Source organism: Lentzea flava (assembly GCF_014648475.1).
In the GTDB taxonomy this organism is placed as follows: domain Bacteria; phylum Actinomycetota; class Actinomycetes; order Mycobacteriales; family Pseudonocardiaceae; genus Lentzea; species Lentzea flava.
The window spans coordinates 1-57,377 of the sequence record NZ_BMRE01000049.1; the positions used below are offsets into that span (position 1 = coordinate 1).

The following is a 57,377-nucleotide window of genomic DNA, read 5'->3' on the forward strand; positions in this document are numbered from 1 at the left end:
GCCAAGGACTGCTCGGCTGCGCCATCGCTTGGGGCTCGGCTCCGCCTTCGCTGGCCTCGTCTTCGGCCTCGCCGCTCGGCTTCGCCTTCGCGAGAGATCCATCCATCCAATGGATGGCTGCGTGGCTGGCTGGATGTTGGGGCGCTCAAGGGCGGCGGCGTTCCAAGAGGACTGTGTCTCGCCATTTGCCGTGGTGCTGGGCGATTCGTTCGCGTACGCCCACCGTCCGGAACCCTGCTCGGTGGTGCAGGGCGATGCTGGCCCGGTTCTCCGGGAAGATCACGGCTTGCAGGGTCCACAGGTCGTCGGCGTCGGCGGCGGAGACCTGGTGGTGCAGCAGGGTTTTGCCCACGCCTCGGCCCTGGTGGGCGTCGCTCACGTAGATCGAGGTCTCGGCCACGCCGGAGTAGCACTCGCGGGCGGAGACGGGAGCGGCGGCGGCCCAGCCTGCGATCTGGCCGTCGACCACGGCGATCCAGCGGTGGTCTGGCAGCCACTTGGATTCCAGGGTGCGGCGGGAGGGCACTTCGGTTTCGAAGGTGGCGTTGCCTGTGGCTATGCCCTCGCCGTAGATGCGGCGGACGTCTGGCCAGTCGGCGGCGGTCATCGCGCGGACGGTTACGCCGGATACGGGGGACACCGAGCCTGTCGTCAGGGCGCCCATCACCGCGTCTGCGGCGTGCGGGAGGCCCGTGCAGCAGGCCGGGTTGACGGTGACGAGGGTGGTTGTGCCCTCGCGTTGGACTTGGACGAAGCCGACCTCGGCCAGTTTGCGGACGTGGTGGGAGCAGGTCGACTGGCTCACGCCCAGCAGGGTGGTCAGTTCGCCGACGGTCACCGGGCCTGGGGCTGAGGCCACGTGGTGCAGCAGGCGGACTCTGGTGGGGTCGGACAGGGTCGAGAACCACGAGGCGTAGGTCGCGGCTTCATCGGTCAGCACGGGAGGAAGTATCGACGTGCGTCGATGGAATTTTCAAATTGAATACTTCTTCACGCAGTACGAGGAGCCTCGGAAGAAGCCGTCGCCGAACGCTTCCACGCGGGCGAAGCCCGAGGGGACGGCTTTGCCGTTCACGTCGGAGGCGATCAGGCTGTTGTCGGCCAGGAGTTCGGCCACTGCCTCGTCGAGGTCGCCCGGGGAGAGCTTCAGGCCTGCGGCGGCGTCGGGGCGGTTGGTGAGGCCTGCCCAGGCGCCGGTCAGGCAGGCGGTGCGCTGGCCTGCGGCGTCGTCGTCCAGTTTGAAGCCCGTGGCGTGCTGGATCGAGAGGGAGAAGCGGGAGGCGATGACGGCGAAGGCCGCGAAGTCGCCGATGCCGCCCTTCGTGCCCTTCTTCGGGGGCGTGCCGATCTTCACCAGGGACGGGAGGTCCAGCTGGATCTGGTTGGTGGAGGGGCAGAACGAGGCCGGGGAGGTGGTTTGGGCGTCGGTGCAGGGTTTGATGCCGGTCTTGTCGACGGTGGGGAAGGCCGCGCCGCTCGACTTGTAGGCGTCGCGGAGGGACTCGTCGAGGGCCTTGAGGTACTTGTCCTGGTCGATCTTGGCGTTGCCACGGCCCTGGCCCTGGTCGGAGTCGGCCAGGTCGAAGGGGCGTTCGGTGATGCGTTTGTTGATCTCGGCCTCGTTCATCTCGGCGCAGCGCGAGGCGCCTCGGGTGAAGCCGAACTGGAAGGCCGACACGCGGTCGAAGGCGCTGCCGTGGGCGCCCTGCTTTTCGAAGGACGTGCCTGCCGCGTCGCGGATGAAGAACATCGTCTGCAGGACCTGGTTGAGGCCCTCGCCGGTGGAGAGTTCGAAGTGCTTGGACTTGTTCTCGGCGATCCAGCGCATGAAGACGCCGGTGTAGCAGTCGGCCTGCTGTTCCTTGACGATGGACGGGGTGTTGGCGCCGATGTTGGAGGCCGCGCCCAGTTTGTACTGGACGGCGTGGCCCATCTCGTGGGCCAGGACGGTGACCACGGCCATGGGGCCGAAGGCGTCCTTGAGCATCGGGAGGAGTTCGCCGCGGTCCCACGTGATGCTGTCGTCGAGGGCGCAGTAGAAGGCGTTGGCGATGCCCGCGGTGTTGAGCTTGCAGACCTCGACGCCCTTGCCGGCCGAGTCGTAGGAGATGAAGCGCTTGACCGGCTCGAAGGTCTTGCCGGGGAACGAGTTCGGGATCTCGGCCTTCCAGAACTCCTGCACGTCGGCCAGGGTGTTGATGGCCAGCTGGTCCATCTCGCCGCCGTCGCCGTTCTCGACGCTCAGATCGGCGTCCGGCACGCCGCGCTTGGGGCCGGACGGGCCGTTGGAGATCTCCAGGCCCGCCACCTTCGTGGGATCGGGGCGTTCGCCCTTCGGTGAGCCCTCGACCACGGAAGCGCAGGCGGTCAGCGCCGCGGTCGCGGCCAGTGCGACGGCGATTCGTCCGATCCCCATGACCAGACCCTACTAAGCGTGGTTCATACCGCTGGCGCAAGGACCAGGGGCCAAACGTGAAACCGTCTCACCCTCAGGGGTGATTTCAAGACTGCACGGACTCGTTTTCGTTGTCCTGCCTATGTTTCGGAGCGCACAGTCCCACCCTGCAAGCCTTCGGTGTGGAAGGAGTTTGGCGGTATGGGTAGAACGCGCTGGGCACGGTTCGTCGGGGTGCTCGGTATCGGGGCCGTGGGTGCCGGTGCCCTCCTCTTCGGCATGTCCCAGGGAGCGCTGGCCGCCTCGTTCGCGGTGTCCGGCCAAGATTTCAAGGTGTCCGCCGACTCACTGGACGGCAAGGGATTCGTCCAGTTCGGTGGGGTCGACGCGGGTGCGGGCAAGGTGCACGTCGTCGCGGTCAGCGGCTTCAAGACCGCCTCGCTGAACAAGTTCTGTCAGTCGGTGTTCGTCGCCAACATGCCGATCGTGGGCGATGTGACGATGCGCATCACCGCGGACGGCGTCGGCGGCATGTCGGCCGACAACCTGGTCGTCAACCTCACCGATCTTTCCGGTGACCTGGAGCTCGGTGCTCCCGACATCGGCATCGACGCGAGCAAGACCACCAAGGGGCCGGACGGCCTCAAGGGCCTGCCGGGCTCGTTCGGTCTGCAGGCCGACTCGGCGAAGATCACCGGGCTCAAGCAGACCGCCTGGTCCACCACGGCCCAGACCATCAGGTTCAAGGGCATGAACCTGACCATTCGCCAAGGGAAGCAAGAGTGCTTCTGAGGGTCTGGCGCCGCTTCACCGCGTGGCGACGTGGCCGGCCCTTCTGGGCCGGCCTGTTCGTGGCCGTGGGTGCGCTCATCATCCTGTTCCCGCCGTACGCCAACCTGAAGTTCGGCGACATGGTCATCTCCATCCAGACGCTCGGTGGCGTGTCCGCGTTGCTGATCGGCGCGTTGCTGGTCATCTGCGCGGTGGCGTTGTGGGTGGCGCCGAAGTTCCGGCTCGCGGCGGGCATCGTCACGGTGCTGCTGTCGCTGGTCGCGCTCGTCGTGACCAACCTCGGCGGCTTCCTCTTCGGCACCCTCTTCAGCCTGCTCGGCGGCGCGCTCGCCGTGGCCTGGACGGATGCCCCCAAGAAGCAGAAGAAACCCAAGGGCGGTGCCGAACCGGCCACGGAGACGACCCAGAGGGTTCAACCCACATGATCCGGACTCAGCCGATGGCCGCGGTCGCGATGGTCGCGGTGCTGGCGCTGCAGCCGCCGTCGAGTTCCGAGCCGCCGCCCCCGAGCAGCAGTTCACCGGCTCCGACGACGAGCTCGGAGCCGCCTCCTGTCTCCAGCAGCAGCGCCACTCCACCGCCGTCGTCGTCGTCCGTGCCGACCCCTCCGCCGAGCACGGAGCCGCCGCCGACGTCGGCGCCCCCGCCACCGGCCCCTGCCCCGGTGGCGGGCGGAGGACGTGAGTGGACGCTGAACGCGTCACGGCTGGAGCTCGGCGGGCTCAACTTCGTCGGTGTCGTCGACGCGGTGCTGAACGGCCAGGTCATCAAGGTCCTGAAGTTCACGACGACGGACATAAAGATCAGGGACCTGGTCCAGTCGGCCGAGGTGTCGCCGGGCGTCAAGCTCGTCACGACGGCGCGCCCCGGCAGCACGTCGACGGTCTCGTCCGGGCGGATCGAGCTGTTCACGATCCAGCTCAAGGGCAACCTGGACATCCTCGGCATCAAGATCCCGGTGGACTACACGGCAGCCCACCCTCCGCCCCTGAACGTGCCGTTCGTGACGTTCACCGACGTGACGGTGCGCAACACGGACCTCAAGGGCGGCAAGCTCACGATCCCCGGCGCGCGGATCTCCGTGGTGGCGGCGCCGCAGGCCCCGGTCGAACGCCGCTGACGCCCGCAAAAAGCCCTGAAGCCCGCACACGCCATGAGGCTGTGCGGGCTTCAGTTCATCCCGGGGCATCATCTACCGGGTGACGGGCGCACCGGCCGAATTCCGGCACAGAGCTGACGCACTCATCGGCGATCTCTATGCGGACGAGGAGCTCGACGTGGTGATCACCGGTGAGCACGAGTACGAGACGGCCTGGGTGTTCAGCTACAACACCAAGGCCTACGTGGAGACGGGGAAGATCAGGCACGCGCTCGTGGGCAACGGTCCGTTGATCGTTCCCAAGGACGGTTCGCCGCCCAGGTTCGCGGCCACGGCCCACCCGCTGGACGACCAGGTGCGGTGAAGGACTAGAGGCCGCACTTCTTCGGGCCCTCGAACACGCCCTCCCGGAACCGCGCCACCCGCGCGAACCCCGGATCCACGGCGTCACGGCCGCGCGAGTCGCGGGCCGCGTAGTCGAAGCGCAGCAGCACCGTCACGGCCTCGTCGAAGTCGCCGGGTGACAGTCCGAACTCGCTGCCCTGACGCTGGAACACCGCACCGGTGTACGCGCCAGCCAGGCACAGCACCGCGGCCGACGCCTCCTCACCCTCCACCGGCTTGCCCATCACGGCCAGCTCGGCCATCGCGTACCGGGTCGCGATCAGCGTGCCGGTCGCGTAGTCGCCGAGCTCCTTGTGCAGCTGCGGCAGCTCGTCCTTGGTGTCGATCTTGATCGTCTTGTCCGACGGGCAGTACGCGACCGGGCCCTGGTCGCCGGAGCAGGTCGGCTCGGTCTTCGAGGACTCGGCGCGCGGCGAGGGCCAGGTCTTGCCCGCGGCCGTGGCCAGGGTCTTGAAGTAGCCGTCGAGGTCGGGCGTCACCGACTCGAGCATCTGCGCGAACGGCAGGTTGCCGCCGTTCGCGCGGTCCGTGACGGTCGTGAACGCGCGCTGCGTGAACGTGCGGTTCTGCACCGACATCGCCGCGCAGAACTTCGTGCCCTGCTCGTAGCCGTCCTGGAACGCCGCCACGCGGTCGAACGCGCTGCCGTGCGCCTGCTCGTCCTCGGGTGAGGTGCCGACCGGGTCGCGGAACGTGATCAGCGCGCCCAGGGCCTTGTCCAGGGCGTCCGTGCCGATGTCCAGGCGCTTCGACTTGCCGTCGGTCACGTTGCGCACGAACGAGCCCGCGAAGCAGTCCGCCTGGGCCTCGGTGAGGATCGTCGGGTACTTGTCCGGCTCGCGGCGCTCGGCCTCCGGCGTGATGCCCATGCGGTTCTGCACCGCGTGACCGATCTCGTGGGCCAGCACGACGACGACCGCGGCCTCGCCGAAGCGGTCCTGCAGCACCGGGAGCAGCGACGCGCGGTCCCAGGCGATGGCGTCGGCGGCCGGGCAGTAGAACGCGTTGCCCTCCACGTCGGCGGCCTTCTGGGTGCACGGCGGCGGCTTCGCGGTGGCGTCGGCCGTGTCGACCGAGTAGTAGCCGCCGGTCAGCTTCTTCCACGGCTTGTTGAACGTCTGCTGGAACGACTGCGTCCAGAACTCGTCGATGTCGGTGAGCGCGGTGGCGGCCAGCTTGTCGATCGGGCCGTTGTCCGAGCCGCGCACCTGCACGGTCTCGGTCGAGGCCTCCTTCTTCACCACCTTGGCGGCACGCGGGCGTCCCGGGATCTCCGCGGTGCACCCCGCGGCGAGCAGGGCGGTGAGGACGATCAGCACGACGCTGCGGAGCGGCATGAGCCCATTGTGCCTGGCGCTCGGCTTGAGGGACGGCCTACTCGGCGAACTCAGGCGCATACAAGAGGCAACGTGCGGATCACCGGAGAGGTTCACCGAGCCGTGATCCGGCCACCGACCTACATTTCCAGGTGTGCGCGAATTGCTTTGCGCCCTGATGTTCCTCGTCGGCCCTCCCACCGGGGCCGATCCGGGCATGCCCGGCTGCATCGGGGGCATCGCGCCGGACCCGCGCCACGGCGTGATCACCGGGCCCGGCACCGTCGGTACGAGCCTGAAAGCGGTCCCGGGAGGCGTCTACGACCTGAGCGTCTGGTCGGGCAGCACGAAGCCGGGACCGGCGACCGCGACCGGCCTGCAGTTCCTCGACGAGGCCGGTGCCCAGACCGGGCGCACCTACGCCCGGCGGCCGACGCAGGCGAAGCCGAAGAGGTACAACAGCTACGGCATGATCGCGCCACCGAAGGCGGCCACCGTCCGGTTCTTCGCCACGACGAACACCGAGATCCACTGGGAGTGCGTCTTCCTCCGGGTGTCCGCCTACGACCTGCGGCTCGAAGCGGGGCAGGACACCCTGAAGATCACCGTCACCAACACCGGCAGCGTGCCGCTGACCAGCCTGAAGCTCACCGCCACCGGCTGCGCGGACACCCCGCCGTTCGACCTGACCGGCCAGGTCGTCCGCACCTGCGCCGGCATGACACCGGCCACGGCGACGGTATCCGGCGCGCTCTACTGGAACGGAGCGCTGCCGGACAGATCAGTCGCTCTCGGCGGCGGGGTCGGGAACCAGCCACAGCACACCGGCGGGTGGCAGCTGCAACACCGCTGAGTACGGCCGCCCGTGCCACGGCTTGGCCTCGGCGTCGACGCCACCGAGGTTGCCCACGCCGGAGCCGCCGTAGTGCGCCGCGTCGGTGTTGAGGAGCTCCTTCCACCGCCCGCCGGACGGCAGGCCGACCCGGTAGTCGTGATGCGGGGTCCCTGCGAAGTTCGCGACGCAGGCCAGCACCGAGCCGTCCTCACCGATCCGCAGGAACGACAGCACGTTGCCGCCGGAGTCGTTCGCGTCGATCCACTGGAACCCCTCGGGCGTGACGTCGTGCGAGAACAACGCCGCGGAACGCCGGTACACCGAGTTCAGATCGCGCATCAGCGACTGAATCCCCTGGTGCAGGCCTTCCTGCTCCACCAGGTGCCAGTCGAGCGACCGCGACTCCGACCACTCCTGCCGCTGCCCGAACTCACCGCCCATGAACAGCAGCTGCTTGCCCGGATGCGCCCACATGAACGCCAGCAACGACCGCACACCGGCGGCCTTGTTCCAGTCGTCACCCGGCATCCGGCCCCACAACGAGCCCTTGCCGTGCACCACCTCGTCGTGCGACAGCGGCAGCACGAAGTTCTCGCTCCACGCGTAGACCAGCGAGAACGTCATCTCGTTGTGGTGGAACGACCGGTGCACCGGCTCACGCGACAGGTAGTGCAGCGTGTCGTGCATCCAGCCCATGTTCCACTTGAAGCCGAACCCGAGCCCGCCCAGGTGCGTCGGCCGCGTCACGCCCGGCCACGCCGTCGACTCCTCGGCGATCATCACGATGCCGGGGTGCCGCCGGTAGACCGTCGCGTTCAGCTCCTGCAGGAACCGCACGGCGTCGAGGTTCTCCCGGCCGCCGTACTCGTTCGGCAGCCACTGGCCCTCCGGCCGCGAGTAGTCGAGGTAGAGCATCGACGCGACGGCGTCCACTCGCAGCCCGTCGAGGTGGAACTCCTCGATCCAGTACAGCGCGTTGGCGACGAGGAAGTTGCGGACCTCGTTGCGCCCGAAGTCGAAGACGTACGTGCCCCAGTCGAGCTGCTCGCCGCGGCGCGGGTCGGCGTGCTCGTACAGCGCCGTGCCGTCGAACTTCGCGAGCGCCCAGCTGTCCTTCGGGAAGTGCGCGGGCACCCAGTCGACGATCACGCCGATGCCGCGTTGGTGCAGCGTGTCGACGAAGAACCGGAAGTCGTCCGGTGACCCGAACCGCGAGGTCGGCGCGTAGTACGAGGTGACCTGGTAGCCCCACGACCCGCCGAACGGGTGCTCGGCGATCGGCAGCAGCTCCAGGTGCGTGAAGCCCATGTCCTCGCAGTAGTCCGCGAGCTCGTTCGCGAGCTCCCGGTACCCGAGACCCGGCTTCCACGACCCGAGATGCACCTCGTAGATCGACATCGGCGCGTTCACCCACTGGGTGGCCTCGCGCCGGGCCTCCCACTCCGCGTCCTGCCACTGGTACTCGGACCGCGTGACGACCGAGGCCGTCTGCGGCGGCGTCTCCGTCGCGAACGCCATCGGGTCGGCCTTCTCGTGCCACACACCGTCCGCGCCGAGGATGCGGAACTTGTACCGCGAGCCCACCGGCACGTTCGGCAGGAACACCTCCCACACACCGCTGGAACCCATGGAGCGCAACGGGTTCGCGCGTCCGTCCCAGCCGTCGAAGTCGCCCGTCACGCGCACACCGCGCGCGTTCGGCGCCCACACCGCGAACGACACACCGGTGACGTCACCGGAAGTCGTTTCGTAGGAACGGACATGCGCACCGAGCACGTCCCACAGCCGTTCGTGCCTGCCCTCGCCGATCAGGTGCAGGTCGAGCTCACCCACCGTCGGCAGCCACCGGTACGGGTCGTCGACCTCGACCGTGTGGTCGCCGTAGGACACCAGCAACCGGTAGTCGCCGGGTGCTTCCGGCAGCTCGCCCTCGAAGAGCGCGTCGGCGATGCGCGGCAGCTCGACCTGCTTGTCACCCCACGACACCGCGACCGACGTGGCACCGGGCCGCAACGCCCGCGCGATCACCTGATCACCGACGGTGTGCACGCCCAGCACCGAGTGCGGGTCGTGGTGGGCACCGGCCAGAATCCGGTCCAGGTCGGCCTTCACGGGCTCACTCTCCTCCGCTAGTCATGCGGGCGATCGACGACAGCGGCACCGTCAACCACTCCGGCCTGTTCGCGTGCTCGTACGCGACCTCGTAGACCGCCTTGTCCAGCTCGAACGCGCGCAGCAGGTGCGTGTTGTCCCGCGGATCGGCCGCCACCTCGGCGTAGCCGTCGCAGAACGCCGCCCGGTTGCGCTTCGTCCACTCCATCGCGCGGTAGGCGAGCTGGTCGTCGTCGGGCTGGCCGATGAGCAGCTGGCGTGCCGCGTAGTCGAACGACCTCAGCATCCCCGCCACGTCCCGCAACGGCGACTTCAGCGCGTTGCGTTCCGCAGCGGGTGCCGCCGGCTCGCCCTCGAAGTCGATCAGCAGCCAGCCGTGCACGGTCCGCAGCACCTGGCCGAGGTGCAGGTCGCCGTGGATGTGCTGGATCGGGATGGCCCCGATGTGCTGCCGTGCCTCCCCGAACGCGGCGCGCAGCGGTTCCTCGTAGCGGCCCAGCTCCGGCACCGCGTCCAGCACGGTGTCCAGCCGCCGCTGCATGCCCGCGATGGCGTGCGTGATCGCGTCCTCGTCCGCCAGCCGCGTGCCGAGCGCCTCGGCGAGGTCGGCGTGCACCTGCGCGACCGCGTGGCCCAGGCGGCAGGCCTCACCCGCGAAGTCGCCGCCGACCTCGTCGGCGTGCAGGTCGGCCTCCGCCATCAGGTCGCGCACCGAGGTCTTGGCCATGTCCCAGCCCTCGACCGCGTCCGGCAGGAACTCCTGCAGCATCGCGAGCGTGACCGGGTCGCCGTCCAGTTCGGTCGAGATCCAGCCCAGCGGCAGGGCGATGTGCTCGCAGCCGACGGACCGCAGCGCCCGGTGCATCACCAGGTCGCGGTTCTCGCCGCGGGCGAGCTTGCGGAAGATCTTCAGGATGTACTGCTGGCCGTAGATCACCGAGGTGTTGGACTGCTCGACGCCGATCGGCCTGCCGCGCAACGACGTGCGCAGCTCGACGCCTTCCTCGTGCGCGAACGTGATGCCGTCCACGCGTTCCCCCGCCGCGATTTTGGCCAGTAACAAGCCGTTGCGGTCGGGATCGGCCGTGGCGTCGAAGCCGTCGGAGTGCTCGCTGATGATCAGCTGGTACTCCTCGGTGCGGCCTGGCTGCTCGACCTCGACGATCGCGTGCACCACGTCGTCGGCCAGCGGGGTCGTCCGCAGTGGACGGACGGCGGTGACCGGGCGGTCCTTGCCGCCGAACCAGCGCAGCGTGGGCAGGACGTCGGGCAGTGTGGTGACCAGCTTGTCGGTGAGCTCGTCGGGATCAATCACGCGCGATTCACCTCATTTCGCCGTCGTCGCCCGCCTCTACCAGCTGGAACCAGTAGAAACCGTGACCGGGAAGGGTCAGCAGGTAAGGGAGTTCCCCGATCGCCGGGAACTTGACACCTCCTGTGAGCTCCAGCGGCGTGTAGTCGCGGTGCTCGGAGAGGTCGAGTTCGACCGGTTGCGGGAAGCGTGACAGGTTGTTCACGCAGAGCACGATGTCCTCGCGTCCGTCCGGTCGCTTCCACAGTCGTTTGTAGGCGAGCACGCTCGGGTTCGAGCCGCCGAGCTCGCTGAAGTCGCCCTCCGCGAACGCGTGGTGCTGCTTGCGCACCTCGATCATCCGGCGGGTCCAGTTGAGCAACGACGACGAGTTGTTGAGCTGCGCCTCGACGTTCAGGCCCTGGTAGCCGTAGACCGGGTCCATGATCACCGGCAGGTAGATGCGGCCTGGGTCGCAAGAGGAGAAACCCGCGTTGCGGTCCGGCGTCCACTGCATCGGCGTGCGCACGGCGTCGCGGTCGGCGAGCCAGATGTTGTCGCCCATGCCGATCTCGTCGCCGTAGTACAGAACGGGCGAGCCGGGCAGCGACAGCAGCAGCGCGGTGAACAGCTCGTGCTGGTTGCGGTCGTTCTCCAGCAACGGGGCGAGCCGCCTGCGGATGCCGATGTTCGCCTTCATCCGCGGGTCCTTGGCGTACTCCGCGTACATGTAGTCACGTTCTTCGTCCGTGACCATTTCCAGCGTCAGCTCGTCGTGGTTGCGCAGGAAGATGCCCCACTGCGCGTTCTCGGGAATCGCCGGCGTCTGCGCCAGGATCTCCGAGATCGGGAACCGCGACTCGCGCCGCACCGCCATGAAGATCCGCGGCATCAACGGGAAGTGGAACGCCATGTGGCACTCGTCGCCGCCGACCTCCGGATCACCGAAGTACTCCACGACGTCCGACGGCCACTGGTTCGCCTCGGCGAGCAGCACCCGGCCGGGGTACTCGTCGTCGACGACCTTGCGGCAGCGCTTGAGGAACTCGTGCGTGCGCGGCAGGTTCTCGCAGTTCGTGCCCTCCTCCTCGAAGAGGTACGGCACGGCGTCGAGGCGGAACCCGTCGATGCCGAGGTCCAGCCAGAACCGCAGGACGTCGAGCATGGCCTCCTGCACGTCCGGGTTTTCGTAGTTAAGGTCCGGCTGGTGGCTGAAGAAGCGGTGCCAGAAGAACTGGCCGCGCACCGGGTCGTACGTCCAGTTCGACGACTCCGTGTCGACGAAGATGATCCTCGCGTCCGCATAACGCGAGTCGTCGTCGCTCCACACGTAGTAGTCGCCGTACGGGCCGTCGGGGTTCTGCCGCGACTCCTGGAACCACGGGTGCGCGTCGGAGGTGTGGTTAAGGACGAGGTCGGTGATCACCCGGATCCCGCGCCGGTGCGCCTCCTCCAGCAGGTACACGAAGTCCTCGACGGTGCCGAACTCCGGCAGCACCGCGCGGAAGTCGCTGATGTCGTACCCGCCGTCGCGCAGGGGAGAGGCGTAGAACGGCGGCAGCCAGAGGCAGTCGACGCCGAGCCACTCCAGGTAGTCCAGCCGGGACGCGAGCCCTCTGAGGTCGCCTGTCCCGTCGCCGTTGGAGTCGCTGAACGCGCGGACCAGCACCTCGTAGAAGACGGCGCCCTTGAACCAGCTGGGGTTCGGCTTCGCCTGCTTCGCCGACTTGAAGTCCTCGGACTGGGGCTCGACGAGCATGCCGTGGTCGTCGATGGCCTCACCGGTGTGCGGAACACCTTCCAGCCCCAGTGCCGCGTCCGGACGGGTGTCTTCGTTCATGATCTCCCACCTCGTCGGGGGTGTGGTGTCCTCGATGAAGGGCTCCTTCATCCACTTCAGGTCGATGAAGGAGCCCTTCATCAATCAGCTGAAGCGGCGCTGCAGGCTCACGACGTGCGCGGTGGCACGCCACGGCTCGAGGCGGACGTAGTTGGCCTGTCCCCAGTCCCAGGTTTCGCCGGTGACCTCGTCGTGCGCGATCACCCGCTCGTGCCAGTCGAACCCGAGCGCGGGCAGGTCGAGGTACAGCGTGCCCTCCTGCGCGTTGTTCGGGTCGAGGCTCACGACCACGACGACCGTGTCGCCCGTCTCCGGATCGCGCTTGGAGTAGGCGATCAGCGCGTCGTTGTCGATGTGCTGGAACTTCAGCGTGCGCATCTGCTGGAGCGCCGGATGCGCCTTGCGGATGTGGTTCAGCTTGCGCAGCCACGGTTCGAGCGACCGCCCGTCCGCCAGTGCACGGGCGTAGTCCCGTGGCCGCAACTGGTACTTCTCGGAGTTGAGGTACTCCTCGCTGCCCGGCTTCACGGCTTCGTGCTCGAACAGCTCGTAGCCGCTGTACACGCCCCACGACGGGGCGAGCGTGGCCGCGAGGGCCGCACGGAGAGCGAACATTCCGGGGCCGCCGTGCTGCAGCGACTCGTGCAGGATGTCCGGCGTGTTCACGAAGAGGTTCGGCCGCGCCTCGTCCCAGTGGTCGCGGATGTCCTCGCCGAACTCGATCAGCTCCTGCTTGCCCGTCCGCCACGTGAAGTACGTGTACGACTGGGTGAAGCCGAGCTTGGCCAGGCCGTAGAGCCGCGCGGGACGGGTGAAGGCCTCGGACAGGAACAGCGTGTCCGGGTAGACCTCCTTGACCTTCCAGATGAGCCACTGCCAGAAGTCCGGCGGCTTGGTGTGCGGGTTGTCGACCCGGAAGATCCGCACCCCGTGCTCGCACCAGTAGAGCATCACGCGCAGCACCTCGTGGTACAGGCCCTGCGGGTCGAGGTCGAAGTTGATCGGGTAGATGTCCTGGTACTTCTTGGGCGGATTTTCGGCGTACGCGATCGTGCCGTCCGGGCGGGTGGTGAACCACTCCGGGTGCTTGAGCACCCACGGGTGGTCCGGCGCGCACTGCAGTGCGAAGTCCAGCGCGACTTCCAGGCCGAGCTCGTGCGCCCGCTCGACGAGAGCGTCGAAGTCCTCGATCGTGCCGAGCTGCGGGTGGATCGCGTCGTGGCCGCCCTCGTCCGAGCCGATCGCCCACGGGGAACCGGTGTCGTCGGGGCCCGCGACGAGAGTGTTGTTGGGGCCCTTCCGGTTCACTCGCCCGATCGGGTGGATCGGCGGGAAGTAGACGACGTCGAAGCCCATCGCCGCGACCCGGTCGAGCTCCTTGGTCGCCGTGGCGAACGTGCCGTGCACCGCCTGGCCGGTCTCGTCGATCCCGCCGGTGCTGCGCGGGAAGAACTCGTACCACGAGCCGTACGCGGCCTTCTTGCGGTCGCACCAGATCTTGTGCGTCCTGCCCTTGGTGATCAGCTCGCGCACCGGGTGCTCGAACATCACCTTCTGGACCTCGTCGGCCAGCGCGGGCGCGACGCGTTCGTTGAGGGGCCGGTCCTCGTCGCGCAGTGCTTCCGCCGCAGACGTGAGCAGGGCTCGCTCTTGCCTCCGATCGGGTCGGCGTGCCACCCGATCGAGTAGTTGTGCGCCGATTTCGAGATCGTTTGCGAGATCACCGGCGCCTTGTCCCGCCGCGATCTTCACCTCAACGGCGTGCTTCCAGGTGCCCCAGGGGTCACTCCACGCATCGATCCGGAACGTCCACGCGCCCTGGTGGTCGGGAACGATCGTCGCGCCCCAGCGGTCGAGGCCGATTCCGACCTCGTGCATTCTCGTCTGCCGGGCGACTCGGTCGTTCGGTCCGCGCCACGTCACTGTCGCCGCGAGCTTGTCGTGCCCCTCGCGCCAGACTGTCGCCTGGACCGGAATGTGTTCTCCCACAACGGCTTTGGCTGGATACCTGCCAGCCGACACCACCGGGGATACGTCGTCGATACCGAGCCGTCCACTCATCGGCAGCGCCTTTCCGCCGTGTCGCTCCGCGTCGCCCGTAATCCTGCCTTGCTCGATCAAGCAGCCCGTCAGCGGGTTACCCCTTGTAGATCCGTACCCCGCCGGTGTCGATCGCACACCTTGAGCGGTACGCGTGTCCAGGGTCTCCGGCCATCATGTGGCCGCCTCACGTTCTCGACATTGGACCGTTCGCGCCATACCCACGACGTTACGAAGGGGCTACGGGTACCGTCCCGCGCGTGAACAAGCTTGGCGACCGCTACGTTCTGCTCGACCAGCTCGGCGCCGGGGCGATGGGCGTCGTGTGGCGTGCACGCGACGAACTCCTGCACCGGGACGTCGCGGTCAAGCAGATGTTGCTGAACGACGTGCAGCCGCACGAGGCGCACGAGGCCGTCCAGCGCGCCATGCGGGAAGGGCGCATCGCCGCGCGCCTGCAGCACCCGAACGCGATCGCCGTGTACGACGTCGTGCTCGACAACGGCAAGCCGTGTCTGGTCATGGAGTACCTGCCGTCGAAGAACGTGTCCGCGATCCTCGACGAGCGCGGGCCGATGCCGCCTCTCGAGGCCGCCCGCATCGGGTCGCTCGCCGCCTCCGCGCTGGCCGCCGCGCACGCCGCGGGCATCGTGCACCGCGACATCAAGCCGGGCAACGTCCTCATTGGACGCGACGGCAACGTCAAGATCACCGACTTCGGCATCTCGCGCGCGCTGGGCGACGTCGCCGTGACCAAGACGGGCATGCTCGCCGGCACGCCCGCGTACCTCGCGCCGGAGCTCGCCCGCGGTGCCGAGCCCGCGCCGCCGTCCGACGTGTTCTCGCTCGGCGCCACCATCTACGCGATGACCGAGGGCGAGCCGCCGTTCGGCCGGAGCACCAACGACCTCGGCCTGCTCTACAAGGTCGCGCGCGGCGAGACCCGCCCGCCGATGCGGTCGGGCCCCCTCACGCCGTTGCTCGTGCGGCTGCTCGCCAACGAGCCGTCGCAGCGCCCGACCGCGGCCCAGGCGGCGGCGGAGCTGAAGGCGATCGCGGACGGCGTTCCCGTTCCGGCCACCACCGTGCTCCCTCCGCGCCCGATGACGCCGCCGTCCGGCACGGCCGTGATGCCGTCGTCGGGTCCTGGCACCCAGGGCCCGCGCACCATGCCGCCGCAGGGCCCGCGCACCCGGCCGCCCGCTCCGCTGGAGGAGCCGGAGCCGCCGCGCAGGAGCAACCGCGGGCTGGCCATCGCCGCCGTGATCCTCGGCGTGCTGCTGATCGCGGGCGTGGCGTACGCGATCATCCAGAACCAGGGCGACAAGTCCAGGGCGACCGACTCCGGCGCCTCGACCACGAAGCCGGCCTCGCAGACGCAGAGCGCTCAGCCGACCACGACCAACGCCAAGCCGACGACCACCAAGCCGGCCCAGACGACCGAGCCGAGCAAGCCGACCTCGGCACCGCCGGCGAGCAAGTTCACGAAGGCTCAGGTCACCCAGTTCGTGCAGCAGCACTACGCGAAGCTGCCGCAGAACGCGGCCGAGGCCGTCGAAGACTGGGACCCGGACCAGGCTCCGAGCGTGAACTCCGAGAAGCAGTACTGGGGCGACTACACCAAGGTCGCGATCAAGGGCCCGCCGCTGGTCACGGCGTCCGACGACGGCACCTTCACGGTGACGACGGCCCTGCAGCTGACCGAGGCGGAGACGAACAAGACCGTCACCGAGGAGCACACGCTCAAGATCGACGGCAAGGGCGAGAAACTGCAGATCGTCAAGGAGGACCGCTAGTAACCTCAGCGCCCGTGCAGACCCTTGCCGACAGGTACACCCTGCTCGAGCGCCTCGGCAGCGGCGCGATGGGAGTCGTGTGGCGAGCCCGCGACGAGATGCTCCACCGCGAGGTCGCGATCAAGCAGCTGTTGCTGCCCGATCTCGAGCCGAGGCAGGTCGAGGAGGCCTGTGAGCGGGCGATGCGGGAGGGCAGGATCGCCGCCCGGCTGCACCACCCGAACGCGATCGGGGTCTTCGACGTCGTGATCGAGGACGGCAAACCGTGCCTGGTGATGGAGTACCTGCCGTCCCGCAGCCTGTCGCAGGTGCTCAAGGAGCGGGGCACGCTGCCGCCGGAGGAGACCGCGCGGATCGGCGCACAGGTCGTGGCCGCGCTCGCCGCCGCGCACGAGGCGGGGATCGTCCACCGGGACATCAAGCCGGGAAACGTCCTCATCGGACACAACGGCAGTGTCAAGATCACGGATTTCGGCATCTCGCGTGCGGCCGACGACGTGGCGGTCACCAGGACCGGCAGGCTCTCGGGCACGCTCGCCTACCTCGCGCCGGAGCTGGCTCGCGGCGCGGAACCCGACCCGGCGGCGGACATGTTCTCGTTCGGGGCGACTCTTTACGCGATGACGGAGGGGCAGCCGCCGTTCGGGCGCACCGAGAACGAGTTCGGCCTGCTCTACAAGATCTCGACCGGACAGGTCACGCCGCCCGTCCGGTCCGGACCGCTGACGCCGCTGCTGACCCGGCTGCTGGCGATCGAGCCCGCGGACCGGCCGACCGCCGTGCAGGTGGCCGAGGAACTGGCGGCCCTCACCGGCCCTGCTCGCTCCCGGCGCCGGGCCCTGGTCCTGGTCGCCGCGGCCGTGCTGGTGTTGCTCGTCGCCGGGGGAGTGCTCGCGTCCTTCCTGCTCGGCCGCGACCGCTCGACGGCACAGAGCACGCCGCCCAGCACGTCCGCTGTGCCGGCCGCGCTCACCACCAAGGACGTCGACGCCTTCATCCAGCAGCACTTCGCCAAGCTGCCCAAGGACACCGCGGCCGCCCGGCAGGACTGGGTGCCGGAGTTCCGGCCGGCCGAGCAGACCGACGACCAGTTCTGGCAGCGGTACGAGGTGGTGGCGATCTACGGCGAGCCCCGGATCACCAGCACCGTGCAGGACGACCAGAGGTACGCCGTCGAGCTCGACCTGACGCTGCGCGAGCGGGGCGCCCGTGAGCACGACGTGTCGATCGAGGGTTTCCGGCTCGATCTCGTGGTCAGGGACGGCAGGCTGCTCATCGCCCATTCGCGCGAAGCGGGCGGCTGAATCCCCGTATCGGCTGCTCACGGGCGGTCCCCGTCTTGACCGGTTCTGCAAGTCGTTGCAGGTGTGACCGGGAACGTTGTCAGGCGTGCGGGGGTGGCAGGTAAGTTGCCTCGGCATGCGAGCACTTCGCCGGTTCACCGTCCGAGCCAGCCTGCCGGAGCCCCTGTCCGCGCTGAGCACGCTCGCCACCAACCTGCGCTGGACGTGGCACCCGCCCACGCAGGAGCTCTTCGCCTCGATCGACTCACGCGTCTGGTCAGAGGTCGGTGGCGACCCGTTGCGCCTGCTCTCCGTCGTGGACGCCGGAAAACTGGAGGCCCTCGCGAGAGACGAGCAGTTCCTGCTCAAGCTCCACGCGCTCGCCTCCGACCTGGAGCGCTACGTCGAGGGGCCGCGGTGGTACCAGCGGCGCCAGGACGAGATCGCCCAGCGGCGCGAGCACGGGTCGACCACCGACACGCCGTTGCCGACGAGCGTCGCGTACTTCTCGATGGAGTTCGGCGTGCACGAGGCGCTGCCGAACTACTCTGGCGGCCTCGGCATCCTCGCCGGTGACCACCTCAAGGCAGCCTCCGACCTGGGCGTTCCGCTGATCGCGGTCGGTCTGCTGTACCGGTCGGGGTACTTCCGGCAGTCGCTGTCGCTCGACGGCTGGCAGCAGGAGCACTACCCGCAGCTCGACCCGCGCGGCCTGCCGCTGGAGCTGCTCACCGAGCCGTCCGGGCTGCCGTTGCTGGTCCACGTGGCCATGCCGGGCGACCGGATGCTGCGCGCCAAGATCTGGCGGGCGCAGGTCGGCCGGGTGCCGTTGCTGCTGCTCGACTCGGACGTGGAGCAGAACGACGAGGACCTGCGCGGCGTCACCGACCGGCTCTACGGCGGCGACCAGAACCACCGCATCCGCCAGGAGATCCTCGCGGGCATCGGCGGCGTCCGGGCCGTGCGGACGTTCTGCGAGCTCACCGGCCACCCGCAGCCAGAGGTGTTCCACACGAACGAGGGCCACGCGGGCTTCCTGGGCCTCGAGCGGATCCGCGAGTACATCACCAACGACGGTCTCGACTTCGACCAGGCGCTCACGGCCGCGCGCGCCGGTGCGGTGTTCACCACGCACACGCCCGTGCCCGCGGGCATCGACAGGTTCCCGGTCGACCTGGTCCAGCACTACTTCGGGTCCGAGCAGCTCGTGCCCGGCGTGAACACCCAGCGGATCCTCGCGCTCGGCGCCGAGGACAACCCCGGCATGTTCAACATGGCCCACATGGGTCTGCGCCTGGCCCAGCGCGCGAACGGCGTGTCCAAACTGCACGGTGAGGTCAGCCGCGACATGTTCCGCGGCCTCTGGCCGGGCTTCGACGCCACCGAGGTGCCGATCGGGTCGGTCACCAACGGTGTGCACGGGCCGACGTGGGCCGCGACCGAGATGAGCAAGCTGCTCGGCGGGTCAGAAGCTGACAACCAGAGCTCCGGGCTCGGCATCGGCGCGTTCGAGCCGGTCACCGACGCGGGGCTGTGGGAGCTGCGGTCGACGTTGCGCGGCCGCCTGGTCACCGAGGTGCGGCGCAGGCTGCGCGAGTCGTGGTTGCAGCGCGGTGCGTCGGCGCTGGAGCTGGGCTGGACCGACTCGGTGTTCGACCCGGACGTGCTGACCGTCGGGTTCGCCCGCCGCGTGCCGACCTACAAGCGCCTCACGCTGATGCTGCGCGACCCCGAGCGGCTGCGTTCGTTGCTGCTGCACCCCGAGCGGCCCGTGCAGCTCGTGGTCGCGGGCAAGTCGCACCCGGCCGACGACGGCGGCAAGGCGCTGATCCAGCAGATCGTGCGCTACGCCGACGACGCGGGCGTGCGGCACCGGATCGTGTTCCTGCCGGACTACGACATGTCCATGGCCCGGTACCTGTACTGGGGCTGTGACGTGTGGCTGAACAACCCGATGCGCCCGCTGGAGGCGTGCGGCACGTCCGGCATGAAGGCGGCGCTCAACGGCGGCCTCAACCTGTCCATTCGCGACGGCTGGTGGGACGAGCTCTACGACGGGTCCAACGGCTGGGCGATCCCGACCGCGGACGGCGTCAGCGACCCGATCCGCCGGGACGACCTCGAAGCGAACGCCCTCTACGAGCTGCTCGGCTCGCAGGTCGCGCCGCTGTTCTACGACCGAGGCGAGGACGGCGTGCCTACCCGCTGGATGTCGATGGTCCGGCACACGCTGGCCTCGCTCGGACCGGTCGTGCAGGCCTCGCGCATGGTCCGCGACTACGTGGAGAGCTACTACGCGCCGGCGGCCGCGTCGGCGAACGGCGTGGTCGGCGACGGCTTCCGCGGTGCCAAGGAGCTGTCGGGCTACCGGCACCGGCTGCGCGCGTCGTGGACGCGGGTGCGGGTGCTCGACAGCGACCTGGTGCTCGGCGGCTCGTCGGTTCCGGTGCTGGGCGCGCCGGTCATCGTGCGGGCGCGGGTCGAGCTGGCCGGGCTGGAGCCGTCCGAAGTGGACGTCCAGGTCGTGCTCGGCAAGGTGTCCCACGACTCCGACGAGCTCTCCGACGTCGTCACCGCGCCGATGAACTACGCGGGCAACGGCAACTACGAGGCGGAGGTGCCGCTGCCGCACGCGGGCTCGCTCGGCTACACCGTGCGCGTGCTGCCTCGTCACCCTCTGCTGGCGTCTCCCGCGGAGCTCGGCAGGGTCGTTCTGGCCAGCTGACCTGGCCCGAGATCAACACAGGGCATCCAGTTCGCCTTCAAACGGCGGGCTGGATGCCCTGATGCGTTCGTCTTCTTTGTTTCCTGTTCACTGCTCGTGACCTGGTTCAGGCGCGTGTTCGATTCAGCGCCTTCCCTCAATCGAATGAGCCCTTTTTCGAGTGGGTGAATTCCCGATCTCCGCTGGTAGGGGTGCGTGTGCAGGCTTACGCTCTGTCGCATGGAATGAACCGCACCAGAATTCCCATGACGGCATTTCCGGCGCGGCTCCAGTGAATTGCGCATTGAGGAAGAAGGTAGCCGTGAAGAAAACGATTACCGCACTCTCGCTCGTCGCAGCTCTGTTCACCGCCTCCTCCGTACCGGCTGCCAGTGCGACGCCTGCCGCGCCAGAACTCCCAGCCGCCTGCGCCGGTCTCGTGACGGATCTCGCCGGGAAGCTCACGAAAGTCGTCGGAAGCCTGTTGCCCATTCCGAACGTGGGTGCGGTGACACCGCTGATCGGCGACTTGCTCGGGTTGGTCACAGCTCTGCAGGGCGCGGGATGTCTGCCGACACCGCCGGTGAGCGTGCCGGGAGTGCCACTGCCCACGAAGGCCGCCGAGTACAACGGTCCCGTCGACCAGTGTCTGCCGGTCGTGCTGAACCTGATCTCGTCCATCGCCGGTCTCGGCGGCACGATCCTGGGCGCTGCCAGCGGTGGCCTGCCTGACGTCGGCAAAATCACCGGGCTGCTGACGACGTTGCTGAAGACCGTCACCGACCTGCTGCAGAAGTGCGGTCTGCCGGCGCCGCCCGGCGGTCTGCCGGCGCTGCCCGGTCTGCCGCTGCCGGTCGAGAACAGCTGATCTCACGCGCGGGGTGGGAAAGGGCCCGTCACCGGTCTCGGTGACGGGCCCTTTCCCTGTGTGCATTCCGTAGTATTCCGTACAGCCGAGAATAGGTGATGCGACCAGCGCGGTCACCCGTTCGTGGCGGTCCAAGCGTTTTTCGGAATTGCACACAATGGTGCGACCGATTCGTTTTTGCTCGGATGATGTGGTTAGCCTGCGATTGCTCGATCCGCTGCTCGCAGGCATGGGCCTGTTCGCGTCGACGCACAGGCCGCTCACGGTCACCGTGCTGTCGGCCAACCCGTGGGCAACGGCAACGGTGGCGGCGGCAACAACGTTTCCTGATCTGTCGGTCAGCTGATCGCGAGACGGGCGCGGGTCGCCGCCACCCGCGGACTCCAGCCCGCGAGCTCGTGCGCTTCGGCTGCGAGCTCGCGGGCCTTCGCGTTGTTGCCGTCCGCCATCCACGCCCGCGCGATGGTGATCAGGTCGTCGGCACGTCCCAGCGCGTTCTCGCTGCTCTCGGCGGCCCACCCGGCCAGCTGCCGCGCCTTGGCGTAGTCGCCCTCGAGCAACGCCATGATCGCGAGCGTCCCGTGGGCCCGGTGCTTCGGATAGCCGGCCTCGTAGGCGTTGTTCAGCATGCTGCGGGCCGTCTCCAGCCCGACCTCGGCCGGGAACTGTCCCGCCTCCACCGCCAGCACCGCGACACCGGCGATGGTCGCCATGATGAACGCGACGTCGCGCGTGCTGACGTCCTCGCGCCCGTTCAACCCGATCACCGTCTGCAGCGCGTCCAGGTACTTCTCGCGGGCACAACTGGTCACGACCTTGAGCCCGACGACGGTGATCAGGTCCGGGTGGTCCCGCACCAGCTCGTCGTGGATCCGCTCGGCCTCGTCGAGGTCGCCGCGGTGGTAGGCGTCCATGCCCGCCAGCACCCGCGGCCGCACCTCCAGCTCGCGCAGCGGCCTGCCGGAGAGCTTCGGCAGGCTGAACACGAACCAGCCCAGGCTGGTGTGCCCCGGCTTCTCGATCGGCACGAGCTGCAGGACGAAGCACGCCGTCGCGGCCAGCGCCATGCCCTTGCCGAACGCCGACCCGGTCGCGAGCCAGGTCGCCGCCGCGATCGCCGCGGAGAGGACGACGGAGAACGCTCCGGTGAGGACGGTCCGCCGGCGCACGCCCGGCTTCAGCCCGGTGATGCCGACCGTGGCGAGCACCGGGAACGTGCGCAGCACGATCCGCCGGTGCGTCGTGGTCCACGACCTGAGCTCGCCGCCGACGCCGATGATCACGTGCGTGATCCGCAGTCCGAAGAGGACGGCGCCGAGCGCCAGGCCCGCCTGCACCGCCACGAGCTCCAGCAGCAGACCTGCCAGCGCCCCGGCGAGACCGGCGGGGAAGTCCGAGAGGGTCCAGACGATCGTGCCGGCCACCACCAGTGCCGTCACGACCCAGCGCACAACTGTCACGGTCACCAGACGCTACCGGCGTGGCAGCGGTTCCACGCGCGGTTCAGACGACGGCCTGGGATCCGCCCTCCCGGATCGGCAGGCCGGCCGCGCGCCAGCCGCGGTACCCGCCGACGAGGTCGGTGGCGTTGGCGAGCCCGATCCGTTGCAGATCACGCGCCGCCAGCGACGAAGCCCATCCCTCGTTGCACACCACGACCACCGTCGTGTCCGCGTCGAAGCCGGGCAGCCGCCAGTCACCGGCCGGGTCGAGCCGCCACTCCAGGACGATCCGCTCGACCACGACCGAGTTCTCGATCTCGCCCTCGGCCAGCCGGTTGTGGATCGGCCGGATGTCGACGATCAACGCGTCCTTCAGCCGGTGCAGCTCGTGCGGCTCCAGGCGCTTCAGGTGGGACCTTGCCTCTTCGACGAGGGTGTCGACGGTGCTCACGGGCCCTCCTGGTCGGCCAGCTGACGCAGTGCGGACAGGGGGAGACGCTGGGCGGGCAGCGGCGGGATCTCGTCGGGGATGTCGAGCAGCGACGCGTACTCGCGGGTCGGCACGAGCGGCGGCGAGTAGGCGTGCACGGTCGCGGCGGGCGCGGCGAACGGGTTCGTCACCTGGTGGGCCCGCCCCGAGCCGAAGCCCAGCGCGTCGCCGGTGGTGCGGACCGCGGTGCGGATCGGCCCGGCCGGGTAGCGGTAGTCCTCCTGCAACGCGCCGGTCAGCACGGTGAACGAGCCGGCGGAGCCGCCGTGGTCATGCGGCTCGGTGCCTTGGCCGGGCAGCCACGACAGCAGCCACAGCTCCACGCCCTCGGTCAGGCCGAGCCGCGCCCACCAGCGCCGTTCGGCCGAGTACTCGAGGATCTTCAGCAGGTCCGTGGTCAGCTCGCTCGCGACGAACGAGGTGAGGTCGCGCAGCTCGCGCGGCGTCCAGAGGGATCGGGACGGGTGGATCACGTCACGCAGCAGCTGGCTGTCCAGCTCCGGGTGCAGGTCGAATTCTGCGATGGTCGAAGTCACCGGCTCGCTCCTGATGGCCATGTCGGTACGGGGTGGCGATCAGACGCGACGCGAGGGCGCGGCCCAGCGGCTCAGCGCGCGCGTCGCGTCGAGCTACACCCGCACGACGCCACGAGCACGAGGTCGATCGTGCGGTCAGTCCAGCAATAGACCAGCACGTCGGTGATCGTGCCAGACGCTCTTGGAAGGTGGCTAGAGCGTCCACGACGTGGTCAGTGCCCTTCCCCAGCCCTCACGACAAGACGACTCCAACCCGTACTCAGCCCGACCACGGCCGCCGCCCCCGCCTCCTGTTGCCGAACGGCACGCGGGGCCCTTTCGTACTGTCAGAGCGGACGAAAGCGCCCCGCGTGCGCCGCGGTGAGGCTGGTGGGGAACATGTGGGTGACCTCACGGCGACACGAGTCTCTGACCGCCGCTCTAGTTGATCTCGCGGTAGTAGTAGGGGAACGGGTCGTTCGGGAGGTGCACCGGGATCGCGCCGCGCAGCTTGGCGTCGAGCTCGGTGCGCACCCGCCACTGGCCGTTGGGCTTCAGCACGGCCACGCCCTGCCACGGGAAGACGTTCGTGAACTTGTTGACCAGGTGGAAGCCCCACTGGCCGGGCTTCGGGTGCACGGTGCCGCGGATCGAGTGCGGGTAGTAGCGCGGCACCATGTTCATGACCCGCAACGTGTAGAGCGTCAGCGTGAAGCGCAACGCGTACTCGTCGGCGCGCTTCAGGATGTGGTCGCCCACCGCGCGCATCTCTTGTGCCGCTTCGGAAACGTCCTCACCGGCCACCGTGCGGGAGAGCACCTGACTGAGCAGGTGCACGGCCTCGGCGTGCGTGTTCATGTTGGCCGTGAGGTTGCGGACGAGGTACTTGCGATGCGCGTCGTCGGTGTTGTCCTGCCACCACTTGCGCAGTTTCGGTTCGAGGCGGGCCTTCACGTCGTCGAACTCGTCCTGCACCGAGGCGACGACGTCGTCGAGCATGTCGACCATCGTGATCGTCTTCTCGGCGTCGAGATCGCGGATCATCTGCTCGGCGTCGGCCCGGTAGCAGCGCGCCTCGTGGTCGCTGACGCCGAACAACGGCCCGTAGATCATGCCGTCGCTGATCACGTGCATCACCGCCCCCGGCTCGTGCACGAGGCTGATCGCGTGGCTCAGCTCGATCAGCCGCCGCAGGTTGAGCAGCTCGGCCATGTCGGGCGAGCGGCGGCGGACCTTCACCGGGTTGGGGATCTTGAACGGGTACGACGGCAGCGTCACCGGGATCGGCGTGCCCTGCTCGACGTGCAGGCGCAGGGTGTCCCGCCACAGCTCCCAGTTCTGCGGGAAGCGGGTCTTCTCGAGGCTGCCCGCCCGGTACCGCCCGCACGCCATGATCTCGAAGATCCGCCGTGCGGGGTCGTCGATCCTGGCGAGCTTCGAGCGGATCTTGCCGATGAACGTTTCGGCGTCGTTCAGCGCGGCCGCCCTGATCGACGCGTGGTCGATCGACTCGACGACCTCGGGCTCGGGTTCGGTCACCCCGAGCGCGGCCACTTCGCCGCGCACCGGTTCCGTCGGGCTGAGCATCACGAACCACGGGTCCACCGCTTCTTCGTCGAGCACGGCAGGGCCTGCGGTTGATTTGCTGGGCACGGCGTTCTCCCTCGCGGTTCGGCGATAAACGACTGCGGCGCGGAGTGGTTGCTATTGTCAGCAATGACCTCCGCTGCCGCCAAGGGGTGAAAAGCGTCACGTGGGGGAGGAATCCGGCCAATGCACAAGGTCGTTGCGTACGTGCCAGAAGGTGTAGTACTGCTCGATCTCGGGATGGTGTCCCGGGCATTCGAGGACTGCGCGAGTCGCTACCAATTGAGATATGCGTGTCTCAACGGGAAAAGTGTGCGCACCTCGCATCGGATGCTCATTGAGATGCACGGCGGACTCGAACTGCTGAAGTGCGCGGACACGATCGTTGTTCCCGCTTTCACCAGCGTCAACCGGTCCGTCACGCCGGAAGCCGCCGGTGCGTTGCGCGCCGCTCACCGGGCCGGTGCGCGCCTCGCCGGGCTCTCGACCGGCACGTTCGTGCTGGCAGAGGCCGGTGTGCTGAACGACGGCGTCGCAGCGGTCGATCTCGGGTGGGCAGACGTCTTCACCCGCCGGTTTCCGCAGGTCGACGTCGCTGCGGGGGTGCCGTACACGGAGTGGGAAGGTGTTTCCACGTCGAGCGACTCGGTGGGAACGAGCGCGTTGCTGCGGCATCTCACCCGGCGCGGCCCTGGCGGCATTCCTGTCCGGTCACTGTCGAATGGAGACGAATCCGGCAACCTGGCCGCTCTGCGTGAATGGATTGTTCACAACCTCGAAACTCCGTTGCCGTTGAGTGAACTCTCGGCGCGCGCACATCTGTCTCAGCGGACGTTGACCAGAAGATTCCGGGCGGAGACCGGCCTCTCTCCCGGGCAGTGGATCCTGGCCCGGCGCATCGACGCCGCGAAGGCGTTGCTGGAAACGACACCGGACACGGTCGACCAGATCGCCCGAGCTGTCGGATTCAGTTGTGCGGGCACGCTGCGTGACCATTTCAAGCGGATGACCGGAGTCACACCCGCGAATTACCGCGCATCAGCGCGGCAGGCGGAGCAGTAGCAGCGAGCGCGGTTCCATCGTCACCTTCGACCTGGGCAGCAGGCCGGCGGGATCGGCGGGGGAGCCGTCCGGCGTCGTGGTGTCCAGGAACGGCTCGTACGACGGCCCGTAGCGCTCGTGCGGCAACGTCACGGTGATGGCCTCCGCACCGGCGTGCATCAGCAACAGCCACGAGTCGTCCGACACCAGCTCGCCGTCACGTGTGCGCGAGAGGCAGTTCGAGCCGTCGATGAACATGCCGAGCGTGCGGCGCCCCTCGTCGAACCAGTCGGTCTCGGCCATCTCATGCCCGTCCGGCCGGAACCACACCAGGTCGGGGTTGCCGCTGGGCGTGGTGCGCCCCTCGAAGAACTCGGGCTGCCGCAGCGCCGGCGAACTGGCCCGCAGATCGATGAGCCGCTGGGTGAACCCGAGCAGGGCCTCCCCGGCGTCCGTCGGCTCCCAGTCGACCCACGACACCTCGTTGTCGAGGCAGTAGGCGTTGTTGTTGCCGCGCTGCGTCCGCCACATCTCGTCGCCCGCCACCATCATCGGCGTGCCGGTGGACAGCAGCAGCGTCGCGAGCAGGTTGCGCGCCTGCTTGGCCCGCAGCCTGAGCACCTCGGGATCCGACGTCTCCCCCTCGGCCCCGCAGTTCCACGACCGGTTGTCGTTCGTGCCGTCGCGGTTGTCCTCGCCGTTGGCCTCGTTGTGCTTGTCGTTGTAGGACACCAGGTCGCGCAACGTGAACCCGTCGTGCGCCGTGACGAAGTTGATCGACTGCCAGGGCCTGCGCAGGTCGTCCGCGTACAGGTCGCTGGACCCGGACAGCCGGTACGCCAGGTCCCGCACCGACGTGTGCCCGCGCCAGAAATCCCGGACGGTGTCGCGATACCGCCCGTTCCACTCGGCCCACTGCACCCCGAAGTCGCCGACGCGGTACCCGTCCCCGGTCGCGTCCCACGGCTCGGCGATCAACTTGGCCCTGCACAACACGGGATCGGTGGTGATGGCCGTCAGCAGAGCGCTGTGCCGGTCGAAGAACCCGCCGCCGGGCCGCCCCATGGTCGACGCCAGGTCGAACCGGAACCCGTCGACGCCCATCTCGTCGGCCCAGTACCGCAACGAGTCCGTGACGAGCCGCACGACCTGAGGCGATCCGGCGTCCAGCGTGTTCCCGCACCCGGTGATGTCGACCGTGCTGCCGCCGCCCGCGTGCAGGTAGTACCCCGGCGCGTCGAACCCGCGGAAGCAGATGGTCGGGCCGTCGGGGCCGCCCTCGCACGTGTGGTTGTAGACGACGTCGATCAGCACCTCGATGTTCGCGGCGTGCAGCGCCGCCACCATCGTCCGGAACTCCTGGATCTCCCCGCCGGGCTCGCTCGCGTACGCCGCGTGCGGCGCGAAGTACCCGAGCGGCGAATACCCCCAGTAGTTCTTCGCGTTCCGCTGGATCAACGACGGCTCGTCCTGGAACGCCTGCACCGGCAGCAGCTCGACCGTCGTGACCCCGAGCCTCGTCAGGTGCTCGATCGCCGCCGGGTGCGCCAGCCCGAGATACGTGCCGCGCAACTTCTCCGGGATGTCGGGATGGTTCTTGGTGAACCCCCTGACGTGCAGCTCGTAGATGACCGTCTCCTCGAACGGCACCTCGGGCTTCACCCCGGTGTCCGCCCCGCCCGGCGAGCTCACCACGCCGAGCGGCACGCTCCCGAGCGAGTCGACGGCCGACGGCGGCCCGTGCATCGGATCCCCGACGTACCCCAGGGCGGCCTTGAGGTCCGTGATGCTTCCGCTGATCTGCCGCGCGTACGGGTCGACCAGGATCTTGGCGGGGTTGCACCGCAGCCCCCGCCCCGCGTCGTACGGCCCGTGCACCCGGAACCCGTACCGCTGCCCCGGCGTGACGCCCGGCACCAGCCCGTGCCACACCCCGAACGTCCGCTCCGTCAGCTCGACCCGTTTCTCCGTCCCGTCGTCGTCGATCAGGCACACCTCGACGGCATCGGCGACGTGCGAGGCGACCGCGAACCGCACGCCGCCCGCCTCCGCATGAGCCCCCAGCGGGAACGGACGGCCTGCCAGCACCTCGGACTCGGGTCGCGTAGCCATACCCCCGATCTTGGCACCCACCACCGACAAAAAACCTGCGAGTTCAGCCAGGCGGCGCAGTGCGTCCGCCTATCGCGTGCACCCCTCACATCCCAGCGCTTTTCCGCTTGCCGGAAGTTACGCGGGGAGCTTTCGTACTGTCCTGGGTTACGCAGGGTCCCCGCGTGCCGTCGGGGGATACCCCGATGGGAGGGCGGGGGAAGGCCGTTGGGAAGAATGCGAGGCGTGGCGGACGTCGACGTGACAGATCTGGTCGTGCACATGGCGGGCGTATCGGTCCGCCGAGGGAAGAACACGCTGGTCGGCAACATCGACTGGAGCGTGGAACTGGACGAGCGCTGGGTTGTTTTGGGGCCGAACGGGGCAGGCAAGACCACCCTGCTGCGACTGGCCAGCGCTGAGCTGCACCCCACCAAGGGCAAGGTCCACCTCCTGGGCGAACGCCTGGGCAAGACCGACGTCCAGGAGCTCAAGCCCCGCATCGGCCTGTGCAGCGCGGCCCTCAACGGCCGCGTCCCCGCCGACGAGAAGGTCGTCGACCTGGTCGTGTCCGCCGGTTACGCGGTCCTCGGCAGGTGGCGCGAGGAGTACGGCAAGCTCGACACCGACCGGGCGAGGGAACTGCTCGGCACCCTCGGCATCGAGCACCTCGCCGACCGCCTCTACGGCACCCTGAGCGAGGGCGAGCGCAAGCGCACGCTGATCGCCCGCGCCCTCATGACCGACCCCGAGATGCTGCTGCTCGACGAGCCCGCCGCGGGCCTTGACCTGGGCGGACGCGAGGACCTGGTGGCCAAGCTCTCGGAGCTGGCCATGGACCCCGACGCGCCCGCGACCATCCTCGTCACGCACCACGTCGAGGAGATTCCGCCCGGCTTCACCCACGCGCTGCTGCTGCGCGAGGGCTCGATCGTCGCCCAGGGCCTGCTCGACGACGTGCTCACTGAGGAAAACCTCTCAAAGACGTTCGGTCAGGACCTCGAACTGCAAAAGTCGGGGGAGCGGTTCTTCGCCCGCCGGAAGGTGTAGGTGTTGTGGCCGTCGACCATCGCCGCGTCTTCCGGCGCTCAGCAGGGCACCACGATGCACCCGTCTGAACGTCGAAATGCGGGGCAATGGCCGACGGCCACGACACCTGGCAAGCTACCGCCGGGTAACGTGACACCGCCGTCGCGACAACTAGGAGGGCGCCGCAGTGGCTGAGTTCGTGAGGCTCGAGGTCGAGGACGGGATCGGCACGATCCGGCTGGATCGGCCACCGATGAACGCCCTGAACCGGCAGGTGCAGACCGAGCTCCAGGCCGCCGCCAAGGAGGCCGCCGAGCGCAAGGACGTCTACGCGGTCATCGTCTACGGCGGCGAGAAGGTCTTCGCGGCCGGTGCCGACGTGAAGGAGTTCGCGCAGATCTCCCACGCCGAGATGACGCTGCGGGCCAAGGGCCTGAGCGACGCGCTCGGTGCGCTGTCCACCATCCCGAAGCCGACCGTCGCGGCCATCACCGGCTACGCGCTCGGTGGCGGCTTCGAGGTCGCGCTCGGCTGTGACCGCCGCATCGCGGGCGACAACGCGAAGGTCGGCCAGCCCGAGATCCTGCTCGGCCTGATCCCCGGCGGTGGCGGCACGCAGCGCCTCGCCCGGCTGATCGGCCCGTCGAAGACCAAGGACCTGCTCTACACCGGCCGGTTCGTCGGCGCCCAGCAGGCGCTCGAGATCGGCATGGTCGACGAGGTCGTCGCTCCGGACGACGTCTACGCGGCCGCCGTTCGCTGGGCCAAGCAGTTCGTCAACGGGCCGGTGCTCGCGCTGGCCGCGACCAAGGCCGCCGTCGACGGCGGCCTCGACACCGACCTCGAGTCCGGTCTCAAGCTGGAGAGCCACCTCTTCGCGGCGCTGTTCGCGACCGAGGACAAGAAGGCGGGCGTGGAGTCGTTCATCGAGAACGGGCCAGGAAAGGCGAAGTTCAGTGGCAACTGACCCGGCACCCAACCCGCACGCGACCGCGGAAGAGGTCGCGGCGGCGTACTCCGACCCGAAGCTCGCCAACGTGCTCTACCACGACTGGGAAGCGGGCACGTACGACGAGAAGTGGTCGATCTCCTACGACGACCGCTGCATCACCTACGCCGTCGACCGCTTCAAGGCCGTCGCCGGCGACACCGGCCCGTACGAGCACGCGCTGGAGCTGGGCTGCGGCACCGGCTTCTTCCTGCTGAACCTCATGCAGGGCGACGTGATCAAGAAGGGCTCGGTCACCGACCTCTCGCCCGGCATGGTCGAGGTCGCGCTGCGCAACGCCGAGCACCTGGGTCTCGACGTCGACGGCAGGGTCGCCGACGCCGAGCGGATCCCGTACGACGACAACACGTTCGACCTCGTCGTCGGCCACGCGGTGCTGCACCACATTCCCGATGTGGAGGCGGCGATGCGCGAGGTGCTGCGCGTGCTCAAGCCGGGCGGCAAGTTCGTGTTCGCGGGCGATCCGACGAACATCGGCAACTTCTACGCCCGCAAGCTCGGCCAGGCGACGTGGTGGCTCACCACCAACATCACCAAGGCCGTGCCCGCGCTGAACGACTGGCGCCGCCCGCAGGAGGAGCTCGACGAGTCCTCCCGCGCCGCCGCGCTGGAAGCCGTCGTCGACCTGCACACGTTCGACCCGGACGACCTGGAGGCCACCGCTCGCCGCGCAGGCGCGCTGGAGGTCCGCGCGGTCACCGACGAGCTGTCCGCGGCGCTCTTCGGCTGGCCGGTGCGCACGTTCGAGGCCGCCGTGCCACGCGAGAAGCTGGGCTTCGGCTGGGCGATGTTCGCCTACCGCACCTGGCAGAACCTCTCGTGGGTCGACCAGAACATCTTCGCGAAGGTCCTGCCGCGCGAGGTGTTCTACAACGTGTCGGTCACCGGCAAGAAGTCCTCCTGAGTTGGGGTACGCGTTCACCTCGGACGACGTGGCGTTCCTGCGGTCAGCCGCCGGAGTCGCCGCTCTCGCCGAGGTGAACGCGTTGCCTTTCACCGACTCCTCGCGCCTGCACGACGTCGGCGTCGCCCGCAAGCTCCTCGGCGAGCGGTTCGCCCCAGTTGTGGAAACCGTGCTGCTGCGCCGTCGTGCGGCGTCCAAACTGGACTCCCCGGAGACCTGGCTCTTCACCGACGACGCGCTGCAGCAGGCCACCGCGTCACCGGTCGCCCGCCACCGCGCGGCGCGCTTCGCCGGCCGCGACGTCCACGACGTCACGTGCTCGATCGGCGCGGACCTCTTCGCTCTCAACGCGGTGGCCTCCCGGTGCCTCGGCTCGGACCTCGACCCGGTCCGCCTCGCCATGGCGCGCAACAACGTCCCGGGCCAGCTGGTCGTCCAGGCGGACGCGTTGAAGCCGGTTTCCAGGGCCACCGCCGTCACCGCGGACCCGGCCAGGCGCGACTCGTCCGGCCGCCGCAAGTGGCACCCGCAGGACTTCGTGCCGCCGCTCGACGAACTCTCCGAGGTGTACGCGGGCGCCGACCTCGCGGTGAAGTGCGCGCCCGGCATCGACTTCGCGGTCGCGCCGTGGGCGGACGAGATCGAGCTCGTCTCGCTCGACGGTGCCGTCCGGGAAGCCTGCCTGTGGACCAGAGGCCTTGCCACAGCAGGGGTTTCGCGTCGCGCGACGGTGCTGCACGGCGACTCCTCGTGGACGATCACCAACGCCGAACCCGACGACTGCCCGATAGCCCCGCCAGGTCAGTGGATCATCGATCCGGACGGCGCCGTCGTGCGCGCGGGTCTGGTGCGGCACTACGCGGCCCGCCACGGCCTGTGGCAGCTCGACGAGCGCATCGCGTACCTGAGCGGAGACACACCTCCCGCGGGCATCCGGGCGTTCCGCGTGCTCGAACACGGCCACTACACGGAGAAGGCGCTCAAGTCGCTGCTGAGGACGCGCGGGGTCGGCCGGCTGGAGATCCTGGTGCGGGGCTTGGACGTCGACCCGAACACGTTGCGGAAACGGCTGAAGCTGACCGGTTCCGGCGAGGCGACGGTGGTGCTGACGCGGATCGGTTCAAAGCCGGTCTTCGTCCTGTGCGAGGCTCAGCGCACCTAGCAGCAGGTCGAGGCGGGTCTCGTCGTGCGCCGGCCGCAGCCTGCCGCCCTGCATGAGCGTCGCGATGCCGTGCAGCGAACTCCAGAAGACCTCCGTCAGCGCCTCCAGGTCCCGCTCGCCCCGGACCGGTTCGACCGCGGCGACGAGCTCCCCGAACGCGTCGAGCAGCTCCTGCGGCACCTCCTCCGTGCCCCACGGGAGGTCGGACTGCTGCACGAACATCGCGTCGTAGAGCGCGGGTCGCTCTCGCGCGAACTTCAGGTACGCCTCCGCCGCGGCCCGCAGCCGTGACTCGCCTCGCGAGGGACGGGCTTCGCGCAACAGCCGGGCGAGCTCGCCGCACCCCTGGATCGCGACCGCGCGCACGATCGCGTCCTTGCCCTTGAAGTGGCTGTACAGCACCGGCTGGCTGTACTCGACCTTCTCGGCGAGCCTGCGCGTGGTGACCGCGTCCCAGCCTTCCGCCTCGGCCAGCTCCCTGGCCGCGTCGATGATCAGCTGGTGACGTTCCGCGCGTTCGCGTTCGCGCCGGTTCTGGATGCTCACGACAAGAAATCTAGCACTGCTAGACATCCAAGCGCGACTAGTGCTAGCGTCACTCTCATCGCTAGCAGTGCTAGAACCTCTGGGAGGACATCATGCGGTTGACGTTGACCACGGTCATGGGCTGGCTCGTCGTGCTGGCCGGCTTCTATTTCGGCCTGAGCTACCTGCTCGACGGCACCGGCGCAGCCGCGGGGTTCGGCATCGTCGACCCCGACGGCTACTACGTAGTGAAGGGCGTGCGCGACCTCGCCTACGCGCTGACCGCGATGATCCTGCTGCTGATGAAGCAGCGTCGTGCGCTGGGCTGGGTCGTCCTGGCCGACGCGATCATCCCGATCGGCGACTGCCTGGCGGTGATGACGCACGGCGGCACGGTGGCCTACGCGCTCGCGGTGCACGGCTCGGCGGCCGTGCTGGTGCTGCTCACCGCCGGGCTGCTGCTCCGGGAGACAGCGCCCGCACGGCCTCAGCCAGTTCCGCGTCGTTGATCTCGGTGAGCAGCAGTCCCGTCAGGACGTGGAACGCCCTGCGCAGCTCGTCGGGATGCGTCGAGAGCACGAGCGTCCCGGCGAACTCGCCCGCGTCGGCTAGATCGTCGAGACCGCGCCCCTGCACGGCGTTGACGCCCTCGCGCAGGCAGCGCAACGACATCACGTGGTCGCGCATGTGGTTGATCATGTAGAGCGCCTGCCAGCCGCGCCCGCGTTCGATGGACGACCGCGCGTGCACCGCGTGGAGCCAGGCGAGCCCGACGAGGCCGGCGCGGTCGGGCTGCTTCGCCTGCGGGAGCTCGTTGGCCTCACCGAAGACCAGCCGGAACGCGGGCCCGGTGGCCCCGAACTCGGTCGAGGGCCAGAACGCGAGGTCGACCTGCAACGTCGACCGCATCAGGAAAACGCGGAAGAGGACGGCCCCGTGCCGCACGTCGAGGTGGCTGACCGCACCGCGGGAGTACATCAGCGCGGTCCAGTCGGCCACCACCGCGTCGATCCCGGTCTCGACCGACAGCGCGAGGTCGATGTCGGACCAGCGATCTTCCCGGCCCACGGCCGCCGACCCCGTCAACGCCGCTCCGACCACCCGCGGGTCGGCGTCGGCGGCGTCGACCAGGTCACGCCGCAGCTCGTCGCGCTCGGAAACCGTGAACACACCCCAACACTATTGACCGCGGCCGGCGGGATCGACTCGGGCGAACCTGAGGAGGTCGACCATCCCGAACTGGCCGGCGTTGCGCGACGGCAGCGTCGGCTTCCAGTTCGGCTGCTGCTTCAGGTACGAGTCGGGATCCAGTTGCAGCAGCCCGATGAACACCTCACCGACGAGCCGCGCCGACGCCCCGGCGAGCGTGATCCCGTCGCCGAGCGTCTCGGCCTCCCGCAACGTGTAGTACCAGAGCGGCGTCGAGCGGTCGAAGCCGAACTCCTTGAGCTCGGACACGGTGTCCAGCACCGGAATGCCCATTGCCCTGGCGACCTCCTGCCCCGACGGCAACGACCACGTGAGGTGCCGGAGCAGGTTGCGCCGCGGCAAGGCCGTGGGCGGAGTTCCGTCCGCGATGGCCCCGAGCGGCAGCCGGAACAACGGCGTGCTGATGTGCGTGTCGATCCTCTTGTTGGGCCGCACCTGCCCGTCCCCGAAGTCGAAGAACGTCTGCCACCCGATGAACCTCCTGCGCGCCCGCCGCCCGCCGCGCAGATCCACCGGGTCCTGCTGCCCTTCGCCCGCGGGGTCGAAGATGAACCCGAAGAACGGCTGTCCGTTGTCCCCCTTCAGGTTCGCCCGGTACGACGGCCGCACCATGCTGTGCCCGAACCGGTAACACGCCCCTTGGAACTCGACCGGCATGTAGTGCTGCCCCTGCGCGGGCCGGTAGAAGCGCCGTCCGTGCGTGAGAACGTCCTGCGTCAGCCCGAAGCCGATGATCTGCGGCAGGAACTCGTGCACCACGATCCACTGGTAGTGCCACACCACAGTTCTCTGCGCCTCGGCGAAAACCCTCTCGCTCGGCGTGTTCTGCGCCCGCAGCCGATCCACGACCCGGTTGTGGAACAACAGGAACGCCACGTGCAGCCCGGCGATCATCAGGTTCTCGTCGTTGCGCGGATCCCCGATAATCGCCACCCCGTCACTTCTCCGCGGCAGGTCCTCGAACAGCCCACCGCTCTCGACCCGGAACTTCGCTTTGTCGTTGCTGTCGTACAACTGCGGGCTCTGAACCGGCCCGCCGCCGTACACCGAGTCCAGTGACAGCGTGGGATTGCGCGTGTTCGGACTCTGCTCGGGCACCGCTGGCACCGCGAGCCGCGAGCTGAGGTCGAAGGTGAAGTCGTGGTCGATGAACTGCCCGAGGAACGTCGTCCCGGCCGTGTGGAAGGGATTGTCGAGGTTGCCAGGACTCAACTCCGGATTGGTGATGAGCCTGACCGGCCCTTCGTGCAACGGATCCTTGGCGTCCAGCAGCCCGCCCGGCGCCCCCATCGCCCGCAACGCGTCCTGCACCCGCGGCGTGTTCTCGGCGAACGGCGGCAGGTTCGGAAACATCCGCCCGAAGAACCGGGGCGAGGTGGCCGTTTCTGCCTGCGCCACGGCGGGGGAGGGCGCCAGCGCGACGGCACCGGCGCCGGCGACCCCTCCCAGAAATCCACGTCTGGTGAGAATGCCCATGTCAGCGCAGTGTTCTGCAAGATCACCTGGTGCCGCACGGACGAAGAACCATGCAGGGGACACCAATCCCTTACGCCGGTTTCCACGTCAGCCGGGCTTGCGGACCAGGTTCGTGTAGCCCGCGAGCGCCAGTGTCGCGAGTCCCCACACCAGGAACTGCGTGGCCCAGATCGCATAGGTGAACGCTCCACCACGCCGGGTCGTGGTGTCGAGGTCGCACTTCGACCGCATTCCGGTCGTGGCCAACGGCAGCCCGCGATCCAGCCCGAGGCCGATGAGTTCCACTGTGGAACACGGGATTCCGGCCGCGGCGGCTGCGCTGGCGACTCGTTCGGCGGCCAGGTGGCCGGGGCGGGTGGGGACCTGGCCTGCCCACCAGCCGAGTGCACCGGCGATCGTGAGGACCAGGAGGAGCGCGGCGGCGGTGCGGCGGGCTCGATAGCCGTAACCGGCCAGCACACCCCACATCCAGTGGAAGCGCCGGGTCATCCACCCGCCCAGGGACGCGGGGCTGCGACGGCGGAGGTCGGTCTGCTGGGCCATGAGAATTCTGCGGACGGTGCCGTCATGTCCCGCGGCGCGCTCGACTGCGGCCAGCCGCTGGTACGCCGACGCGTGGTACGCCGGGGTGTGACAGCGGATCAGGTGCAACCACCGCCGCCAGTCCCACTCAGGTCCGAGCGATGTGTACCCGAAGTCGTCCAGTCGCACCAAACCCTTGTTCGTGCATTCCCACCGCCGCCCACGTGCGGTGCATGCGAGAGAGGGCGGCAGCGAGACCGAGCCTCCAGCTGTCATCCCCTCCAGGCTGAGGACCGGAGCCGATGCGGCTTTGGCCTCCAGCACGACTTCACGCCCGCTGTCGATGCCACCGTCGACGCATGCTCCGCTCAGACTGATCACGGCGTTGCCACCGCCTCCGGAAAGCCGCGTCTGGCCGAGCAGGAACAGACGTCCGGCGACCCGGAGGCGGTCTGCCCACACAGCGGTGCCCGTGGAGTTCGAGACTTCCACGTCGTCGAACTCGAGAGTCTCGCCGATGTGTCCGCCGACGAGGTCGACCGCGCCGTCGCCGCCGTGCCCGGTGATTCGGACCTTCTCCCTCAAGAAGATGTTGCCGTCGACTCGGATGCCGTTCATGTGCAGCGCAGTCCCAGCGGTGTTGGAGATCTCCACGTCACGCACGATGAGGTCGCCTGTGACGTGAGCGTCGAGCAGCCGGATCGCACCACCTTTGGTGTCCACGGCGATTCGCAGTCCACCACGCAGGGTCAGGCTGCCGTCGACACGGACGCCATCGGCGTTGAGTCCAGCGCACAGGCCGCCGTGGAGCCCCAGGTCCGGAAGGCTCGCGTTGCGCACCTTGATCGGCTCGTCGATCGTGCAGTCGACGAAGTACAGTGCGACCGATGCATTCACCCGGTCGAGATCGAGTACACCCTCGATCCGTGCCCCTTCCAGGCAGATTCCGCGGGGGTCCAGCTGCCCGTGGTGACCGAGCAGCAGTTTCCTGATCAACTCGGCACGCACCACGTTGTCCGGCGCGGCGCACTCCAGCCATTCGCCGTTCCGGGCCGCCTCGATGAGCCGCTGCTCGATGTCGGTCACGCTCGGCTATCCCCAAATGGGCCGGCTACGTTAGCAACCCGAGCCGCCGCGCCTCCACCAGCGCCTGAGCCCGGTTGTGCACCCGCAACTTGAAGAACAACTGCCGCTGCTCCGACTCCACGGTCTTCACCGCGATCCCCAACGCGTGGGCGGTCTGCCGCACCGACTCCCCACGGGCGATCGAAGCGAGAATGTCGTGCTCCCGATGAGTGAGTGTGGGAACGTTCTCATGAGTGACGACACCAGAACACGCGGCCCTGACCAGCCCGAGCCGCGCCACCAGTGCGGCCGCCTGCACCCGGCTCTGCACCCCGAGCTTCGCGAAGATCCGCCGCTTGTGGTTGACCACGGTGTGCGGCGACAACCGCAAGGCCGAAGCGACCGACACCGCGGACAGTCCGGAGCAGACGTGCGCGAGCACTTCCATCTCGCGATCGGTCAGCGCACCCGGCGCGACCCGGCGCAGTGGAACCAGCGGCACGTGCTCCAAAGAGGCCCGCAAGGCAGCCAGCCCGCAGGCCGGGGACAACGGGACGAGTGGAAAGTCCGGCACGAGACCCGGTTCCAGCTGTCCCACGACGACGTCCGGAGGCCTCAAACGGCACAACAGAAGCAGGTCCGCGACCGAGCAGGCGGTGCCGACGACCAGCCAGCCGGGCAGCGCGTCCAGCCAGGTCGCGACGGCGTCCGCGGTGAGCCGGTCCCAGGAATGCACTGCGATCCTCGTTGACCGCACGCCTTTGGGCATGGCGCCTCACGCTCGAAGCGAGGCGGCGGCACTTGGGCACACACACCATAGGTCGTGGGTGGTTTCTGCCGCCACCGCGCCAGAAACCACCCACGTTCGACGAACTAGCCCAGTGCCAGTGCGAAAATGTGCAGGTTCACATCTTCCGGGAGCACCAGGCTGGCCAGCGTCTTGCCCTCGGGAGCCACGTACGTCTTCGTCGCGAAGATGTGCGTGGCGACCTTCTCGCTGCCGCCGCCGAGCTGGTTGCGGTACGGCGTGTTCGCGACGATCACGTTGCCGTAGCTCGGCGCCTGACCGCCGCCGCCCAGCGTCCAGTCGCTGAAGCCGATCTCCACGGACGCCGTGGTGCCGTCGGTGAACGTCACCACCGCGGGGCGGGTGCGGGCTCCGTTCGTGGCCGAACCCAGGAAAGCGAGCCTGGTGCCGGACAGGGCAAGCGTTTGCTTCGCTGCGGTCGCGTTGTCCGGGCGGCCGGGAGGCGACGACGGCCACGTGAACGACAGGCCGTCGACCGTGCCGGTGCCGCCCGGTGTCAGGCCGGCCTGGGCGAGGGCCTGGCGCGAGTAGCTGTAGCCGCCGCCGTCGAAGTCGCCCTCGCCGTCGGCGTCGTCGGAGGCGCCGACGTTGTTCACGGCGGCGAGCATGCTGCCGGCCGGAGCGACCTTCACCGTCTGCGGTAGCACGACGGGCTTCGCGGCGCCTTCGACGGTCACCGTGACGGTGAAGTCGTAGAAGCCCTGTGCGGTGCCCGCCGCGGCCGCGACGGTGAACTCGGACGGCACCGCGCCGGTCGTCGGCGTGAACGTCAGCGCCTCCGGGCCGGTGATCGTGTAGGTCGCCTTCGGGTCGCCGTCGTAGAGCTTCACCGCGTTGACCTTCGCCGTGACGGACTTGCCCGGCTCGACCACCAGCTGGCGCGGTTCGACGGTCAGGTAGTACGGCTGGTCGTGCTTGATCGGCTGCTCGCCCTCGCGGAACGACGGCGGCGCGTCGGAAGCGCCGGTGCCCCACGGAGAAGGCGTGCGACCCAGCACGAAGTCCAGCTTGCCTCCGTGTTCCACGAACGACTCCGGCAGCCAGGTCTTCGTCGACGCGCGACCGTTGACCTTCAACGACTGCACGTACTTCGTGGCGGTGTTGGCGGCGGGCGCGGTGATCGTGATGTCCTTGCCGCCACCGCGGTTGATCTTCACCGACGTGAACAGCGGGCTGCTCAGCACCAGCTCGGCGCGCGACGGCACCTGCGGGTAGATGCCCATCGCGGTGAACACGAACCACGACGACATCGCGCCGAGGTCGTCGTTGCCGGGAATGCCGCCGGGGGCGTTCTTCCACAGCGTGGTGATCGTCTCCCGCAGCGTCTCCTGCGTCTTGGCCGGCTGGCCGGTGTAGTTGTAGAGCCACGGGACGTTCACCGACGGCTCGTTGTCCAGTTCGGACTTCGCGCCACCGCGGCCCGTGAGAGCCCAGCTGCCGTCGGCGTTGTGGAAGAAGTCGTCGAGGCGCTTGTTCGCGCGGTCGCGGCCGCCCAGCGACTCCACGAGCCCGGCGACGTTGTGCGTGACCATCCACGTGTACTGGGCGCTGCTGCCCTCGACGAAACCGTTGCCGGTGTCGGGCGTGAAGTCCTTGACCCACGTGCCGTCGGCGTTGCGGTTGCGGATGTAGCCGCCGGTGCTGTGGGCGACCGGGTCGAAGTTGTTCTGCCACCACTGCGCGCGCTCCGCGAACGTGCGCTGGACCGACCGGTCGCCGACGCGGGCGGCGAGCTGGCTGATCGCGAAGTCCGCCGCGGAGATCTCCAGGGTCTCCGCCGCGCCACCCCACGCGTTCGACACGGACGGCATGTACTTGTGCTTCAGGTACTTGTCGAGCGACGGCCGCTGCCCGACCGACATCACGGCCCAGCCGTCCTTGCTCAGGTCGAGCGCGGTCGGCGTGGTCGCGGCCTTGACCAGGCTCCGCAACGACGACCTGATGTCGTACCTGTCGCCGCCGAACGCCGAGATCGCGGCCAGCGCGATGGGCGCCGGGTCGCCGTTCATGACGTGCGTGCCGCCGCTGTTGTGCGTCCAGCGGTCCCAGACGCCGTTGTTCTGCTCGGCCTGGTTGAGCAGCGACTGCGCGATGTCCGAACCGACCTGAGGTTCCAGCAGCGTCACGAGCTGCAGCTGCGAGCGGTAGACGTCCCACCCGGAGAACGTGCCGTACTGGGCCTTCTGCCGCGCCTTGTTGATCTTGTGCACCTTGCCGTCGAACCCGGCGTACTCGCCGTTGACGTCGCTGAACAGGTTGGGGTGCAACAACGAGTGGTACAACGCGGTGTAGAACTTGGTCCGCTCGTCATCGGAGCCGCCGCCGACCTCGATGCGCCTGAGCTGCTTCTGCCACGCGATGTACGCGTTGTCCCTCATGTCCTCAATGGACTGACCCTTGTTCTCGGCCGCGAGGTTGGCCCGCGCGTTGTCCAGGCTGACGTAGGAGATGCCGACCTTGACGTTGACCTGCGAGCCGGGCGCGAACCCGAGGTAGGCGCCGGACCCCTTGCCCAGCACCGGCCAGCCGTTCGTCCCGTACGTCGTGCCGCCCTTGGAAGAGGTGCTTCCGGGGGTGACAACGTTGTCCTGGTACGTGCCGACCTCGGTGAAGTCCTGGTCGAACTCCGCCACGAAGTGCAGCGTGTAGTAGCTGCGGCGGCCGACCTGGTTGATGTAGCCGCAGAAGTTGCCCGCGGTGACGCTGCCGGTGATCGTGCGCTTGCCCTTGTCGATCACGGTCTGGGCGTCGGACGACCCGACCTGCGACTTGGACGTGTTGATCAGCACGGTCGCCGGCTTGTCGGCGGGGAAGCTGAAGCGGGCCGCGCCGGTGCGTTCGGTGGCGCTGAGCTCGGCCTTGGCGCCGGACTTGAGCGTCACGTCGTAGCGGCCAGGCTTGGCGACCTCGTCCGCGTGCGCGAACTCGCTCGCGTAGACCTCGTCCTTCGCGTCCGTGGTCGGCGACGTGGTCACCGCGCCGACGTGCGGGAAGATCGGGATGTCACCGCTGCCGCCCGCGCACCCGGTGCCGGACATGTGCGTGAGGCTGAAGCCGCGGATCTTCGTCGCGTCGTAGCGGTAACCGCCGGGTGCCGCGGCGCGCAGGGTGTTGCCGCGACTGGCCTCGGGGCTGAACGAGAACATGCCGAACGGCACGACCGCGCCGGGGAACGTGTTCCCGAGGTTGGTCGTGCCGATGAACGGGTTCACGTGTGCCGCGGGATCCGGCACCACCTGAATCTGGGGCTCAGCGGAGGCAGGGACCACTCCGAACGTCATGGCCACCGCCACCGCAGCCGTCGTGAGGACTCTTCGCTGCATGGTCGCGGACCCTACTTACCGTGCCCGCGCAACCCCAGAGAGCGACGCGAAGTTGTCGTCAAACGGACAAGCGCTGCTCCATGAAGGCACGCAGCGCGGGCCAATCGGTGTCCTCCGCGACCTCCACCTGGTGATTCCCGTCGACGAGAGCGCCCTCGTCGTCGACGTCGAGCAGGTGGGTCGTGGTCTTGAGCGTGCCGGGGACGATCGCCTCGGCCACCGCCACGGCGTCGTGGACGTAGATGCCGGTGTTCTCCGACCGGTTGGCCATGTAGGCCCGGTAGGTGCCGGTGAGGTTGCTCAGCACCGGGTCGACCTTGCCGAGGAACTCGGCATCGGCCACGCACTGGTGCGTGAGGTTGAGCGGCACGACGACCGGGTCGCCCTTGCGGATCACCGTGCGCGCCGCGGCGGGGTCGGCCCAGAAGTTGAACTCGGCGCGCCCGGTCGTGTTGCCGAGCCCGAGCCCGCCACCCATGACGATCAGCCGGGGGAACTCGACCCCCGCGTCGAGCGCCCTGGCGATGTTGGTCTGCGGCCCGATGGCGACCACCACGGTCTCGGGCGTGAGGTGCTCGCGGAAGAAGCCGACGACGTCGTCGCCGAAGGCGCCCCGGTCGCTCTCGGGCAACGTGTGCACCTGCCCGCCGAGCCCGTCCTCGCCGTGCACGTCCGGCGCCCCGCTGGGCCCCTCCGCACCCCTGACCACCGGCACGTCCGTCCGCTCGAGGTAGGCGAGCAGCCGCAGGGCGTTGCGGGTGGTGAGGTCGAGCGAGACGTTGCCGAACACCGTCGTGAGGCCGATGAGCTCGACCTCGGGGCTGCGGGCGGCGAGCGCGATCGCGAACGCGTCGTCCACGCCGGGGTCGGTGTCGATGATCAGAGGGATCGCCATGCGTCCAGCCTGCCTCAAGGCAGCCAGTGCACGCCCAAGATCGTGTCGAGGTGCACGGCGGCCACCTCGTTGGTGATCCCGGTGACCCGCACCCTGATCATCGAACCGCCGTGGTCGCGGGTGAGGTGAAGGGTCAGCGCGCCGATCGGGTAGTCGAACCAGACGTCGGCGTCCTCGTCCGTCGCCTTCAGCCCGGCCTCGACCGCGCCGTCGTCGAGGTCGTCCCACCGGTAGCCGGCGCACCACGCCACGTGCTCGACCACCTTGCCGAGGTTGTCCTCGAAGACGTACCCGCTGACCTCTTCCACCGGCGCATGGTGCCTGGCCCGACGCGGTGTCCGCGAATAGTTAAAGTGCCGTCCATGACTTCCATGTGGGGCGCTCCGGTGTGGACGCGATGGGCCAGGTCACGCCGCGACCCGCAGCAGGCACGCTTCCTCACGCTGGCGTCCCTGCGCTGGGTCCTGCGCCACCGCGCCTACACCCCGTGGTACCTCGTCCGCTACTGGCGCCTGTTCAAGTTCCGCCTGCTCAACCCGCATGTGGTGCTGCGCGGCATGGTCTTCTTCGGCAAGCGCGTCGACGTCATGGCCCGCCCCGGCTACGGCCGTCTGGAGATCGGGCGCTGGGTGCACATCGGCGACGGCAACGCCATTCGCTGCCACGAGGGATCGCTGCGCATCGGCGACAAGGTCGTGTTCGGCAAGGACAACACCGTCAACTGCTACCTCGACATCGAGATCGGGGCCTCCAGCCTGGTCGCGGACTGGGTGTACATCTGCGACTTCGACCACAAGACCGAGGACATCACCCTGCCGATCAAGGACCAGGGCATCGTGAAGTCGCCGGTGCGCATCGGCCCGGACTGCTGGCTCGGGGCCAAGGTGACCGTGCTGCGCGGTACCCGCGTCGGTCGCGGGTGTGTACTGGGCGCGCACGCCGTGGTGCGCGGGGACGTGCCGGACTTCAAGATCGCGGTCGGGGCGCCGGCACGGGTCGTGCGGGATCGGCGCGCCGACTACGAGGCGGATGCCCAGCGGCGGGCGGACATCGCGGACATGGCCCGCAAGGCCAAGGAGGCGCTGGCTAAGCGAGCGGAAGAAGCTGCGGACGCTTAGCGCGGAAGCCGTCGCCCGGCTGGCGGCCGATCAGCTTGTTGCGCGTGCGCGTGTAGGCGACCGGCAGCACCTGATCACGCAGCCACCGCCAGTGGTCCAGCACTGACGCCGGTGCGGCCGTGCCTTCCAGCGGCGCCAGCCACGAGGCGTCGAACGGGATGTCCAGCGCTGACAGCAGGTGGCCTGCCAACCGCCGGTGCCCCAGCGAGGACAGGTGCAGGCGATCCGGGCCGAAGTAGCGCGAGTCGTGCACGCACTCGTCGTCCGCCACGTCGACCAGGACCGCGCCGTACCGCACGGCGGCGACGCGCACGGCGTCGTTCAGCGCCTCGATGCGCGGACGCATGCGCCAGCCGAAGGGCATGCGGTGCGAGACGTCGCTCAACGTGAAGACGGCGACGGTCGGCGCGAACGACGTCACGGCCCGCACGGCCGCGTCGACACGGCGCGCGATCTGACTGCACGAAGCCCCGGACATCACGTCGTTGCCGCCGCAGAACACCGCCACCAGGTCGGGCTCCAACGCCGACGCCGAGGGGACCTGCTCCACCAGCATCTGGTCGAGACGGCGGCCGCGGACGGCCAGGTTGGCGTAGCGGAAGCCCGGCGCGTCCAGCACGGACGCGACCCGGTCGGCCCAGCCGCGGTACCGGCCGTCGGGCAGCAGGTCGTCCAGGCCCTCGGCGCAGCTGTCCCCGAGCGCCACGAAGCGTTGGTATTTCATTCAGTCCTCGGTCACCTCTTGTTAACGGGACCGGCGACTGTACCAAGATCAAGTGAACAGGTTGCCCGTAGCGATCTTGGGGCGGCCCAGCACCCGCGGCTCGCGCACGACGGCGGACGCGTAGACCGCTGCCGTGTCCGCGGCGATGGTCGCCCAGTTGAAGTCCGTGGCCAGACGCTCTTTCGCAGCGCGCGCACGAGCGGCGGCGGCCGTCGGATCGGACAGCACGGCACGCACGGCGCGGGCGAGTCCGTCCACGTCACCGGGGGCGAACGACAGACCGGTGACCCCGTCCAGGACCACCTCGCCGAGACCGCCGGCCGTCGACGCCACCAGAGGCGTTCCGGCTGCCGCGGCTTCCAGGGCCACGATGCCGAACGGCTCGTAGCGTGACGGCAGCACCACGGCGTTGGCCGCTGTGAGCAACGCCGCCAAAGACCTGTCGGAGAGATGTCCGACGAACTCGACCGCGCGCAGCACGCGGTGCTTGCGCGCCTGCTCCTGCAGCCACTCGGTCTGCGAGCCGCCACCGGCCACCACGACACGGGTGCCGCGGTGGTGCCGCCGGATCCGGGGGAGCGCCGCGATCAGGTCCTGGATGCCCTTCTCCCACTCGATGCGCCCGAAGAACAGCAGCAACGGGTCGCCGTGCGGCGAGTAGGTTCGCCGGGCCTCGCCGACGTCCTTGGCCCGCACCTTCCAGCCGCCCGGCTCGATGCCGTTGTGCAGCACGGAAACGTCAGCAGTGTCCACATCGAACAGATGCGCCACCTCGCGCCGCATGGCGGAGGAACAGGTGATCAGCGAGTCGGCCCGGTTCGCCAGCCACCACTCCACCGAGTGCACCTGCTGGTTCAACGGGTGCGAGAGCCAGCCGGAGTGCCGCCCGGCTTCGGTCGCGTGGATCGTCGCCACCAACGGCACGCCGAAGGCTTCGGCGAGCGCGACGGCAGGATGCGTGACCAGCCAATCGTGTGCGTGCACCACGTCCGGGCGCCACGAACCCAACGCCAGACCCGCGCGCGTCATCGCGTGCCCCATCGCGAGGGTCCACGCCACCAGGTCCTTCTCGAACACGAGGTGCGCGGGGTCCTCGGCGACGCGGATCAGCCGCACGCCCTCGCTCACCACGTCGGTGGTCGGGTGCGTGACGGCGTCGGTGCCGGACGGTTGGCGGCACAGCACGACGACGTCGTGCCCCTGCGCGGCCAGCTGTGTCGCGAGCGCGTGGACGTGCCTGCCCAGTCCGCCGACGACCACCGGCGGGTACTCCCACGACAACATCAGCACGCGCATCCCGTTACCTCATTCCTCGCGCGTCCAGATGCCCGAACGGGCCGTCCGCCGCGCGGAGTTCCGCCGCCCTCGCCTGGCCACGACCGCTTCGCGTCAACGCCGCGAGCTCGCTGAAACGATCGCTGTGAATCTTCGCGCGGTAACGCGCGTAGTCGGCTGCCGAGTCCTTGGTGACCATGAAGGCCCAGTCGCTCGACAACGCCAGCAACGCCTCGCGCACCGCCTGGTCCAGCACCGGATCCCTGACGTCGGACGAGAAATCCAGCCCCAGCAGTTCCTGCTGCACCGACGAGTTCAACGACACGATGTCCGACACCTGCGCGCCGTCCCACACCCGCCAGTCCTTGCCGCTGCCCCACGACGAGGCGGGCAGCTCGACAGGTGCACCAACATGCCCGGCTTCAACGGCTCCGCGCAAGGTCGTCACGCGCACGCCCGCTTCCGGCAGCGCGCGCAGCACGGCCTCCAGCCACAACGGACCCTCGTGCCACCAGTGTCCGTAGAGCTCGGTGTCGTACGCCGCCACGACCAGTCCGCCGTCGATCGCCCGCAGCCGCCGCACGACGGTGTCCACGAAGTCCTCGACGTGCCGGCCGACCGCTTCCCGTGCGAGCAAAGGGTCGTACGGCCGTTTGTCCTCGGGTGCCACGTGCTTGCCGGTCACCCGCGACGGCTTCAGGCCCGTCGGGTGGTCGTAGGTGTGAAAATCCCGGTACGCGGCATCACCCGGATAGCCGACCTTCGGCGACCAGACGCGGTACGAGACCTCGAGATCACGCCCGAACGCCAGCACGTCCGACGATCCGACGGGGTGCGCCGACGACGTGTCGCCGTGCAGCGCGGGTCCGTCCACCATGAACCGCCGCACGCCCGCCGCCGCGTACCCCGCCTCCATGCCGGGCGAGTAACCGCACTCGGGCGCCCAGATCCCTTCCGGGGCCTTGCCGATCCGCAGTTTCGTGTCGTCCAAACCGGTCCGCAGCGCGAAAGCCCGCACCTTCGGGTCCAGCAACGGTTGGAAGGGATGCGTCGCCGGCCCGCCGAGCAGCTCGATCGTCGAGGAGTCCACAAGGGACCGCAGGATCGGCGAGAACCCGTGCCGCCAGTGCGCTTCGAACTGCTCCAGCGCCCACGACGACGCCCGGTGCTCGTACGCGGACAGCTCGCGCAGCCGTTCGCCGGCGTAGTGCGAGCGCAGGTGCCAGTTGCCGAGCCAGTCGTGCGCGCCCCGCAGGCAGTACGGGTCGTCGAGCTGCGCGGCGAGGATCGGCGTGACGCCGAGCGTCAGGACGTCTTCGCGGCCCTCGTCGGCGAACCGCCGCAGCATGTCCACGACGGGCAGGTACGAGTGCGCCCACGCCTGGTAGAGCCACTCTTCGCCGACCGGCCACGTGCCGTGATGCGCGAGCCAGGGCAGGTGGCTGTGCAGGACCAGGCAGAACGTTCCCTCCGAGCCTTCCCGTGTCACGGGCGCACCGCCACGGCCACCAGGTCGAGGCACGTGTCCATGTCCTCGGGGCTGATGTCGAAGTCGTCCACCGTCACCGACTCGACAGCCTCCTTGAGCTCGACCGGCCACGGTGCACCGGACAGGGCGACCTCGACCTGTGCCTCGATGATCTGTCCATCCAGGAGCGAGTCAAGCCTCTGTCCGTGACGCAGCCCGGCCAGTTCGTCAACGCGGAAACCAGCCTCGCGCAGCATCTCGTCCAGTTCGGACGGTGCCAGCTCCCTGGTGTGGAACGGGTTCAGCGGCTTGTCCTGGCCGGGCGAGAACGTCAGCCTGTTCGGCGTCGTCACGATGAGAGTCCCGCCGGGACGCAGCACCCGGCGGCACTCCGCGAGGAACCCCTCCTGGTCCCACAGGTGCTCGATGACCTGCAGGTTCGCCACGACGTCGACGCTCGCGTCGCGCAGCGGCAGCGTCGCGAGGTTCCCGCGCAGCACGTCCAGCTGCGGGTACGCGCGGGCGACGTGGTGCGACGTCAGCTCGTCGTAGTCGAGCGCGATCACCCGCCGCGCGACGGTGCGGATCAGCTGGGCGCCGTAGCCCTCGCCGCAGCCCGCCTCCAGCACGACGGCGTCCGCGCAGTGTCCGATGAGGTGCAGGTACGCGGCCTCGTGGCGGCGGAACCAGTAGTTCTCCTCGGCGATGCCGGGCACCGTGCGTTCGCCGGTCAGGGGGAGGGTCACGCCCGTCAGGTTACTTGCCAGTAGTGATGATCAGAACGGCGAGACGGTAACGGCCAGCGCGCCGGGACCCACGTTCGCGCCGATCGCCGCACTGACCTGCGTCAGAACGACGTCGCGGGCGTGCGGAATCCGCTGCTGCAACATCTGCAGCAGCTCGTGTCCCTCCTTTTCGGCCGCGAAGTGCTCGACCGCGATGTCCACGTTCCGCCCGTACGCGAGCGCGACGGCCTTGTCGACGAGCTTGCCGAGCGCGCGGTCCCTGCCCACGACCTTGTCGAACGGCTCCACCTCGCCGTTGACGACGGTGAGCAGCGGCTTGACCGAGAGCGCGTCGCCGAAGAGCTTCGCCGCGGCGCTGACCCGGCCCGCCTGGCGCAGGTAGTGCAGCGTGTTGACGTAGATCAGCACGCTGGCGTTGCGGCCGCGCTCCTCCGCGACGCTGCGCGCGTGCTGGACGTTGCCGCCGTTCTGCACGATCCGCGCGGCCGCGAGCGCCGCGAAACCGAGCGTCATGCCCGACGAGTGCGAGTCCACGATGAACACCGGCACGCGCGACTTGGCGGCGGCCGCCTTGGCCGCGTCCGTCGCGGGTGAGAGCGTCGGCGTCACGTGCACCGACACGATCGTCTCCGCGCCCTTGGCCCACGCGTCCTGGTAGGCCCAGAAGAACGCGTCCGGAGCCGGCGGCTGGGTCGTGATCGGGATCTGGGCGTCCATCGCCTGCAGCAGCCTGTCGGTCGGCACGTAGGCCTCGTCGATCAGCTCCGACCCGATCTTCAGTTGCATGGGAACGGTGATGATGTTGAACCGTTCGGCCAGACGGGCCGGAAGTGACGCGGTCGAGTCGGTGACGACGGCTACTCGTGAGGACACGAACGAGAAGGTTAACGAAGGGTGATCGCAGTAGCCACTGATGATCGAAGGCAATTCGTGTGATCTACGCCTGGGCGGTTGCATTCCGTACACGGCGAACGCGCGGAGTGATCCCCTCGGAAAGGCGCCCTACTTGACACAATCGGGTGACTGCCCGTTGTTTGGAGTTGATCTACAAGCGTCTCGTTTGCGCAGGAAGCTCCCGTTATTCCACGCGTTACAGGTATGCCGTCTGTCCACTGTCGACGCTGGTTGGCGGTACCGGAGGTCGGTAAGCTCGCACAATCTTCGGCCTGGTTGAGTGAGTAGGTGACCATGGGTGCAAAAGAGCAGGAACTAGTTCCGCTGCACGCCGCTTTCGACGTTGTCTACCGAGGTTTTCATCGCCGTCAGGTCATCGAACACATCGAGAATCTCGAGGAGCAGCTGCGCTTCACGAGCCTCGACCGCGCGGAGGCTCTGGCGCAGGCCGCCGATTTGCGCAAGTTGCTGGAAATGACGCGCCAGGACCTGGAGGAGGCGCGCTCCCGCATCGAGCGCCTGGAGTCCAACTCCGGCACGCACGCGGGCGCCACCGAACGGATGCACCGCATGCTCCGCCTCGCCGAGGACGAGGCCGCGGAGATGCACCTGCAGGCCGAACGCGAGTGCGCCGACCTGCGCGCGCGAACCGAGGTCGAGGTCGCCGCGATGCGCGCCGACGCCGAACGCGAGTCGGCTGCCATGCGTTCCGAGGCGGAGGCCGAGCTCTACGCGGCCCGCCAGGACTGCGCCACCCGTGCCGCCGCGATGGAGCGGCGCGAGCTGGAGATGGAGCGCCGCTGCTCCGACCTCGAGGCCCAGCACCGCCAGCGCGCCGACGAGGTGGAGCGCGAGTGCGCCGCCGCGATGGCACTGGCCCAGGCCGACGCCGACCGCCTGCTCCGCGAGACCGCTCTGCAGTGCAACTCCCTGGAGGCCGACTCCGAGCGCAAGCGCGAGAAGGCCCAGCAGTTCTTCGAGCTGACCATGACCCGCCGCCGCAACGAGGCCGCGCAACACCTGCAGGAGCAGGAGGCGCTGGCCAAGGCGCGCGCCGAGTTCGTAGTGAAGGTGGCCTGCCGCGAGGCGAACCGCCGTCTCGCCGAGGTCGCCGAACGCACGAACGAGCTGCACGAGCTGAAGCGGACCGTCCACTCGCAACTCGCGGCCGCACGCGCTGCCCTGTCGGTGGCCGCGGATCGCGTCGCGCCGGTGCACATCCCCGAACAGGTGGCCGCGTCGTGAAGCGCTGGGTGCCCCTGGTCGTCGGAGCGCTCATGGTCCCCGCGTCGGTGACGGCGTTCGGGTTCTCCGTCTACGGCGAGGAACTGGAGACGGCGCTGTCGTCGTCACCGGCCACCCCCGACACCCGCCCCGGCCCGGTACCGGTCGACGACTTCATCGCGCCGCTGCGCATGCAACCGCCCGCACCGCTCGTGGTGTCCGCGGCCGCCGCGCAGCAGCACGTGCGCGACCTGTTCTCGTCGCACGCCGTCAAGGGCATCACGTTCGCGCCGGGCACCGCCTCCCTGGTGGGCCGCGGCGAGGACGTGCGCCGCGGCCTCGCCAGCCTCCTGCGCAACGTCACCGGCACCGTGACGCTGGTGTCGCACGCGTGGAACGGCGAGACGGCGTCTCACCGCTGCGACGTGCTCGCCATGGAGAGGGCCGGCCTGGTGCGGCAGTACCTGGCCGAGCAGGGGGTCGACAGCGTCATCACCACTCGGGTGATCGTGGACCCCGTCTGGGGCCCGCCGTCGGACGGCGGACCCCAGGTCGACGTCCTCGTCGTATAGGTAGGAGCCTTGGCATGGCAGGGGCCGTCGGGATCGTCTTCGGGTTGTGCGTGCTGTCCTTCACGCTCGGGGCAGCCCTGATGTACGTGCTGGTGCGCCGTCGCGAGGACGCCCACGCGCCCTCGCCGTCCCCGTCGGACGCGCCCGCCGAACGCGTGTGGGTCGAGAAGCCCGTCGTCGTCGAGCCGGTGGAGGACGACTACGACTCGCGGCCGATCCACCGCAACCCGGTGGTGGGCTTGCCGCAGCTGGAACCGGCGCTGGCGGTGCTGGCCGAGCCGGTGGCGGAACCCGAGCCCGAGCCGGTCGCCGAAGTCGAGCCAGAGCCGGAGCCTGTCGCCGAGCCCGAAACTGTCGGTGCGGCCGGATACGATCGGGATGGGGACCTCGAGCCCCCCGTGGGGGACGTTGAAGCCCCCGAATCAACGGTAGCGGCGAGCACCGACAGTTCTGACGCCGTCGACGAGGCCGAAGAGCCGGAACCGGAGCCCGAGCCCGTGCCGGAAGCGGTTGTGGAGGCCACGTTGCCGCCGCCCGCCGCTCCTCAGCCGGTGGAGCACACGACGTGGGTGGAGCGCGACGATTTCCGCCAGCGCTACCTGAGAACGTTCGAAGAGATGCGTCGCAAGGCGGGCAGCAACTAGTGGTGCGACCCGGAGCGTGGGCGAGGTAATTCACGCTCAGCAGGGCACCTCGCGGCACCGCCCCCACACCCACGTACAACCAGTACGAGGGCGTGGGGGCGGCACCACGATGCACCCGTCTGACCGCAAATTCCCCCGGCAACGTTCCGCGCCACACCACTAGCCCTGTCCGGAAGTGGTCGGTTCACGTCCGAAACTCGCCGGACTTCTGTCGGTGCCTGCTGATATCACTCGGATCATGACTTCCAGCACCGACCGCACCCAGCTCTTCCACGCCCTCCACCAGCCGGGCCCGCTGGCCCTCCCCAACGCCTGGGACGTCGCCTCCGCCCTCGTCGTCGAGGCCGCCGGCGCGAAGGCCGTCGCCACCACGAGCGCCGGTGTGGCGTGGACTCTCGGCGCACCCGACGGCAACGAGGTCGAGCGCGACCGCGTGATCGACCTCGTCGCGCGGATCGCGAAGGCCGTCGAGATCCCGGTGACCGCGGACATCGAGTCCGGGTTCGGGCGCACCGCGGGCGAGGTGGCGGAGACGGTGCGGGCGGTCGTCGAGGCCGGGGCGTCCGGCGTGAACATCGAGGACGGCGTCGGCGGGGCGCTGCGCGAGATCGCGGAGCAGGCCGAGCGCCTCGCCGCGGCGCGTGAGGCGGCGCCGGCGATCTACATCAACGCGCGCATCGACACGTGCCTGCGCGGAATCGGCGAACCCGAAACCAGGCTCGAGCACACGCTGGAGCGTGCCGCGGCGTTCCTGGACGCCGGGGCGAGCGGCATCTTCGTGCCGGGCGTGACCGACCTCGACATCGTCACGGAGCTGGCGAAGGGGATCGCGGCTCCGCTCAACGTCCTCGTCGGGCCCGGCGCGCCCGCCGTCGACGAGCTGGCGAAGGCGGGCGTCGCGCGGATGAGCCTCGGTTCGGCCGTTGCCGAGGCGGCCTATGCGGTGGCGAGGCGGGCAACGGTGGAGCTGCTGACCGACGGCACCTACAGCAGTGTCGAAGGTGGCATCGAGTACGGCGAGCTCAACGCGCTCTTCAGGGGCTAGTGCTTCTTGCCGCGGAACTTGCGCAGCAGTTGTTCGGCCTGCGCGCGCTTGCGGGGATCGTTGGCCACCTGCCGTGCCTTGGCCTGGAGCCGTTGACCCTGCGGGCTGCGCAGGAACCTGGTGATCTTGTCCATGAACGAGGCCATTCGGTCCCTCCGGGTGTCCGTTACGTCCATTTCAACGGACGGAACAGCACCCGGAGTTCCCGGACGTCAGACCGGCGAAACGGTGATGCCCAGCGCGCCGGGGCCCACGTGGGCGCCGATCGCCGAGCTGACCTGCGTCAACATGAACTGGCGGACGTTGGGCACGCCGCGCCGGAGCTTGCGCAGGAGTCTGCTGGCCTTCTCCTCGGCGTCGAAGTGCTCGACGGCCACGTCGACGGTGTCGGTGCCCGCGCGCTTGATCGCGATGTCCAGCATCCGGTTGAGCGCGCGGTCGGCGCCCATCACGCGGTCGAGCGGGGTGATCTGACCGTCGGTCATGGTCAGCAGCGGCTTCATCGACAGCACACCGCCGACCAGCGCAGCCGCGGCACCGATGCGGCCGCCGCGCCGCAGGTACTCGAGCGTGTCGACGTAGATCAGTTCGGTGGATCTGTCGAACCGGCGCTGGGCGGTCGCGAGCACTCTCTCGACGCTGCCGCCCGCTTCGGCGATCTTCGCCGCGGCCTGGACGGCGTAGCCGATGCTCATGCCGCAGGTGTGCGTGTCGACCACGTGGACGGGCACGCGGACCTGGGCCGCCGCGGTGCGCGCCGCCTCGACGGTCGCGGACTGACGGCTCGACACGTGCACCGACACGATCGAGCGGACGCCCTGCGCGGCCAGCTCGTTGTACGTCCAGAAGAACGCGCCGGGGTCGGGCGGAATCGTCGCCACGGGCACGTTGGAACGCATGGCCGATACCAGTTCCGGGACCGGGATGCGGGACTCGTCGTCGGTGTGGTCGCCGATCCGCACCTGGATCTGGACCACCTCGATGCCGAGTTGGTCAGTCAGCTGCTTCGGGAGACAGGCCGTCGAGTCGGTCACTATTGCCACTCGCCTGTACACGCACGGCAGCGTAGCTCCTCCGAATGGGTTACGTCTCACCTGGTGGCGCAAGCGGGTGAGAACCGTCACGCTAGCCGGGTGCTTGCTTCCGTTTGCAGGGGGGCTACTGGCGGGTAACATCCGGGTGATGGCAGGGTCGTGAACACCCGGCGGCGCAGTCCTAAAGTCCTCTGCGTAAGCGTCGCCGCCCGTCCGCAGGAGGTCGAAGAGGACCTATGAACATTGTTGTCCTGGTCAAGCAGGTGCCTGACACCTGGTCCGAGCGCAAGCTCACCGACGCCGACCACACCCTTGACCGCGAATCCGCGGATGCCGTGCTCGACGAGATCAACGAGCGCGCCGTCGAAGAGGCTCTGCAGCTGCAGGAGGCCCACGGCGGTGAGGTCACCGTGATCGCGATGGGTCCCGACCGCGCCACCGACGCCATCCGCAAGGCGCTGTCCATGGGTGCCGACAAGGCGATCCACGTGAGCGACGAGGCGCTGCACGGCTCGGACGTGCTGGCCACGGCGAAGGTCCTCGCGAAGGCGATCGGCACGGTCGAGAACGTCGACCTGGTCATCGCGGGCAACGAGGCGACCGACGGCCGCGCGGGCGCTGTCCCGGCCATCCTCGCCGAGCTGCTCGGCCTGCCGCAGGTCACCCAGCTGCGCAAGGTCACCGTCGAGGGCACGACGATCAAGGGCGAGCGCGAGACCGACGAGGGCGTCGCGTTCCTCGAGGCGTCGCTGCCGGCCGTGGTCTCCGTGACCGAGAAGATCAACGAGCCGCGCTACCCGTCCTTCAAGGGCATCATGGCCGCGAAGAAGAAGCCGGTCTCCACGATCACCGTGGCGGACCTGGGCATCGACGCGTCCGAGGTCGGCCTGTCCGGCGCGTACACCCAGGTGCTCGAGGCGGCCCCGAAGCCGCCGCGCAGCGCGGGTCAGCGCGTCGAGGACAGCGGCGACGGCGGCGCGAAGATCGCCGAGTTCCTCGTCGGCCAGAAGCTCATCTGAGAAGGATTGGGAGGGAAGAGAAATGTCTGAAGTCCTGGTCCTGGTCGACCACGTCGACGGCGAGGTCAAGAAGGTCAGCTACGAGCTGCTGACGGCCGCGCGCCGCCTCGGCACCCCGGCCGCCGTGGTCGTGGGCGCTCCCGGCACCGCGTCGAAGATCCGCGAGTCGCTCGGCCGCTACGGCGCCGCGAAGGTCTACGCCGTCGAGTCCGACGACGCCGTCAACTTCCTGACGACCCCGAAGGTCGAGGCGCTGGCCGCGCTCGCCCCGAACGCGTCCGCGGTGCTCGTCTCCGCGACCGTCGAGGGCAAGGAAGTCGCCGGCCGTCTCGCCGTGCGCATCGACTCCGGCTGGCTCGTCGACGTCGTGGACGTCGAGGCCGACGGCACCGGTGTGCAGTCCATCTTCGGTGGCGCGTTCGTCGTCAAGGCGAAGGTCAGCAAGGGCACGCCGATCATCACCGTCCGCCCCGGCGGCGTCGAGGCCGAGGAGTCGCCCGCGGACGCCGTGCTGGACGAGTCCGTCTCGATCTCCGTGGACGCCGCCAAGGCCGCCCGCGTGACCTCCCGCGAGGCCGTCGTCGGCGGCGACCGCCCGGAGCTCACCGAGGCCTCTGTCGTCGTCTCGGGTGGCCGCGGCGTCGGCTCGGCCGAGAAGTTCTCCGTCGTCGAGGAGCTCGCCGACTCCCTGGGTGCCGCCGTCGGTGCCTCGCGCGCCGCGGTCGACTCCGGCTACTACCCGCACCAGTTCCAGGTGGGCCAGACCGGTAAGACGGTCTCGCCGCAGCTGTACGTGGCGCTGGGCATCTCCGGTGCGATCCAGCACCGCGCGGGCATGCAGACCTCGAAGACGATCGTCGCGGTCAACAAGGACCCCGAGGCGCCGATCTTCGAGATCGCCGACTTCGGTGTCGTGGGCGACCTGTTCAACGTCGCGCCGCAGCTGACCGAAGAGGTCCGCAAGCGCAAGGGCTGAGCACTCCCGCTCGACGACGAACGGCCGTCCCGCCTCGGTGGGGCGGCCGTTCGTTCCACCTGGTTCGGCACCTCGACCGCGTCGCCCGGAGGGCTCGCGGCAGGACCACCGGGGGTTAACCCGACTGCCACTGAGGCGTCATCGTTCTGACCTGCTGTCATTCGCCGAACCGGCTTCACCCTGGTTCGCATGACGCAGCCGGAACTGCTTGTCAGCACCCCCGTCCAGCAGGACAAGGACGCTCCCCGCTACTCCCTCCTCGTCGCCCGCGACAGCGCCGAGGTCGTGGCCGCGCAGAGACTGCGCTACGAGGTGTTCGCCGGTGAGATGGGGGCGACGCTGCACACCAGCGTGCCCGGCCACGACGTCGACGAGTTCGACGAGCACTGCGATCACCTCGTCGTCCGCGACGACCGCACCGGCCAGATCGTCGGCGGCTACCGCATGCTGCCGCCGGAGCGCGCGAAGGACGCCGGGCGGCTCTACAGCGACGGCGAGTTCGACCTGAGCAACCTCGAGGACATCCGGCACACCACCGTGGAGACCGGGCGTTCCTGCGTGCACCCCGACCACCGCAACGGGGCCGTCGTCAGCCTCGTGTGGGCGGGCATCGCGCGGTACATGCTGCTGAGCGGGCACAAGTGGCTCGTCGGGTGCGCGTCCATCCCCCTGCAGGACGGCGGGAGCTTCGCGGCCGGGGTGTGGGACACCGTGCACGCCAAGAACTACGCGCCGGAGCAGTACCGCGTCACGCCGCACAACCCGTGGGACGTCGACTCGGTCGCGCGGCCCGGGAGGACCGTGCTGCCGCCGCTGCTGAAGGGCTACCTGCGGCTCGGGGCGTGGGTGTGCGGACGGCCCGCGCTCGACGCCGACTTCGGGGTCGCGGACCTCTTCATCCTGCTCGGCATGGATCACGTGGATCAGCGCTATCTCAAGTTCTTCCTGGGGGAGACGGCATGAGTCACGCCTGGATGCCCACGTCGCCCTGTGGCGACGGGTGTGTCAGCGGCACTCCGGACAACGTCAGCGCGGTCAGACAGGCCTGGCGCGCGTTCACGGCCGTCATGGCGATCCTCTGCGGTGTGTGGATCGCGGTCGCGCTGCTGCTGCCGGGCAGGCAGCGGGAGAGCGTGGTCAGGCTGTGGTTCCACGCCGTGCTGAGGGCGTTCGGCGTGCGGCTGGAGGTCCACGGCCCCAAGAGGTTCCAGGCCGTTCCCCGGCGCGGTGTGCTCGTCGCGAGCAACCACGTGTCGTGGCTGGACGAGCTCGCGATCGACGCGGTGCAGCCGATCAAGATCGTGGCCAAGAAGGACATCAAGGGCTGGCCCGTCCTCGGCCGGATCATCACCGCCGCGGGCACGGTCTACCTGGACCGCGAGAAGCTCCGCGAGTTGCCGAAGACCGTCGGCGAGCTGACGGCGACCCTGCGCAACGGCAGCGCTGTCGGCATCCACGCCGAGGGCACGACGTGGTGCGGGCTCGCGTCCGGGCGATACAAGCCCGCGTTGTTCCAGGCCGCGCTCGACGCCGGTGTGCCGGTGCGGCCGATCGTGCTGCGCTACCGGATCGGTGACCACCTGACCACGCAGCCCGCGTTCGTGGGCAGCGACACGCTCATCGACTCCATCCGGCGCGTGCTGAAGGTGAAGGGCCTGGTCGTCGAGGTGCACGTGCTCGACGAGATCGCTCCCGGCCGCGCGGCGAACCGCAGGGAGCTGGCTGAGCTCGCCGAGGCGCAGTCAAACCGCTTGACCTCGACCGAACTGGAGATAGCACCATCAACGGGTGACTCTCACCGCGCCCGCCCGATCTCGCCTCTGGTCGCCTGACCGCCGCTGGCCCACGACGGGCATCCTCCTGCTGGTCACGCTCGTCGCCTTCGAGGTGATGGGCGTGGGCACGGCGATGCCCACGATGGTCCACGAGCTGAAGGGCGAGGCCCTCTACGCGTGGCCGTTCCTCGCGAACCTCGCGGCGAGCGTCATCGCGACTGTCTTCTCCGGACGGCTGTCGGACCGGCGGGGACCGAAGCTCTCGGTGCTGATCGGTGTCACGCTCTTCCTCGCCGGACTGGTCGTCGCGGGTGTCGCGGAGACCATGACCGTGCTGCTCGTCGGCCGGGTGCTGCAGGGGTTCGGCGTCGGCTTCCTGATCGTCGCGATCTACGTGCTGATCGCGCTCGCCTACCCCGAGAGCGACCGGCCCGCGGTGTTCGGGGCGCTGTCCGCGGCGTGGGTGGTGCCGTCGCTGGTGGGGCCCGCGGTCGCGGGCTGGGCGACCGAGCACCTGAGCTGGCGGCTGGTGTTCCTCGGGATCATCCCGCTGGTCCTGATCGGCATCGTGCTGCTCGTGCCCGTGCTCAGGGGCCTTCCTCCGCACGACGCCGTTCCGCCGCAGCGCAAGTACCTGCCGCTGGCCGCCGTGGCGGTGGGTGTCGGGGTGGCGAGCCTGAGCTGGGCGTTGCAGCACCGCACGTGGTGGCTGCTCGCGGTGGCGCTGGTGCTGCTCGCGCCCGCGCTGCGGATTCTGCTGCCCAAGGGCACGCTGACGGCCCGGCGCGGCCTCCCGGTCACGATCCTGGCGCGCGGTCTGCTGGCCGGCACGTTCTTCGCGGTCGAGGGCTTCATCCCGCTGACGCTGACCGTCGTGCACGGCTACTCGCCGCTGGAGGCGGGCCTTCCCCTCACGCTGAGCGCGCTCGGCTGGGCCGGTGCGTCGATGTGGGCGTCGCGGCACCCGGAGATCGAGCGCCACACGCTGGTGCGG

54 protein-coding genes (1 of these 54 running past the window's edge) are annotated in these 57,377 nt (G+C 69.1%); 26 read left to right on the plus strand and 28 right to left on the minus strand.

Going from position 1 to position 57,377, the window contains the following annotated elements; all coding sequences use genetic code 11:
* Positions 1–145 precede the first annotated feature (145 nt).
* Complete coding sequence (locus IEZ09_RS36395; protein WP_229813283.1) at positions 146–940, minus strand: helix-turn-helix domain-containing GNAT family N-acetyltransferase; 795 nt, start codon at positions 938–940, stop codon at positions 146–148.
* 33 nt (positions 941–973) lie between these two features.
* On the minus strand, positions 974–2,416 hold the full coding sequence (locus tag IEZ09_RS47560; RefSeq protein WP_189258374.1) for a neutral zinc metallopeptidase: 1,443 nt from the start codon (positions 2,414–2,416) through the stop codon (positions 974–976).
* A 180-nt stretch (positions 2,417–2,596) separates the two neighbouring features.
* On the opposite strand from IEZ09_RS47560, the gene IEZ09_RS36405 reads away from it, so the two are divergent.
* Entirely contained in the window at positions 2,597–3,187 is a 591-nt protein-coding gene (locus IEZ09_RS36405) for a DUF6230 family protein (RefSeq protein WP_189258375.1), read from the plus strand.
* On the plus strand, positions 3,178–3,612 hold the full coding sequence (locus IEZ09_RS36410; RefSeq protein WP_189258376.1) for a DUF6114 domain-containing protein: 435 nt from the start codon (positions 3,178–3,180) through the stop codon (positions 3,610–3,612). Before IEZ09_RS36405 ends, IEZ09_RS36410 begins: the two co-directional genes overlap by 10 nt.
* Positions 3,613–3,619: 7 nt before the next feature.
* On the opposite strand, the gene IEZ09_RS36415 is transcribed toward IEZ09_RS36410, so the two are convergent.
* Positions 3,620–3,805, minus strand: coding sequence for a hypothetical protein (locus tag IEZ09_RS36415; protein WP_189258377.1), 186 nt, complete (start codon positions 3,803–3,805; stop codon positions 3,620–3,622).
* Between the two features lie 46 nt (positions 3,806–3,851).
* Between IEZ09_RS36415 and IEZ09_RS36420 the strand changes: the two genes are divergently transcribed.
* Complete coding sequence (locus tag IEZ09_RS36420; protein ID WP_189258378.1) at positions 3,852–4,307, plus strand: hypothetical protein; 456 nt, start codon at positions 3,852–3,854, stop codon at positions 4,305–4,307.
* A gap of 79 nt (positions 4,308–4,386) precedes the next feature.
* On the plus strand, positions 4,387–4,650 hold the full coding sequence (locus tag IEZ09_RS36425; protein ID WP_189258379.1) for a YrhB domain-containing protein: 264 nt from the start codon (positions 4,387–4,389) through the stop codon (positions 4,648–4,650).
* A 4-nt stretch (positions 4,651–4,654) separates the two neighbouring features.
* Here the strand turns inward: IEZ09_RS36425 and IEZ09_RS36430 are convergent, their stop codons facing one another.
* Positions 4,655–6,028: a neutral zinc metallopeptidase gene (locus tag IEZ09_RS36430; RefSeq protein ID WP_189258380.1), complete on the minus strand. Its 1,374-nt coding sequence runs from the start codon at positions 6,026–6,028 to the stop codon at positions 4,655–4,657.
* Positions 6,029–6,161: 133 nt separating this feature from the next.
* Here IEZ09_RS36430 and IEZ09_RS36435 point away from each other — a divergent pair, with 133 nt between their 5' ends.
* Positions 6,162–6,860 (plus strand): DUF7850 domain-containing protein, encoded by a 699-nt coding sequence (locus tag IEZ09_RS36435; RefSeq protein WP_189258381.1) that lies wholly within the window; start codon positions 6,162–6,164, stop codon positions 6,858–6,860.
* Here the strand turns inward: IEZ09_RS36435 and glgB are convergent.
* The 4 genes from glgB to IEZ09_RS36455 all read right to left on the minus strand — a co-directional run bounded on the left by glgB (position 6,789) and on the right by IEZ09_RS36455 (position 14,146).
* Positions 6,789–8,954, minus strand: a complete 2,166-nt coding sequence (gene glgB, locus IEZ09_RS36440) for a 1,4-alpha-glucan branching protein GlgB (RefSeq protein ID WP_189258382.1) — start codon at positions 8,952–8,954, stop codon at positions 6,789–6,791. The two genes, IEZ09_RS36435 and glgB, sit on opposite strands and share 72 nt — an antisense overlap.
* Positions 8,955–8,958: 4 nt before the next feature.
* On the minus strand, positions 8,959–10,269 hold the full coding sequence (locus tag IEZ09_RS36445) for a maltokinase N-terminal cap-like domain-containing protein (RefSeq protein WP_189258383.1): 1,311 nt from the start codon (positions 10,267–10,269) through the stop codon (positions 8,959–8,961).
* A 7-nt stretch (positions 10,270–10,276) separates the two neighbouring features.
* On the minus strand, positions 10,277–12,085 hold the full coding sequence (gene treS / locus IEZ09_RS36450; RefSeq protein WP_189258428.1) for a maltose alpha-D-glucosyltransferase: 1,809 nt from the start codon (positions 12,083–12,085) through the stop codon (positions 10,277–10,279).
* Between the two features lie 84 nt (positions 12,086–12,169).
* Positions 12,170–14,146 (minus strand): alpha-1,4-glucan--maltose-1-phosphate maltosyltransferase, encoded by a 1,977-nt coding sequence (locus IEZ09_RS36455; protein WP_189258384.1) that lies wholly within the window; start codon positions 14,144–14,146, stop codon positions 12,170–12,172.
* 239 nt (positions 14,147–14,385) lie between these two features.
* On the opposite strand from IEZ09_RS36455, the gene IEZ09_RS36460 reads away from it, so the two are divergent.
* The 5 genes from IEZ09_RS36460 to IEZ09_RS36480 all read left to right on the plus strand — a co-directional run bounded on the left by IEZ09_RS36460 (position 14,386) and on the right by IEZ09_RS36480 (position 21,122).
* Positions 14,386–15,921, plus strand: a complete 1,536-nt coding sequence (locus tag IEZ09_RS36460; protein ID WP_189258385.1) for a serine/threonine-protein kinase — start codon at positions 14,386–14,388, stop codon at positions 15,919–15,921.
* A 14-nt stretch (positions 15,922–15,935) separates the two neighbouring features.
* Positions 15,936–17,225, plus strand: coding sequence for a serine/threonine-protein kinase (locus tag IEZ09_RS36465; RefSeq protein ID WP_268247674.1), 1,290 nt, complete (start codon positions 15,936–15,938; stop codon positions 17,223–17,225).
* Positions 17,226–17,340: 115 nt separating this feature from the next.
* Complete coding sequence (gene glgP, locus IEZ09_RS36470) at positions 17,341–19,929, plus strand: alpha-glucan family phosphorylase (RefSeq protein WP_189258386.1); 2,589 nt, start codon at positions 17,341–17,343, stop codon at positions 19,927–19,929.
* 301 nt (positions 19,930–20,230) lie between these two features.
* Complete coding sequence (locus IEZ09_RS36475) at positions 20,231–20,776, plus strand: hypothetical protein (protein WP_189258387.1); 546 nt, start codon at positions 20,231–20,233, stop codon at positions 20,774–20,776.
* 205 nt (positions 20,777–20,981) lie between these two features.
* Entirely contained in the window at positions 20,982–21,122 is a 141-nt protein-coding gene (locus tag IEZ09_RS36480; protein WP_189258388.1) for a hypothetical protein, read from the plus strand.
* On the opposite strand, the gene IEZ09_RS36485 is transcribed toward IEZ09_RS36480, so the two are convergent.
* From IEZ09_RS36485 to IEZ09_RS36500, 4 genes are all read right to left on the minus strand, one after another.
* Positions 21,115–22,242 (minus strand): hypothetical protein, encoded by a 1,128-nt coding sequence (locus IEZ09_RS36485; protein ID WP_189258389.1) that lies wholly within the window; start codon positions 22,240–22,242, stop codon positions 21,115–21,117. The genes IEZ09_RS36480 and IEZ09_RS36485 overlap by 8 nt on opposite strands.
* Positions 22,243–22,279: 37 nt before the next feature.
* A complete protein-coding gene (locus IEZ09_RS36490) occupies positions 22,280–22,669 on the minus strand; it encodes a rhodanese-like domain-containing protein (protein WP_189258390.1) in 390 nt (129 codons plus the stop codon).
* Complete coding sequence (locus IEZ09_RS36495; RefSeq protein ID WP_189258391.1) at positions 22,666–23,244, minus strand: cysteine dioxygenase; 579 nt, start codon at positions 23,242–23,244, stop codon at positions 22,666–22,668. Before IEZ09_RS36495 ends, IEZ09_RS36490 begins: the two co-directional genes overlap by 4 nt.
* A 420-nt stretch (positions 23,245–23,664) precedes the next feature.
* On the minus strand, positions 23,665–24,876 hold the full coding sequence (locus IEZ09_RS36500; protein WP_189258392.1) for an L-tyrosine/L-tryptophan isonitrile synthase family protein: 1,212 nt from the start codon (positions 24,874–24,876) through the stop codon (positions 23,665–23,667).
* Between the two features lie 120 nt (positions 24,877–24,996).
* Between IEZ09_RS36500 and IEZ09_RS36505 the strand changes: the two genes are divergently transcribed.
* Positions 24,997–25,872, plus strand: a complete 876-nt coding sequence (locus IEZ09_RS36505; protein ID WP_189258393.1) for a GlxA family transcriptional regulator — start codon at positions 24,997–24,999, stop codon at positions 25,870–25,872.
* On the opposite strand, the gene glgX is transcribed toward IEZ09_RS36505, so the two are convergent.
* Positions 25,849–27,963, minus strand: a complete 2,115-nt coding sequence (glgX, locus tag IEZ09_RS36510) for a glycogen debranching protein GlgX (RefSeq protein WP_189258394.1) — start codon at positions 27,961–27,963, stop codon at positions 25,849–25,851. The two genes, IEZ09_RS36505 and glgX, sit on opposite strands and share 24 nt — an antisense overlap.
* 216 nt (positions 27,964–28,179) lie before the next feature.
* Between glgX and IEZ09_RS36515 the strand changes: the two genes are divergently transcribed.
* The 4 genes from IEZ09_RS36515 to IEZ09_RS36530 all read left to right on the plus strand — a co-directional run bounded on the left by IEZ09_RS36515 (position 28,180) and on the right by IEZ09_RS36530 (position 32,046).
* Entirely contained in the window at positions 28,180–28,992 is an 813-nt protein-coding gene (locus IEZ09_RS36515; RefSeq protein WP_189258430.1) for an ABC transporter ATP-binding protein, read from the plus strand.
* Positions 28,993–29,158: 166 nt separating this feature from the next.
* Positions 29,159–29,938: an enoyl-CoA hydratase/isomerase family protein gene (locus IEZ09_RS36520; protein WP_189258395.1), complete on the plus strand. Its 780-nt coding sequence runs from the start codon at positions 29,159–29,161 to the stop codon at positions 29,936–29,938.
* Positions 29,928–30,884: a class I SAM-dependent methyltransferase gene (locus tag IEZ09_RS36525; RefSeq protein WP_189258396.1), complete on the plus strand. Its 957-nt coding sequence runs from the start codon at positions 29,928–29,930 to the stop codon at positions 30,882–30,884. The genes IEZ09_RS36520 and IEZ09_RS36525 overlap by 11 nt, the downstream gene beginning before the upstream one ends.
* A 1-nt stretch (position 30,885) precedes the next feature.
* A complete protein-coding gene (locus IEZ09_RS36530; RefSeq protein WP_189258397.1) occupies positions 30,886–32,046 on the plus strand; it encodes a THUMP-like domain-containing protein in 1,161 nt (386 codons plus the stop codon).
* Here IEZ09_RS36530 and IEZ09_RS36535 read toward each other — a convergent pair.
* A complete protein-coding gene (locus IEZ09_RS36535) occupies positions 32,005–32,592 on the minus strand; it encodes a TetR/AcrR family transcriptional regulator (protein WP_189258398.1) in 588 nt (195 codons plus the stop codon). The genes IEZ09_RS36530 and IEZ09_RS36535 overlap by 42 nt on opposite strands.
* 92 nt (positions 32,593–32,684) lie before the next feature.
* On the opposite strand from IEZ09_RS36535, the gene IEZ09_RS36540 reads away from it, so the two are divergent.
* Positions 32,685–33,080, plus strand: coding sequence for a DUF4267 domain-containing protein (locus IEZ09_RS36540; protein WP_189258399.1), 396 nt, complete (start codon positions 32,685–32,687; stop codon positions 33,078–33,080).
* Here the strand turns inward: IEZ09_RS36540 and IEZ09_RS36545 are convergent.
* From IEZ09_RS36545 to IEZ09_RS36575, 7 genes are all read right to left on the minus strand, one after another.
* On the minus strand, positions 33,016–33,741 hold the full coding sequence (locus IEZ09_RS36545; RefSeq protein WP_189258400.1) for a nucleotidyltransferase domain-containing protein: 726 nt from the start codon (positions 33,739–33,741) through the stop codon (positions 33,016–33,018). The two genes, IEZ09_RS36540 and IEZ09_RS36545, sit on opposite strands and share 65 nt — an antisense overlap.
* Positions 33,742–33,750: 9 nt before the next feature.
* On the minus strand, positions 33,751–35,256 hold the full coding sequence (locus IEZ09_RS36550) for a peroxidase family protein (RefSeq protein WP_189258401.1): 1,506 nt from the start codon (positions 35,254–35,256) through the stop codon (positions 33,751–33,753).
* 87 nt (positions 35,257–35,343) lie between these two features.
* On the minus strand, positions 35,344–36,864 hold the full coding sequence (locus IEZ09_RS36555; protein ID WP_189258402.1) for a bactofilin family protein: 1,521 nt from the start codon (positions 36,862–36,864) through the stop codon (positions 35,344–35,346).
* Between the two features lie 25 nt (positions 36,865–36,889).
* Positions 36,890–37,579 (minus strand): helix-turn-helix transcriptional regulator, encoded by a 690-nt coding sequence (locus IEZ09_RS36560; RefSeq protein WP_189258403.1) that lies wholly within the window; start codon positions 37,577–37,579, stop codon positions 36,890–36,892.
* A gap of 137 nt (positions 37,580–37,716) precedes the next feature.
* Entirely contained in the window at positions 37,717–40,974 is a 3,258-nt protein-coding gene (locus IEZ09_RS36565; protein ID WP_189258404.1) for a GH92 family glycosyl hydrolase, read from the minus strand.
* Between the two features lie 58 nt (positions 40,975–41,032).
* Complete coding sequence (locus IEZ09_RS36570) at positions 41,033–41,869, minus strand: nucleoside hydrolase (protein WP_189258405.1); 837 nt, start codon at positions 41,867–41,869, stop codon at positions 41,033–41,035.
* A 14-nt stretch (positions 41,870–41,883) separates the two neighbouring features.
* Entirely contained in the window at positions 41,884–42,177 is a 294-nt protein-coding gene (locus IEZ09_RS36575) for a hypothetical protein (RefSeq protein WP_189258406.1), read from the minus strand.
* A gap of 54 nt (positions 42,178–42,231) precedes the next feature.
* Here IEZ09_RS36575 and IEZ09_RS36580 point away from each other — a divergent pair, with 54 nt between their 5' ends.
* Entirely contained in the window at positions 42,232–42,987 is a 756-nt protein-coding gene (locus IEZ09_RS36580) for an acyltransferase (RefSeq protein WP_189258407.1), read from the plus strand.
* On the opposite strand, the gene IEZ09_RS36585 is transcribed toward IEZ09_RS36580, so the two are convergent.
* The 5 genes from IEZ09_RS36585 to IEZ09_RS36605 are packed head-to-tail and all read right to left on the minus strand — an operon-like array spanning position 42,956 to position 48,073.
* Positions 42,956–43,711: an SGNH/GDSL hydrolase family protein gene (locus IEZ09_RS36585; protein WP_189258408.1), complete on the minus strand. Its 756-nt coding sequence runs from the start codon at positions 43,709–43,711 to the stop codon at positions 42,956–42,958. The genes IEZ09_RS36580 and IEZ09_RS36585 overlap by 32 nt on opposite strands.
* A gap of 48 nt (positions 43,712–43,759) precedes the next feature.
* Positions 43,760–45,007, minus strand: coding sequence for a glycosyltransferase family 4 protein (locus IEZ09_RS36590; RefSeq protein WP_189258409.1), 1,248 nt, complete (start codon positions 45,005–45,007; stop codon positions 43,760–43,762).
* A 4-nt stretch (positions 45,008–45,011) separates the two neighbouring features.
* A complete protein-coding gene (locus IEZ09_RS36595; protein ID WP_189258410.1) occupies positions 45,012–46,475 on the minus strand; it encodes a 1,4-alpha-glucan branching protein domain-containing protein in 1,464 nt (487 codons plus the stop codon).
* Positions 46,472–47,209: a class I SAM-dependent methyltransferase gene (locus IEZ09_RS36600; RefSeq protein ID WP_189258431.1), complete on the minus strand. Its 738-nt coding sequence runs from the start codon at positions 47,207–47,209 to the stop codon at positions 46,472–46,474. The genes IEZ09_RS36595 and IEZ09_RS36600 overlap by 4 nt, the downstream gene beginning before the upstream one ends.
* A gap of 21 nt (positions 47,210–47,230) precedes the next feature.
* A complete protein-coding gene (locus IEZ09_RS36605) occupies positions 47,231–48,073 on the minus strand; it encodes a DegV family protein (protein WP_189258411.1) in 843 nt (280 codons plus the stop codon).
* A 315-nt stretch (positions 48,074–48,388) separates the two neighbouring features.
* Here IEZ09_RS36605 and IEZ09_RS36610 point away from each other — a divergent pair, with 315 nt between their 5' ends.
* The 4 genes from IEZ09_RS36610 to IEZ09_RS36625 all read left to right on the plus strand — a co-directional run bounded on the left by IEZ09_RS36610 (position 48,389) and on the right by IEZ09_RS36625 (position 51,579).
* Positions 48,389–49,339: a coiled-coil domain-containing protein gene (locus tag IEZ09_RS36610; RefSeq protein WP_189258412.1), complete on the plus strand. Its 951-nt coding sequence runs from the start codon at positions 48,389–48,391 to the stop codon at positions 49,337–49,339.
* Positions 49,336–49,890, plus strand: a complete 555-nt coding sequence (locus IEZ09_RS36615) for an OmpA family protein (RefSeq protein ID WP_189258413.1) — start codon at positions 49,336–49,338, stop codon at positions 49,888–49,890. The genes IEZ09_RS36610 and IEZ09_RS36615 overlap by 4 nt, the downstream gene beginning before the upstream one ends.
* A 14-nt stretch (positions 49,891–49,904) precedes the next feature.
* Positions 49,905–50,534 carry a hypothetical protein gene (locus tag IEZ09_RS36620; RefSeq protein ID WP_189258433.1) on the plus strand — a complete coding sequence of 210 codons (630 nt, stop codon included), beginning with the start codon at positions 49,905–49,907 and terminating at the stop codon, positions 50,532–50,534.
* Positions 50,535–50,772: 238 nt separating this feature from the next.
* Positions 50,773–51,579 carry an isocitrate lyase/PEP mutase family protein gene (locus IEZ09_RS36625; protein ID WP_189258414.1) on the plus strand — a complete coding sequence of 269 codons (807 nt, stop codon included), beginning with the start codon at positions 50,773–50,775 and terminating at the stop codon, positions 51,577–51,579.
* Here IEZ09_RS36625 and IEZ09_RS36630 read toward each other — a convergent pair.
* Both IEZ09_RS36630 and IEZ09_RS36635 read right to left on the minus strand, forming a co-directional pair.
* Positions 51,576–51,725 carry a hypothetical protein gene (locus tag IEZ09_RS36630; RefSeq protein WP_189258415.1) on the minus strand — a complete coding sequence of 50 codons (150 nt, stop codon included), beginning with the start codon at positions 51,723–51,725 and terminating at the stop codon, positions 51,576–51,578. The genes IEZ09_RS36625 and IEZ09_RS36630 overlap by 4 nt on opposite strands.
* Before the next feature lie 66 nt (positions 51,726–51,791).
* A complete protein-coding gene (locus IEZ09_RS36635; RefSeq protein ID WP_189258416.1) occupies positions 51,792–52,634 on the minus strand; it encodes a DegV family protein in 843 nt (280 codons plus the stop codon).
* Positions 52,635–52,849: 215 nt separating this feature from the next.
* Here IEZ09_RS36635 and IEZ09_RS36640 point away from each other — a divergent pair, with 215 nt between their 5' ends.
* The 5 genes from IEZ09_RS36640 to IEZ09_RS36660 all read left to right on the plus strand — a co-directional run.
* On the plus strand, positions 52,850–53,632 hold the full coding sequence (locus IEZ09_RS36640; RefSeq protein ID WP_189258417.1) for an electron transfer flavoprotein subunit beta/FixA family protein: 783 nt from the start codon (positions 52,850–52,852) through the stop codon (positions 53,630–53,632).
* A gap of 22 nt (positions 53,633–53,654) precedes the next feature.
* A complete protein-coding gene (locus IEZ09_RS36645; protein ID WP_189258418.1) occupies positions 53,655–54,608 on the plus strand; it encodes an electron transfer flavoprotein subunit alpha/FixB family protein in 954 nt (317 codons plus the stop codon).
* Positions 54,609–54,797: 189 nt separating this feature from the next.
* On the plus strand, positions 54,798–55,571 hold the full coding sequence (locus IEZ09_RS36650) for a GNAT family N-acetyltransferase (protein ID WP_189258419.1): 774 nt from the start codon (positions 54,798–54,800) through the stop codon (positions 55,569–55,571).
* Positions 55,568–56,440: a lysophospholipid acyltransferase family protein gene (locus IEZ09_RS36655; protein WP_189258420.1), complete on the plus strand. Its 873-nt coding sequence runs from the start codon at positions 55,568–55,570 to the stop codon at positions 56,438–56,440. The genes IEZ09_RS36650 and IEZ09_RS36655 overlap by 4 nt, the downstream gene beginning before the upstream one ends.
* Positions 56,397–57,377 carry the 5' portion of an MFS transporter gene (locus IEZ09_RS36660; RefSeq protein WP_189258421.1) on the plus strand. 363 nt of this gene lie beyond the right edge of the window, so 981 of the gene's 1,344 nt are visible here — the first part of the coding sequence; the start codon lies at positions 56,397–56,399; the stop codon falls past the right edge of the window. The genes IEZ09_RS36655 and IEZ09_RS36660 overlap by 44 nt, the downstream gene beginning before the upstream one ends.

What these genes read in the sequence shown, in the direction of transcription:
- IEZ09_RS47560 (WP_189258374.1), bottom strand. Translation starts at nt 2,416, where the DNA reads ATGGGGATCGGACGAATCGCCGTCGCACTGGCCGCGACCGCGGCGCTG.
- IEZ09_RS36405 (WP_189258375.1), top strand. Translation starts at nt 2,597, where the DNA reads ATGGGTAGAACGCGCTGGGCACGGTTCGTCGGGGTGCTCGGTATCGGG.
- IEZ09_RS36430 (WP_189258380.1), bottom strand. Translation starts at nt 6,028, where the DNA reads ATGCCGCTCCGCAGCGTCGTGCTGATCGTCCTCACCGCCCTGCTCGCC.
- treS (WP_189258428.1), bottom strand. Translation starts at nt 12,085, where the DNA reads ATGAACGAAGACACCCGTCCGGACGCGGCACTGGGGCTGGAAGGTGTT.
- IEZ09_RS36455 (WP_189258384.1), bottom strand. Translation starts at nt 14,146, where the DNA reads ATGAGTGGACGGCTCGGTATCGACGACGTATCCCCGGTGGTGTCGGCT.
- glgP (WP_189258386.1), top strand. Translation starts at nt 17,341, where the DNA reads ATGCGAGCACTTCGCCGGTTCACCGTCCGAGCCAGCCTGCCGGAGCCC.
- IEZ09_RS36505 (WP_189258393.1), top strand. Translation starts at nt 24,997, where the DNA reads ATGCACAAGGTCGTTGCGTACGTGCCAGAAGGTGTAGTACTGCTCGAT.
- glgX (WP_189258394.1), bottom strand. Translation starts at nt 27,963, where the DNA reads ATGGCTACGCGACCCGAGTCCGAGGTGCTGGCAGGCCGTCCGTTCCCG.
- IEZ09_RS36515 (WP_189258430.1), top strand. Translation starts at nt 28,180, where the DNA reads ATGCGAGGCGTGGCGGACGTCGACGTGACAGATCTGGTCGTGCACATG.
- IEZ09_RS36540 (WP_189258399.1), top strand. Translation starts at nt 32,685, where the DNA reads ATGCGGTTGACGTTGACCACGGTCATGGGCTGGCTCGTCGTGCTGGCC.
- IEZ09_RS36550 (WP_189258401.1), bottom strand. Translation starts at nt 35,256, where the DNA reads ATGGGCATTCTCACCAGACGTGGATTTCTGGGAGGGGTCGCCGGCGCC.
- IEZ09_RS36565 (WP_189258404.1), bottom strand. Translation starts at nt 40,974, where the DNA reads ATGCAGCGAAGAGTCCTCACGACGGCTGCGGTGGCGGTGGCCATGACG.
- IEZ09_RS36570 (WP_189258405.1), bottom strand. Translation starts at nt 41,869, where the DNA reads ATGGCGATCCCTCTGATCATCGACACCGACCCCGGCGTGGACGACGCG.
- IEZ09_RS36580 (WP_189258407.1), top strand. Translation starts at nt 42,232, where the DNA reads ATGACTTCCATGTGGGGCGCTCCGGTGTGGACGCGATGGGCCAGGTCA.
- IEZ09_RS36585 (WP_189258408.1), bottom strand. Translation starts at nt 43,711, where the DNA reads ATGAAATACCAACGCTTCGTGGCGCTCGGGGACAGCTGCGCCGAGGGC.
- IEZ09_RS36590 (WP_189258409.1), bottom strand. Translation starts at nt 45,007, where the DNA reads ATGCGCGTGCTGATGTTGTCGTGGGAGTACCCGCCGGTGGTCGTCGGC.
- IEZ09_RS36610 (WP_189258412.1), top strand. Translation starts at nt 48,389, where the DNA reads ATGGGTGCAAAAGAGCAGGAACTAGTTCCGCTGCACGCCGCTTTCGAC.
- IEZ09_RS36620 (WP_189258433.1), top strand. Translation starts at nt 49,905, where the DNA reads ATGGCAGGGGCCGTCGGGATCGTCTTCGGGTTGTGCGTGCTGTCCTTC.
- IEZ09_RS36625 (WP_189258414.1), top strand. Translation starts at nt 50,773, where the DNA reads ATGACTTCCAGCACCGACCGCACCCAGCTCTTCCACGCCCTCCACCAG.
- IEZ09_RS36630 (WP_189258415.1), bottom strand. Translation starts at nt 51,725, where the DNA reads ATGGCCTCGTTCATGGACAAGATCACCAGGTTCCTGCGCAGCCCGCAG.
- IEZ09_RS36640 (WP_189258417.1), top strand. Translation starts at nt 52,850, where the DNA reads ATGAACATTGTTGTCCTGGTCAAGCAGGTGCCTGACACCTGGTCCGAG.
- IEZ09_RS36645 (WP_189258418.1), top strand. Translation starts at nt 53,655, where the DNA reads ATGTCTGAAGTCCTGGTCCTGGTCGACCACGTCGACGGCGAGGTCAAG.
- IEZ09_RS36650 (WP_189258419.1), top strand. Translation starts at nt 54,798, where the DNA reads ATGACGCAGCCGGAACTGCTTGTCAGCACCCCCGTCCAGCAGGACAAG.
- IEZ09_RS36655 (WP_189258420.1), top strand. Translation starts at nt 55,568, where the DNA reads ATGAGTCACGCCTGGATGCCCACGTCGCCCTGTGGCGACGGGTGTGTC.